Annotated in this window: 50 protein-coding genes and 1 pseudogene (2 of these 51 cut by a window edge); 35 read left to right on the top strand and 16 right to left on the bottom strand. The window is 59.7% G+C overall.

Features of this window, described 5'->3' with window-relative positions; translation table 11 throughout:
• The 5 genes from arsC to GVK95_RS09270 all read right to left on the bottom strand — a co-directional run.
• Nucleotides 1-66, bottom strand: the 5' portion of a protein-coding gene (gene arsC / locus GVK95_RS09290; RefSeq protein ID WP_200844253.1) for an arsenate reductase (glutaredoxin). It extends 360 nt beyond the left edge of the window; only the first 66 of its 426 coding nucleotides appear in the window; its start codon is at nucleotides 64-66; the stop codon falls past the left edge of the window.
• Nucleotides 67-68: 2 nt separating this feature from the next.
• A complete protein-coding gene (gene arsB, locus GVK95_RS09285) occupies nucleotides 69-1,130 on the bottom strand; it encodes an ACR3 family arsenite efflux transporter (protein ID WP_159948802.1) in 1,062 nt (353 codons plus the stop codon).
• A gap of 1 nt (nucleotide 1,131) precedes the next feature.
• Nucleotides 1,132-1,656, bottom strand: a complete 525-nt coding sequence (locus GVK95_RS09280) for an arsenate reductase ArsC (protein WP_159948801.1) — start codon at nucleotides 1,654-1,656, stop codon at nucleotides 1,132-1,134.
• 18 nt (nucleotides 1,657-1,674) lie between these two features.
• The gene (locus tag GVK95_RS09275) at nucleotides 1,675-2,037 is read right to left on the bottom strand and encodes a metalloregulator ArsR/SmtB family transcription factor (RefSeq protein WP_159948800.1); all 363 of its coding nucleotides are present in this window, start codon (nucleotides 2,035-2,037) and stop codon (nucleotides 1,675-1,677) included.
• Nucleotides 2,038-2,206: 169 nt separating this feature from the next.
• Nucleotides 2,207-2,524: a metalloregulator ArsR/SmtB family transcription factor gene (locus GVK95_RS09270; protein WP_159948799.1), complete on the bottom strand. Its 318-nt coding sequence runs from the start codon at nucleotides 2,522-2,524 to the stop codon at nucleotides 2,207-2,209.
• 203 nt (nucleotides 2,525-2,727) lie between these two features.
• On the opposite strand from GVK95_RS09270, the gene GVK95_RS09265 reads away from it, so the two are divergent.
• Entirely contained in the window at nucleotides 2,728-3,168 is a 441-nt protein-coding gene (locus GVK95_RS09265; RefSeq protein ID WP_244618718.1) for a TIGR01244 family sulfur transferase, read from the top strand.
• Between the two features lie 136 nt (nucleotides 3,169-3,304).
• Here GVK95_RS09265 and GVK95_RS09260 read toward each other — a convergent pair whose 3' ends face one another.
• Entirely contained in the window at nucleotides 3,305-4,591 is a 1,287-nt protein-coding gene (locus GVK95_RS09260) for an FAD/NAD(P)-binding oxidoreductase (RefSeq protein WP_159948798.1), read from the bottom strand.
• 391 nt (nucleotides 4,592-4,982) lie between these two features.
• On the opposite strand from GVK95_RS09260, the gene GVK95_RS09255 reads away from it, so the two are divergent.
• Nucleotides 4,983-6,815, top strand: coding sequence for a chloride channel protein (locus tag GVK95_RS09255; protein ID WP_159948797.1), 1,833 nt, complete (start codon nucleotides 4,983-4,985; stop codon nucleotides 6,813-6,815).
• A 55-nt stretch (nucleotides 6,816-6,870) separates the two neighbouring features.
• Here GVK95_RS09255 and GVK95_RS09250 read toward each other — a convergent pair whose 3' ends face one another.
• From GVK95_RS09250 to GVK95_RS09235, 4 genes are all read right to left on the bottom strand, one after another.
• Nucleotides 6,871-8,247, bottom strand: coding sequence for an adenylate/guanylate cyclase domain-containing protein (locus GVK95_RS09250; RefSeq protein ID WP_159948796.1), 1,377 nt, complete (start codon nucleotides 8,245-8,247; stop codon nucleotides 6,871-6,873).
• A gap of 243 nt (nucleotides 8,248-8,490) precedes the next feature.
• Complete coding sequence (locus GVK95_RS09245) at nucleotides 8,491-11,697, bottom strand: efflux RND transporter permease subunit (protein WP_159948795.1); 3,207 nt, start codon at nucleotides 11,695-11,697, stop codon at nucleotides 8,491-8,493.
• Nucleotides 11,698-11,762: 65 nt separating this feature from the next.
• Nucleotides 11,763-12,734, bottom strand: coding sequence for an efflux RND transporter periplasmic adaptor subunit (locus tag GVK95_RS09240; RefSeq protein WP_244618717.1), 972 nt, complete (start codon nucleotides 12,732-12,734; stop codon nucleotides 11,763-11,765).
• A gap of 28 nt (nucleotides 12,735-12,762) precedes the next feature.
• Complete coding sequence (locus tag GVK95_RS09235; RefSeq protein ID WP_159948793.1) at nucleotides 12,763-12,963, bottom strand: DUF2892 domain-containing protein; 201 nt, start codon at nucleotides 12,961-12,963, stop codon at nucleotides 12,763-12,765.
• A gap of 261 nt (nucleotides 12,964-13,224) precedes the next feature.
• On the opposite strand from GVK95_RS09235, the gene GVK95_RS09230 reads away from it, so the two are divergent.
• Nucleotides 13,225-13,629, top strand: coding sequence for a response regulator (locus GVK95_RS09230; protein WP_159948791.1), 405 nt, complete (start codon nucleotides 13,225-13,227; stop codon nucleotides 13,627-13,629).
• 116 nt (nucleotides 13,630-13,745) lie between these two features.
• Here the strand turns inward: GVK95_RS09230 and GVK95_RS09225 are convergent, their stop codons facing one another.
• Nucleotides 13,746-14,444, bottom strand: coding sequence for an FCD domain-containing protein (locus GVK95_RS09225; protein WP_159948789.1), 699 nt, complete (start codon nucleotides 14,442-14,444; stop codon nucleotides 13,746-13,748).
• 157 nt (nucleotides 14,445-14,601) lie between these two features.
• Here GVK95_RS09225 and GVK95_RS09220 point away from each other — a divergent pair, with 157 nt between their 5' ends.
• The 6 genes from GVK95_RS09220 (at nucleotide 14,602) to GVK95_RS09195 (ending at nucleotide 20,505) form a co-directional block, all read left to right on the top strand.
• The gene (locus GVK95_RS09220; RefSeq protein WP_159948787.1) at nucleotides 14,602-15,399 is read left to right on the top strand and encodes an ABC transporter substrate-binding protein; all 798 of its coding nucleotides are present in this window, start codon (nucleotides 14,602-14,604) and stop codon (nucleotides 15,397-15,399) included.
• 62 nt (nucleotides 15,400-15,461) lie between these two features.
• The gene (locus GVK95_RS09215; RefSeq protein ID WP_159948785.1) at nucleotides 15,462-16,133 is read left to right on the top strand and encodes an amino acid ABC transporter permease; all 672 of its coding nucleotides are present in this window, start codon (nucleotides 15,462-15,464) and stop codon (nucleotides 16,131-16,133) included.
• On the top strand, nucleotides 16,133-16,882 hold the full coding sequence (locus GVK95_RS09210) for an amino acid ABC transporter ATP-binding protein (protein ID WP_159948783.1): 750 nt from the start codon (nucleotides 16,133-16,135) through the stop codon (nucleotides 16,880-16,882). The genes GVK95_RS09215 and GVK95_RS09210 overlap by 1 nt, the downstream gene beginning before the upstream one ends.
• 30 nt (nucleotides 16,883-16,912) lie before the next feature.
• Nucleotides 16,913-18,178, top strand: coding sequence for a cysteine desulfurase-like protein (locus GVK95_RS09205; RefSeq protein ID WP_159948781.1), 1,266 nt, complete (start codon nucleotides 16,913-16,915; stop codon nucleotides 18,176-18,178).
• A gap of 28 nt (nucleotides 18,179-18,206) precedes the next feature.
• Nucleotides 18,207-19,613, top strand: a complete 1,407-nt coding sequence (hydA, locus tag GVK95_RS09200; protein ID WP_159948779.1) for a dihydropyrimidinase — start codon at nucleotides 18,207-18,209, stop codon at nucleotides 19,611-19,613.
• 427 nt (nucleotides 19,614-20,040) lie between these two features.
• A complete protein-coding gene (locus GVK95_RS09195; protein WP_159948777.1) occupies nucleotides 20,041-20,505 on the top strand; it encodes an MAPEG family protein in 465 nt (154 codons plus the stop codon).
• 226 nt (nucleotides 20,506-20,731) lie between these two features.
• Here the strand turns inward: GVK95_RS09195 and GVK95_RS09190 are convergent, their stop codons facing one another.
• Nucleotides 20,732-21,766 (bottom strand): AraC family transcriptional regulator, encoded by a 1,035-nt coding sequence (locus GVK95_RS09190; protein ID WP_159948775.1) that lies wholly within the window; start codon nucleotides 21,764-21,766, stop codon nucleotides 20,732-20,734.
• Between the two features lie 122 nt (nucleotides 21,767-21,888).
• On the opposite strand from GVK95_RS09190, the gene GVK95_RS09185 reads away from it, so the two are divergent.
• The 3 genes from GVK95_RS09185 to GVK95_RS09180 all read left to right on the top strand — a co-directional run bounded on the left by GVK95_RS09185 (nucleotide 21,889) and on the right by GVK95_RS09180 (nucleotide 25,599).
• Nucleotides 21,889-23,331, top strand: a complete 1,443-nt coding sequence (locus tag GVK95_RS09185) for an APC family permease (RefSeq protein WP_159948774.1) — start codon at nucleotides 21,889-21,891, stop codon at nucleotides 23,329-23,331.
• Nucleotides 23,328-23,501, top strand: coding sequence for a hypothetical protein (locus GVK95_RS25030; protein ID WP_200844252.1), 174 nt, complete (start codon nucleotides 23,328-23,330; stop codon nucleotides 23,499-23,501). The genes GVK95_RS09185 and GVK95_RS25030 overlap by 4 nt, the downstream gene beginning before the upstream one ends.
• A 106-nt stretch (nucleotides 23,502-23,607) precedes the next feature.
• Nucleotides 23,608-25,599: a primary-amine oxidase gene (locus GVK95_RS09180; RefSeq protein ID WP_159948773.1), complete on the top strand. Its 1,992-nt coding sequence runs from the start codon at nucleotides 23,608-23,610 to the stop codon at nucleotides 25,597-25,599.
• Nucleotides 25,600-25,848: 249 nt separating this feature from the next.
• Here GVK95_RS09180 and GVK95_RS25235 read toward each other — a convergent pair.
• Nucleotides 25,849-25,953: pseudogene (locus GVK95_RS25235) on the bottom strand (ribonucleotide-diphosphate reductase subunit beta); the annotation flags it as partial.
• A gap of 281 nt (nucleotides 25,954-26,234) precedes the next feature.
• On the opposite strand from GVK95_RS25235, the gene GVK95_RS09170 reads away from it, so the two are divergent.
• The 23 genes from GVK95_RS09170 to GVK95_RS09055 all read left to right on the top strand — a co-directional run bounded on the left by GVK95_RS09170 (nucleotide 26,235) and on the right by GVK95_RS09055 (nucleotide 54,728).
• Nucleotides 26,235-26,948 carry a TetR/AcrR family transcriptional regulator gene (locus GVK95_RS09170; protein ID WP_159948772.1) on the top strand — a complete coding sequence of 238 codons (714 nt, stop codon included), beginning with the start codon at nucleotides 26,235-26,237 and terminating at the stop codon, nucleotides 26,946-26,948.
• 275 nt (nucleotides 26,949-27,223) lie between these two features.
• Nucleotides 27,224-28,174 (top strand): 4-hydroxy-tetrahydrodipicolinate synthase, encoded by a 951-nt coding sequence (locus GVK95_RS09165; protein WP_159948771.1) that lies wholly within the window; start codon nucleotides 27,224-27,226, stop codon nucleotides 28,172-28,174.
• A 10-nt stretch (nucleotides 28,175-28,184) separates the two neighbouring features.
• Entirely contained in the window at nucleotides 28,185-28,964 is a 780-nt protein-coding gene (locus GVK95_RS09160; protein WP_159948770.1) for an SDR family oxidoreductase, read from the top strand.
• Between the two features lie 107 nt (nucleotides 28,965-29,071).
• On the top strand, nucleotides 29,072-30,046 hold the full coding sequence (locus tag GVK95_RS09155; RefSeq protein WP_244618716.1) for a tripartite tricarboxylate transporter substrate binding protein: 975 nt from the start codon (nucleotides 29,072-29,074) through the stop codon (nucleotides 30,044-30,046).
• A gap of 2 nt (nucleotides 30,047-30,048) precedes the next feature.
• Complete coding sequence (locus tag GVK95_RS09150; protein ID WP_159948769.1) at nucleotides 30,049-32,424, top strand: molybdopterin-dependent oxidoreductase; 2,376 nt, start codon at nucleotides 30,049-30,051, stop codon at nucleotides 32,422-32,424.
• Nucleotides 32,421-32,879 carry a tripartite tricarboxylate transporter TctB family protein gene (locus GVK95_RS09145; RefSeq protein ID WP_159948768.1) on the top strand — a complete coding sequence of 153 codons (459 nt, stop codon included), beginning with the start codon at nucleotides 32,421-32,423 and terminating at the stop codon, nucleotides 32,877-32,879. Before GVK95_RS09150 ends, GVK95_RS09145 begins: the two co-directional genes overlap by 4 nt.
• 10 nt (nucleotides 32,880-32,889) lie before the next feature.
• Nucleotides 32,890-34,389, top strand: coding sequence for a tripartite tricarboxylate transporter permease (locus GVK95_RS09140; protein WP_159948767.1), 1,500 nt, complete (start codon nucleotides 32,890-32,892; stop codon nucleotides 34,387-34,389).
• A gap of 34 nt (nucleotides 34,390-34,423) precedes the next feature.
• A complete protein-coding gene (locus GVK95_RS09135) occupies nucleotides 34,424-35,683 on the top strand; it encodes an FAD-binding oxidoreductase (RefSeq protein WP_159948766.1) in 1,260 nt (419 codons plus the stop codon).
• 741 nt (nucleotides 35,684-36,424) lie between these two features.
• Nucleotides 36,425-39,094: a winged helix-turn-helix domain-containing protein gene (locus GVK95_RS09130; protein ID WP_159948765.1), complete on the top strand. Its 2,670-nt coding sequence runs from the start codon at nucleotides 36,425-36,427 to the stop codon at nucleotides 39,092-39,094.
• A 109-nt stretch (nucleotides 39,095-39,203) separates the two neighbouring features.
• Nucleotides 39,204-39,743: a transporter gene (locus GVK95_RS09125; RefSeq protein WP_159948763.1), complete on the top strand. Its 540-nt coding sequence runs from the start codon at nucleotides 39,204-39,206 to the stop codon at nucleotides 39,741-39,743.
• 276 nt (nucleotides 39,744-40,019) lie between these two features.
• Nucleotides 40,020-40,850, top strand: a complete 831-nt coding sequence (locus tag GVK95_RS09120) for an alpha/beta hydrolase (RefSeq protein WP_244618741.1) — start codon at nucleotides 40,020-40,022, stop codon at nucleotides 40,848-40,850.
• Between the two features lie 70 nt (nucleotides 40,851-40,920).
• On the top strand, nucleotides 40,921-41,382 hold the full coding sequence (locus GVK95_RS09115) for a DUF4126 family protein (protein ID WP_159948759.1): 462 nt from the start codon (nucleotides 40,921-40,923) through the stop codon (nucleotides 41,380-41,382).
• Nucleotides 41,379-42,743 carry an FAD-containing oxidoreductase gene (locus GVK95_RS09110; protein WP_159948757.1) on the top strand — a complete coding sequence of 455 codons (1,365 nt, stop codon included), beginning with the start codon at nucleotides 41,379-41,381 and terminating at the stop codon, nucleotides 42,741-42,743. The genes GVK95_RS09115 and GVK95_RS09110 overlap by 4 nt, the downstream gene beginning before the upstream one ends.
• 423 nt (nucleotides 42,744-43,166) lie before the next feature.
• Nucleotides 43,167-43,961 carry an SDR family oxidoreductase gene (locus GVK95_RS09100; RefSeq protein ID WP_159948755.1) on the top strand — a complete coding sequence of 265 codons (795 nt, stop codon included), beginning with the start codon at nucleotides 43,167-43,169 and terminating at the stop codon, nucleotides 43,959-43,961.
• Nucleotides 43,961-45,100, top strand: coding sequence for a hypothetical protein (locus GVK95_RS09095; protein ID WP_159948753.1), 1,140 nt, complete (start codon nucleotides 43,961-43,963; stop codon nucleotides 45,098-45,100). Before GVK95_RS09100 ends, GVK95_RS09095 begins: the two co-directional genes overlap by 1 nt.
• A gap of 129 nt (nucleotides 45,101-45,229) precedes the next feature.
• The gene (locus GVK95_RS09090) at nucleotides 45,230-45,604 is read left to right on the top strand and encodes a MarR family transcriptional regulator (RefSeq protein ID WP_159948751.1); all 375 of its coding nucleotides are present in this window, start codon (nucleotides 45,230-45,232) and stop codon (nucleotides 45,602-45,604) included.
• Entirely contained in the window at nucleotides 45,601-45,846 is a 246-nt protein-coding gene (locus GVK95_RS09085; RefSeq protein ID WP_244618715.1) for a hypothetical protein, read from the top strand. Before GVK95_RS09090 ends, GVK95_RS09085 begins: the two co-directional genes overlap by 4 nt.
• 229 nt (nucleotides 45,847-46,075) lie before the next feature.
• Nucleotides 46,076-46,603 carry a sigma-70 family RNA polymerase sigma factor gene (locus GVK95_RS09080; protein WP_244618714.1) on the top strand — a complete coding sequence of 176 codons (528 nt, stop codon included), beginning with the start codon at nucleotides 46,076-46,078 and terminating at the stop codon, nucleotides 46,601-46,603.
• A gap of 113 nt (nucleotides 46,604-46,716) precedes the next feature.
• Entirely contained in the window at nucleotides 46,717-47,700 is a 984-nt protein-coding gene (locus GVK95_RS09075) for a FecR family protein (protein ID WP_159948749.1), read from the top strand.
• A 225-nt stretch (nucleotides 47,701-47,925) separates the two neighbouring features.
• Complete coding sequence (locus GVK95_RS09070) at nucleotides 47,926-50,661, top strand: TonB-dependent receptor (RefSeq protein WP_244618713.1); 2,736 nt, start codon at nucleotides 47,926-47,928, stop codon at nucleotides 50,659-50,661.
• Between the two features lie 135 nt (nucleotides 50,662-50,796).
• On the top strand, nucleotides 50,797-51,519 hold the full coding sequence (locus tag GVK95_RS09065) for a hypothetical protein (RefSeq protein ID WP_159948745.1): 723 nt from the start codon (nucleotides 50,797-50,799) through the stop codon (nucleotides 51,517-51,519).
• A gap of 115 nt (nucleotides 51,520-51,634) precedes the next feature.
• Nucleotides 51,635-53,422 (top strand): type I secretion system permease/ATPase, encoded by a 1,788-nt coding sequence (locus GVK95_RS09060; RefSeq protein ID WP_244618740.1) that lies wholly within the window; start codon nucleotides 51,635-51,637, stop codon nucleotides 53,420-53,422.
• Nucleotides 53,409-54,728, top strand: a complete 1,320-nt coding sequence (locus GVK95_RS09055; protein ID WP_159948741.1) for an HlyD family type I secretion periplasmic adaptor subunit — start codon at nucleotides 53,409-53,411, stop codon at nucleotides 54,726-54,728. The genes GVK95_RS09060 and GVK95_RS09055 overlap by 14 nt, the downstream gene beginning before the upstream one ends.
• A 230-nt stretch (nucleotides 54,729-54,958) precedes the next feature.
• Here the strand turns inward: GVK95_RS09055 and GVK95_RS09050 are convergent, their stop codons facing one another.
• The 3 genes in view from GVK95_RS09050 to GVK95_RS09040 are tightly spaced (at most 5 nt apart) and all read right to left on the bottom strand, a layout consistent with a single transcriptional unit that may run on beyond the window.
• Nucleotides 54,959-56,422, bottom strand: a complete 1,464-nt coding sequence (locus tag GVK95_RS09050; protein ID WP_159948739.1) for an aldo/keto reductase — start codon at nucleotides 56,420-56,422, stop codon at nucleotides 54,959-54,961.
• Nucleotides 56,423-56,427: 5 nt separating this feature from the next.
• Nucleotides 56,428-57,399: a branched-chain amino acid ABC transporter permease gene (locus tag GVK95_RS09045; protein WP_159948737.1), complete on the bottom strand. Its 972-nt coding sequence runs from the start codon at nucleotides 57,397-57,399 to the stop codon at nucleotides 56,428-56,430.
• On the bottom strand, nucleotides 57,396-57,671 hold the 3' portion of the coding sequence (locus GVK95_RS09040) for a branched-chain amino acid ABC transporter permease (RefSeq protein WP_159948735.1). 636 nt of this gene lie beyond the right edge of the window; 276 of the gene's 912 nt are visible here — the last part of the coding sequence; the start codon falls outside the window, past its right edge; the stop codon is at nucleotides 57,396-57,398. The genes GVK95_RS09045 and GVK95_RS09040 overlap by 4 nt, the downstream gene beginning before the upstream one ends.

The raw sequence follows: 57,671 nt of genomic DNA, 5'->3' as shown, positions 1-57,671 counted from the left end.
GTGGATCAAGGCCAGCGTATTGCGCGAAGTCCCGCAGTCGGGATTATGATAGATGGTCACGTCCATAATCAGGCTTTCCTCTCTACGGCAGCATTGCGGGAGACGGCAGGCGCGCGTTCGTACCAGTCCTTGGAACGGTTCACGATCCACACGACCGAAAGCATGACCGGCACCTCGATGAGAACGCCGACGACCGTTGCTAGCGCCGCACCGGAATTGAAACCGAACAGGCTGATGGCTGCTGCCACCGCGAGTTCGAAGAAATTGGACGCACCGATCAAGGCGGAAGGACCAGCCACGCAATGTTCCTCGCCCGACCAACGGTTGAGCAAATAGGCAAGACCCGAGTTGAAATAGACCTGAATGAGGATCGGAACGGCGAGCAGTGCAATAATACCCGGCTGCTCGATGATTTGCTCGCCCTGAAAACCGAAGAGCAGGACAAGTGTCGCCAGCAGGGCTACCAGCGACAGAGGCTGGATACGGGCAAGCAGGCCATCCAGACGGACGGGTGAACCGTCGGACAGCAAAGCCCTGCGAACAATCTGGGAAATGATCACCGGGATGACGATGTAGAGCACGACCGACAGGATCAGTGTATCCCAGGGAACCGTAATGGCTGAAAGCCCCAGCAGCAGCGCCACGATCGGCGCGAAAGCGACGATCATGATGGCATCATTCAGCGCCACCTGGCTCAAGGTGAAATGCGGCTCCCCCTTGGTGAGGTTCGACCAGACGAAAACCATGGCGGTACACGGGGCGGCGGCAAGTATGATCAGGCCCGCGATGTAAGAATCGATCTGCGTCTCCGGCAGATACGGCCTGAAGAGCCAGCCGATGAACAACCACCCGAGAAGTGCCATCGAAAAAGGCTTGACGGCCCAGTTGATGAAGACCGTGATGCCGATCCCACGCCAGTATCGCCCGACATGGCCAAGCGCGGTAAAGTCGATCTTCAGCAGCATCGGGATGACCATCAACCAGATCAGCACGGCGACGGGCAGATTGACCTTGGCAACCTCCAAGCCGCCTATGGCCTGAAACACGCTTGGAACTGCGTGACCAAGTCCGATGCCCGCGATGATGCAGAGAGCGACCCAGACGGTCAGATAGCGTTCGAATGTGGACATTTCAGGCAACCTTCCCATCGGATGAGGTCGAGCCATCCATACTGCCGATCTGCTTGAGCCGGGTCTCCAGCGCAAGCTTGTCGATCGATGCCAGCGGCAGGCTGAGAAATGCCATGATGCGGTTCTTCAGGAAGCGGGCAGCCTGGGCAAAAGCCTGTTGCTTGTCGAAATCGGCGCCCTCTACCGCTGCAGGATCCTCGACGCCCCAATGGGCCGTCATCGGGTGACCGATCCACACCGGGCAGGCCTCACCTGCAGCATTGTCGCAGACGGTGAATATAAAATCGAACTCGGGCGCATCCTGACCGGCAAACTCATCCCAACTCTTCGACCGGAAGCCCTCATGCGGATAGCCGAGCGCAGCCAGCGTCTTGAGGGCCAACGGATGAACTTCCCCCTTGGGATGGCTTCCAGCCGAGAAGGCCTTGAACTGGCCCTTGCCTTCCGTGGCAAGAATGGATTCGGCCAGGATGGAGCGTGCAGAATTGCCCGTGCATAGGAACAGCACGTTGAAGACCTTGGTCATGGCTCTTTCTCTCGATGTTCAGGTTGTGGAGTGCGCGGTCTCTGGCAGAGGGCAGCACGGTGTCAGATCGGCAATAAGCGGCGCGCAAAGATTGGCATTGCCGCCGCAGCAGTCTTGCAAAAGGTAGAGGATCAGGGCGCGAAACGTTTCCAGGTCCGCGCGGTAGATGATCGACCGGCTTTGCCGCTCGCCCGTGATCAAACCGGCATTCGTCATGATCGAAAGATGCGCCGACATGGTGTTCTGCGGCACATTGGCCAAGCGCGCCAACTCGCCGGCAGCCACTCCGTTTGGCTCGCTGGCCACAAGCAAGCGAAAGGTCTGCAGCCGCGTCGGCTGGGCGAGCGCGGACAGCGCCATGATCGTTTTATTCTCATCCATATATCCAGAATATTGGATACTTTGACTTTGTCAATTGCCATTCTGCATGTCGGAGCGCGCGGCACCCAGATCTTTTGCTGAGAATAGATGCTCGTGAGAAACGCCCGAACCAGTGCGGCCCTAAATCTTTGGAGATTTGGTCATGGATATCGGGGCAGAAATCAGATGGCTATTCGCCGCAGTCTTCGGTTTTGCAAAAGCTGTTATAGAGCGTGTTGACGATCTGACGCGCTGGATCACTTTCGATCCGGTACCAGACAGTCTGGCCATCCCGACGCGCGGCAATGATCCGGTCGCGCCGGAGCAAAGCCAAATGCTGCGACACCGTCGAATCACGAATTCCGAGGAATTCAGCCAGTTGCCCGACGGAATGCTCGCCGTCCGCAAGACGGCACAATATCAGCAAACGGTAACGGTTGGACAGCGACTTGAGCAATTCGCTCGCAATCTCCGCCCCGGCTTTCATGGCTTCCGGATCAATCTTCATAGGTACGAATATACAGACACCATGTGTGATTTCAAGTGGATCTGCACAACGTCGGCAGCAACAGAAGCCCGTAGGACTATGTCCTGCCGCGTCGCCGGACCCAATATCGTTGACTTTCATTTCATTTAATCGTATATACGAATTATCGTATATTTGTAGTTTACACTGTTGGCGCGCACGTACCGGAATTCTTCGAAGGCCAGATGATCGGCGCTGGCTCGCAGTTGCTGAAGGCTCCGCGCGTCTTGCGTGAGCCTATGACTGCGGATCAGGACCCCGCCCGTCTCAATAACCGACATAGGAGGCAACACATGAGCATTCGAACGATCGATCCCAATTTTCACGTCACGGGCCAGATCAAGCCTGGAGCGATGCAGGACGTGGCCAGGCTCGGCTATAAGACCGTCATCTGCATGCGACCTGACAAGGAAGGGTTTTTCCAGCCGACATTCGCGGAATTGGAGATGGCGGCAAAAGCAGTTGGCATCAAGGCGCATTATATCCCGGTTGTGCCGGGTGCGATTACGCCAGCCGACCTGAGCGCACTCAAAGCTGTCCTCAGCGAAACATCCGGCCCCGTTTTGGCGTATTGTGCTTCGGGCAATCGTTGCGCAAGCGCATTCGAGATGTGCAAGCGAGCATGACCCTGAACCGGCGGGCTGAGCGAACTCGCCCATTCGCCAATCAGGCGCCAGAGCTCAGCCGACGAGTTTTGCCGCGATCGCAACAAAAAACAGGAAGCGAGCGCCCGCCAACCCAGCGATTGGCGGGCGATTGTCGTCATGGGTCCAGCTTGATGGCCTTGAGCTTATCGATGCCAAGCGCTTGTAGCGCCAGCCGTTCATAGAACGGCTCGGATTTGCCCAGGCGCACCTTGTAAAGGAAGTATTTTTCGAAACCTATCTTCGCGGCATGGACCCACTTCCCCGACGAGGACCAATTGACATTGCGCGGGGGGATCTGCGGCTGGGCGACGAAGGCGATGCCGCCATCGCCGAAATCGGCAAGGCAGACTGCGTTCCAAGTACCTTCGGCATTCGGCTTTTCGCCCCTGACCAGGCGCTCGATATTGTGGGCAGTGGCAGTGACCATCGATTCAATCATGAAGCCGGTCTTGGGGACACCGATCGGCACGGGTGTCTTGCCCATCGGCGGGATCGCCACGCAGACGCCGACCGAGAATATATTGGGATACCGGCCGTTCTGCTGGTGCCTGTCGACCAGGATGAACCCGCGTGGATTGGTCAGTCCCTCGATGTCGCGTACGGCCGACACGCCACGGAATGCCGGCAGCATCATCGTGAATGCTGCTGGAACCTCATGCACAGCCTTGGTCGACCCGTCTTCGTTCAACTCTTCGGCGATCACTTTTCCTTCTTCGAACCGCTGGACCTTCGCATTGGTGATCCACTTGATGTGATGGTTGCGCAGTTCACTCTCCAGCAGGCCCTTGGTATCGCCCACACCGTCGAGGCCGAGATGGCCGATATAGGGTTCCGATGTGACGAAGGTCATCGGAACCCGGTCACGTACCTTGGCATCGCGCAGCGCCTTGTCGAGAATGAAGGCGAATTCGTAGGCTGGACCGAAGCAGGAAGCACCCTGAACCGCACCGATGACCACCGGGCCGGGATTGGCGATCAGCCGGTCGACCGCCAGCTTTGTCTCCAGCGCATGGTCGATATGGCATACTGACTGGGTAAAGGCCTCTGGGCCAAAGCCGGGGATCTCATCGAAGGCTAGTTCCGGACCGGTGGAGATGACCAGATAGTCGTAGCTGACCGAGGAACCGTCCAGCAGCTGAATGCGGTTTTCTTCCGGGATGAGCCGTTCTGCCCCTTGCGGCTTCAGCGCGATGTTGCGCCTGGCACATGCCGGTTCAAGATCGACTTCAATCGCCTCACGGTCGCGCCAGCCGACCGCAACCCAGGGGTTGGAGGGCACGAAGGAATAGGTCGATCCCTTGCTGATCAGGATGACATTATCCTCCTTGCCGACACGATCCCTGATTTCATAAGCCATGATGGTGCCGCCAAGCCCGGCACCCAGTACCACAATATTTGCCATACGTGTCTCCTCCACGCTAAAGTTCACACATATATATATACGATCTAACGTAGATTAGAAGGCAATACTTTCTGACTACACAGGCGTCAGTATGGGCCCGGGCACGGAGGCGCACGTCGCATCCGCCGACCTCATATCAGACGCTACAGGACGTTGATCCGCCCCTGGCAACCCTTGAGCCATCCTGCGCTTCGTAAAAGTCTCGTGATGCGAGCGGGGCAGACACCGCGCTCGGGAACAATGGCATTGGAGGTTGACAGTTTGCCGAGGTCAGCACAATGGAGTGCGCGCGCATGTTCAGGCGGAAAAGTCGGGCTGCACATTCATGCCGACGTTCATCCTGCGCATCTCAAAGCCGCGCCTGGACATGTGACCCTGACCCGCATGTGTCATGCTGAAGAAAATACCGGATCCTGATTGGGGACGAAACGTGCCTTCGACGCTGAAAGCCGCCTTGTGGCGCACCGGCCTCTTGCGACTGCTGATCGCGCCCGGCCGGTTCAGAGCCTTTGCTCGCCAGAGTGAACTCGGAATTGTCCTGCTTGGCGCTATAGTTGGCGTACTCGCCGGTCTCGTTGTCGTCGCGATGAGTGCCATCGCCCGCCTGCTGCATCAGGCGATATTCCGCATCGAAGTCGGCGAGCGCCTGAGCAGCGCCGCCTCGCTCGACACGACCACCATCCTCATTGCACCGATCGTTGGCGGCATCGTGCTCGGGCTCATCCATCTGGTGCTCGCCTATCGGCGAAAGAGGCCGATGGTCGATCCGATTGAAGCCAACGCCCTACACGGAGGACGCCTGTCTCTCACGGACAGTATCATCGTCTGCGTACAGAACCTGATTTCCAATGGATTTGGCGCCTCTGTCGGCCTCGAGGCAGGCTATACGCAGCTGTCATCCGGCTTCGCATCGAAGATCGGCGTGGCGATGAAATTGCGCCGCGGCGACTTGCGCATTCTGGTCGGTTGTGGTGCCGCCGGCGCGATCGCAGCGGCTTTCAATGCCCCTTTGACCGGAGCTTTCTATGCTTTCGAGTTGATCATCGGTTCCTACAGCATTGCCAGCCTGACGCCGGTGATCGCGGCATCCCTGCTGGCGAGCAGTGTTGCGCGACTGTTCGTTCCGAGCAGTTTTCTGATCAATGCCGCGTCATTCGGAACGGTGATCCCGACCGACTACATGCCGGCACTGCTGCTTGGCCTTCTGTGCGCCGGCGGCGGCATCCTCCTGATGACCGGCGTGTCGATGGTGGAGGAGGTGTCGCGCAAAAGCTCCCTACCTCAGGCCATCCGCCCGGCCCTTGGCGGCATTGCCATCGGCCTTCTCGCCCTCGTTTCTCCGCAGATCCTGTCAGGTGGGCACGGCGCGCTTCACCTCAACCTCGACCAGGACCTGACCATTCCGGCACTCGGGTTTCTGCTGTTGATGAAGTCACTTGCCTCCGCAGTCTCGATCGGATCCGGATTTCGCGGCGGGCTGTTTTTCGCCTCGCTGTTTCTCGGCGCCCTGCTCGGCAAGATCTTTGCTCTGACCGGGATGTGGCTGGTCCCCGGATCCGTGCTGACCCCTGCCGTCTATGCGATTATCGGCATGAGCTGTCTTGCCGCTTCCGTGATCGGTGGCCCATTGACCATGACGTTCCTGGCGCTCGAGGTGACGGGGGATTTCTCGATCACCGCCCTGACGCTTGCAGCCGTCATCACAGCCTCTTTGACCGTGCGCAACCTGTTCGGCTACTCGTTTGCGACCTGGCGTTTTCACCTGCGCGGTGAGAGCATCCGAAGCGCTCATGATGTCGGCTGGATCAGAAACCTGACCGTCGACAAATTGATGCGCCCCGATGTGAAGACGGCGACGGCCGGCGTGTCGCTGGCGAAATTCCGCGAAAGCTTTCCCCTCGGATCGACCCAGCGCGTCATAATCGTTGATGATGACGGAAAATACGTCGGCATCGTGCTCGTGCCCGAGGCCCATTCAAGCCTGGTAGTCGATACAGATGGCGGGATCCTGGACCTGATCCGCTTCAGGAATTCCTTCCTGCTTCCGACCATGAACGCCAAGCAGGCAACCCGGATCTTCGAACATGCCGAGAGCGAAGCCCTGGCCGTGCTCAGCAACAAGATCGAACAACAGGTGATCGGCCTGCTGACCGAAAGCTACACGCTGCGCCGCTACAGCGAGGAGCTCGACAAGAGGCGACGCGAGGTATCAGGCGAGACCTGAGGCAGTGCCTCCCCTGTCATCCTGATGCAAGAAGCGGGCGTGCCTTGTGGTGACGTCAAGGCTCGGCCTGATTGGGCGAAAGCGCAAAAATTGCCAGATGCTCGCCGCGCCCCCCGAGGGGTTCATGGCCGACCTCATGCCATCGGCTCGGCTGGTCCGTTCGCATTATAACAGCTTGTGACGCCAAAATTGCGGTGCCGAAACGCTTGGTGGCCTGTTCGATCTTCGCGGCGACGTTGACCACGTCGCCCAGCACGGTGAACTCAAGTCGCCGCTCATCGCCGACAAGCCCGCAATAGACTTCGCCAGTGTGGATGCCGATGCCGACCCTGATTGGGGGATCGAAATGCCGCTTTGCATTCCACTGGTCGACAAGCGCCAGAAGCCGCTCGGCGCATGCGATGGCGCGCATGCAGTCGTCTGTCTGCGGATCAGGGACGCCGAAGACAAGCATTGCCCCGTCTCCGATGAACTTGTCCACCACACCACCGGTTGCCTCCGCTGATCGCATCACCCGCCGGCGAAATGACGACACGAACACCGAAAGACGAGAGGGATCCATGTTCTCCGCATAGGCGGTGAACCCTCTTATATCGACAAACAGCACGGTTGCTGGCTGGCGACGTCCCAGACGCCAGTCGCTTGCCAGATCGTCTTGCCCAACCAGCGGCGCGACCTCGGCAGGCAGAAAACGTGCAAGATTAGCGCGCCGCGTGGTCTCCCCAACGGTGCGCATCAGCAGGCGCCGTGAGCGCGCCATCGCAAGCGCCGTGATCAGGCCGATCAACGCGAGTAGCACGGCACGCATCAGGTAGGGCGGCAAGGAAAATAGGCGCGCGAGATCAGTTTCCAGGCCGGGAGGAAAAGCCCCCGGCTCGGTGGCCAGGAATGGTTCAAATCCAAGCACCCAGGCGACACCGAATACGGCAATCATGGTTGCCAGCGTCGCCCAGACTTGAACAAGCGCACGGTATCGGAGAGCGCCGACCGCGAGGATCAATGGAAAGACCCAAATGGTCGGTATCGCCGCGATCCAGTTGCCGCCAAGCCCCACGCGTTCCAGGCCGAAATAGAGGCCGGCACCAAGAAAGACAGCGTCTGCCGATACGAGAGCAAAGGCCATCCAGGGCCTGAACCAGTGCCCCGACGCAAGAATGAACGAAATAACGCCCAGCAACAGCAGGGCCAGAACCGCGCTCATCGGCATGAAACGAACGAGCGCCAGCCGGTGCGGCTCTGTGAGCACCGCAGCACCCGTCGAAACGACAAGGCCGCTGGTGAACAAGGTGAGAGCCAGTACGATCCGGACCCAGCCGAGCGTATATTCCGCCTCGATTTCCGATTCCCGGACAAGGTTCTCGACCGAGGCGGACAGCGTAGATGAATGTCCGTCTCTAGATTGGGCCGCACCCGACTGAAACTTCCACCGCAATTGCTCTCTCCCGCAACATTGACCTAAAACACACGGCTTCGTCGGGATTTCCCAGACAGCATGGGCTTGTTGCCATATCGGCACCAATCTGCCGCGTTGTCAGTTCGCATGGCATGTCCGCCGGCCGCGACAATCTCCATTGCTTAATCTCGAGCAGCTATGCTGTCACGCCGCGGCGGCCTGAACCGATCCGTCGTATCGGGCTATCCTTCGTATGGAGAACCGCCCGACCGGTTCCCCGACTTACGTGCGCAGCACCCGGTAAATTGCCGGGATGACAAGCACGGTCAGCAAAGTCGACGAAATAAGCCCGAACAACAGGGAGATCGCCAGCCCTTGAAAAATAGGGTCCGTCAGGATCACGGCGGCCCCGATGATGGCAGCAAGCGCCGTCAGCAGGATCGGTTTGAAACGGATTGCCCCAGCCTCGATCAGCACCTCGGTGAACGGCCGCCCCGCCTTGTCCGCATGACGGATGAAATCGACCAGCAGGATCGAATTGCGGACGATGATGCCGGCAAGTGCAATGAAACCGATCATCGATGTTGCCGAGAACGGCGCACCGAACAGCCAGTGGCCGCCCAGAATGCCGATGAAGGTCAAGGGGACCGGCGTGAGGATGACCAGCGGCACCTTGAACGAGCCGAACTGCGCGACCACCAGAATATAGATGGCAAGCAGCGCAATGATGAAAGCCGCCCCCATGTCGCGGAACGTGACCCAGGTGACCTCCCATTCGCCATCCCAAAGCAAGGTTGTCTGCTTGTCGCTATCGGGCTGCCCATGCAGCGCAATGACCGGCTTGGCCAGACCTGTCCAGTCCTGAGCGTCGATGGCCTGCTGCACGGCCAGCATCCCATAAAGCGGCGCCTCAAAGGAACCGGCAAGCTCCGCAGTGACCATTTCGGCGGCGCGCCCATTGTGGCGGAAAATGGGATAGGATGTCTTCTCGTCGACGACGCGCACGACATCGCCAAGTTCCACCACATCCCGGTCGCCCGGCAGGGCGTTGCTCGGAAGCGGGGTGGCAAGAAAGCGCTCGTCGAGCGTCTTTTCGCCCTTGGCGCGCTCAATTTTGATGGGGAATGGCTGACGCCCATCGCCGCGGTGGGAATATCCGATCGTCTTGCCACCACTCAGGATCGCGATCGTGTCGAACACGTCGCCTTCCTCGACGCGGAAGAACTCGGCGTCGTCTGTCGATACCACCAGCCTCTTGCGTGGGGCCTGGACACCGTAGGAATTGTCGATATCGACGATGAAGGGCACGCTGCGGAACGCCGTTTCCACCTTCTCCGCAACTTTTCTGCGGGTCGCTGCGTCCGGCCCATAGATCTCGGCGAGCAATGTCGCCATCACAGGCGGGCCCGGCGGAGGCTCAACGACTTTCAGGCTCGTGCCGGCAGGTACATCGGCCTCGCCAAGCCGCTTGCGGATTTCGAGTGCAATCTGGTGGCTCGTGCGCTGACGATCGGCCTTGCCGGCAAGATTGATACCGACATCGCCCTGATAGGACGCGGATCTGAGATAGGCGTGCCGCACCAGCCCGTTAAAATTGAAAGGTGCCGCTGTGCCGGCATGTGTCTGGACCGACATCACCTCCGGCATGTCGAGGACGATGCGCGCGACCATCTGCGCCACCGCGTCGGTTGCCTCGACAGAGGAACCTTCCGGCAGGTCGATCGTCACGGCGAGCTCCGACTTGTTGTCAAACGGCAGAAGCTTGACGGTGACATGCTTGGTATAAAACAGCGTCAACGAGCCCAGCGTCAGCATGCCGACGGCGAGAAGAAAGACCCAGCTCCTGGCCTTGGAGGCAAGGATCGGACGGGCGACCGCTGAATATATCTGGCCGAGGCGACCGCCCTGATGGGTTTCCTGCGCATGAAGCGGCGCATTGCCGGCAACCTTCAGCATCAGCCAGGGCGTGACCATGACCGCCACGAAGAATGAAAATATCATCGCAGCGGAAGCATTGGCCGGGATCGGGCTCATATATGGCCCCATCATTCCGGACACGAACAGCATTGGCAGCAATGCTGCAACGACCGTGAGGGTCGCGACGATCGTCGGATTGCCAACCTCGGCCACGGCATCGATGGCCGCCTGGCGACGGGAGCGCCCATCGTCCATTGCCCAGTGGCGGGCGGTGTTCTCGATGACGACGATGGCGTCGTCGACCAATATCCCGATCGAGAATATCAGGGCGAACAAAGAGACGCGGTTGAGCGTGTAGCCCATCAGCCAGGAGGCAAACAAAGTCAGGAGAATGGTCACTGGAATGACGATAGCCACCACCATGGCTTCGCGCCGGCCGATGGCGACCCAGACCAGAGCAATGATCGATAGCGTTGCCAGTCCCAGATGAAAGAGCAGTTCGTTTGCCTTTTCATTGGCTGTTTCGCCATAGTTGCGCGTCACCTCGATCGCCATGTCTTCGGGGATCAGGCTGCCATGCAGGCTCTCAACCTGCCTGAGGATGTTTTCTGCAACCACAACAGCGTTCGATCCGGCGCGTTTGGCGATTGCAAGTGTTACTGACGGCACACGCTCGATGCCCGCATCGGATCGGCGCACCGTAGACACCAGCGCTTCGCTGGTGTCGGTGGCAAATTCGATCCGAGCCACGTCGCGGACATAGACCGGGCGGCCGTCGCGGGATGTGAGCAGGAGGTTTCCGATCGCCACCGGTGACGACAGGGTTTCTCCCGCCATGATATCGATCTGCCTGCCCTGGTCGCGGACTTCGCCAGCGGGCACGGCACTATTGGCACCCTCTACCTTGCTGGCCAATTGCTGCAAGGTGATACCGTAGAGTGCCAGCTTTTCCGGTTGCGGCGAGATGCGGATGATTTCTCCCGCCTCTCCGACCAGATAGGTCAGGCCGACATCCTGGATCTTGGCAATCTCGGTGCGCAGTTCGCGCGCGACGCGGGTGAGATCATTCGGCGTGATCCTGCCAGCTGCTTCGGGCTTGGGCTGCAGGGTCAAGGCGACGATCGCCACATGGTCGATACCGCGACCGACAATCGCCGGCTCCGGTATTCCGACCGGAATACGATCCAGATTGGCCCGGACCTTTTCATGGACGCGCAGTACGGCGGCATCGGAAGACGTGCCGACGACAAAGCGCGCCGTCACCATGATGCGATTGTCCATCGACTGGGAATAGACATGGTCGACACCGTCAATGCTCTTGACGATCGTTTCCAGCGGTTCGGTCACCAGCTTGACGGCATCTTCCGCCTTCAGGCCCGCCGCCTGCACGATGATGTCCACCATCGGCACGGAAATCTGTGGTTCTTCCTCCCGCGGAAGCGTCAACAATGCCACAAGCCCCATGGCAAATGCCGCCAAAAGGAAGAGTGGCGTCAAAGGGGACTGGATGAATATGCGGGTCAGGTTGCCGGCAATGCCGAGTGTACGCGATTGGTTTTGTTGTTCATTCATTTCAGATGACCTTGTGGCCTCAGCCGCGGGATCAGCGTGACTGCTGCGATCTTCTCCATCCTGGGTCACGGGATCACCACGACATCACCGGCGGACAGACCCGAAAGGATCTCGACGCTCGACACACCATCAACGCGGCTGGTTTCCCCCGTCACGACGACGCGTTCAACGGGCTTTTGCGCCTGTATGACCGTGACGAAGTCGAGCCCCGATCGGGTTTCCACAGCATTTGACGGTATCAGCAGCGCGAGCCGCTCACCGACCGGCACTTCGACCAGGACCCTGGCGTTGACAAACTCGGTGCTGATATCCTTCACCTCAACATCGGCGATCACACGGCCACTCTCGATCTGGGGATAGATCTTGACCAGCTGTCCTTCGCGCAGTTCATCGCCGGCATCGATACGGATGGCCGCTCCCTGTTTCAGAGACAAGGCGTGGCGTTCCGGGATTGCGAGTTGCAGGAAAAATCCGCCGCCGCCAATATTGACGATAACTTCGCCCGGAAGGACGACGGCATCACGCGTGACAGGGACCTTGAGCACCCTGCCCGCGGTTGGCGCCAGAACATCGCCCTCCTGGGACTGCGCAACCGCCACCAGCCTCTGGGCTTGCGCCGCAGCGATCTGATTGCGGATGACATCCACCTCGGTCCTCAATTGATCCAGGCGTTGCGACGTGGTCGCACCGCTCTTGATCAGTCTCTCTGCGCGCTCCACTTCCAGGAGCGCATTCTTCAGCGATGCGTCCAGCCCGAGAAGCTGCGCCTCGACCGCGCGGATCTGGAAACTGAGCTTGTCGTCCTTGACGACGGCGACCACATCGCCGGCCTTGACGAGGTCGCCTTCCGTCACCTTGAGCTCCGTGACGGTACCGCCGATCCTGGCGCGCGCCAAAACGCTGTCACGCGCTTCGACCTGACCATAGACAGCCTTCATCTCGGCGACACTGGTGGGCTTCAGGAGAAGTTCGCCGGCGTGGGCCACAAGGGGCAGGAAACACAGGGCAAGAATGCCAGTGGTGAAGAAGCGCATCATGACGATCATCCCGTTGGAAGGCATTCGCTCAGAATGCAGGACCGGATTTTACCCCGATTTTTCTGAACAGCATTGCGGCAGGACAAAAGCCGGTGACCGAGGACTGAATAAGATTGACGCCCACAAAAACTGTGAGCCAGACGAAGCCGGGATGGACGAAATGGCTGAGAGCCAGCGAAACCAGAACCATGATGCCGGCAAATGCGAGAACGGCACGATCGATGGACATAGGAAACCTCCTTGTTTATATTATTCGTATCTACGTCTTTATGTATATATTATGTCGCCCATGTCAATGGGTGATCAGACCCCCACAGTCGTTAGCGATGCCCGCAGATGAATGCGGACCACCTGCCAGCGTGAACAGTCAACGTTCCGCCACGACGACGGATCGCGACATGTCATTGAAGCGAAGGAAAATTAGTCGCGTTGGATGGATCAATGCGGGATCACGCGCGTTACCGCCGTTACTCCATGTCGTTAACAACACATGCTTGCAGCGCAAAAGGGAAATGCCGTGAAGTTAACGCGTAACGGAACAACAGTTCTGGTTGTAGAAGATGACGCCCTGCTGCGCATGGATATCGTCATGTCTCTGGAGAGCGAGGGCTTCACGGTCCACGAGGCATCGAATGCCGATGACGCCATCGAAATCCTGGACAGGCATGCGGACATCGCCTTGATGTTTACCGATATCGACATGCCGGGCAGCATGGACGGGTTGAAGCTCGCGATTGCCGTGCGCGACCGTTGGCCACCGATCAAAATCATCGTGACCTCAGGTCACAGCAACCTCCGCGATGACCTTTTGCCGGTCGAGGGCCGGTTTTTCAGCAAGCCATATGATCATTCTCGCGTGGCAAGCACGATGCTGGAGATGGTCACCGCTGGTTGAGCCAGTCTAGATGGGCTCGCAATCTGCACTATTCATCGACAGCGAACTGCGGGAACCAAGCGGGAAGGCCTCCTCGTCGGCGCCCGTAGTCCAGACCTCGCAACGCGACACTGCCCCTATGGGGAGAGCCCCGCACAGCGCGCCGTATTGCGGATGTGATTTTCCATCTCCAGGCGGGCGGACTGGCCGTCATTCGCCCTGAGGGCTGCGATAATCTTGCGATGTTCCGCGATCGACTCGCGCATGCGTTCCGGATCGGTGATCGGAATAGGCTGGCGTTGTGTTTCGGTCACTTGGTCGCGCACCGTCTGGTAGAGCGCCTTCAACATCGCGTTGGAGCAAGCCGAAACGATCGTGCCATGAAAGTCGAGATCGGCGTCGACATTGGCGAGCAGGTCCTGTTTCGCCCAGCATTCCTCCATGGTCTGCGTTGCTTTCTCCATCTTCTCCAGCTCCAATTGTGTCAAACGCCCCGCCGCAAGCCTTGCAATCTCACCCTCCATCAAAATTCGGGTCTGGAAGACGTCGAAAACCGAATAGCTATCGGAATAGCGCCAGGGAGCCATGTGCCCACCCAGGCTCCTTGCTCCCTCCGCAGCGGCGGTCACGAAGGTGCCGCGTCCGGCCTCGGTCTTCAAAAGTCCAAGTGTTTCCAGCGTCAGCAGTGCCTCCCGCAGCGATGCCCGGCTGATGCCGAATTTGAGCGCAAACTCCCGCTGGGACGGAACTTTCTCGCCCGGCTTCAAGGTGCCCGCCTGGATCATTGTCTGGATCTCTCGCGCAACAGATTGCGGAACAAGCGTTTTGTTGAACATGCGACCCCTTCTCCAGCTTTGGCCTTGCGGCGCTGCCAATCTATTTTTTCACACGCCATCTTGCAAAGCCGAAAGCGACATGCTTTTTTGGTCCAACTGGTCTGACCAGTTAGACCAATGTAGATTGAGTTATGTTCAAATAACAAGGGGAACCCTCATGACACGCGTTTCAAACTTCAACGTATCGCTATTGTCCGGCCTGATGGCCGTGATCGGCGTAACAGGCGCCCAGGCCGCAGACCTTACTGTTGGCGCCAATATCGGCAATGTGCCCTGGGAATTCGAGGACGCCAGCGGCAAGGTCACCGGTTTCGAGGTCGATCTCGTCAACGAAATCGCCAAGCGTCTGGGAAAATCGGTCGAATTCGTCAACACGCCGTTCAACGGCCTGTTCCCGGCGGTCCAGTCCGGTCGCATCAACATGGCCGTATCGTCGATCACCATCACGGACAAACGCCTCGAATCGGTGACTTTCGCCCAGCCCTATTATGACAGCGACCAATCGCTGACCGTCACGGCTGCCTCCGGCATCACAGGCCTCAAGGACATGGGTGACAAAGTCGTCGGCGTCGATACCGGCTCAACCGGAGACATGTGGGCCGATGCTAACAAGGGCGAATACAAGCTCGGCGAAATCCGCCGCTTCGAAGGCCTGCAGCCGGCCATGCTCGATCTCGTCGCCGGCCGTGTCGACGGCTACATCTCAGATATCCCGGCACTGCTCTACTACGTCAAGGACAAGCCGGAGCTGAAGGTGGTCGAGCGCATCCCAACCGGCGAAAAATATTCGATCATGTTCAACAAGGATGATCCGCTCGCCACCGAGGTCAATGCCGTGATCACCACGCTGAAGGGCGAGGGCTTCATCGCCAAGCTGCACGAGACCTGGTTCGGCGCCAAGGCCGAGGACACGACCTCGACGGTCACCGTTCTCGACATGCCGAAGGGCAAGTAACCTATGCCGCATCCGGCGGGGCATGATCTGTCCCGCCGGACGCCCAAAGGAGCCGACAGCGCATGACACTTCTCAATACGTTCTTCAATCTGCAGGTGCTTGCCGACAGTCTGCCCGCACTCCTGTGGGGGCTCCTCGTCACGTTGCAGATCGGCGTCACCAGCATTCTGGTTGGCCTCGCCGGCGGGCTTTTCCTCGCGGTCGCACGGCTTTATGCGCCAGGTTTCTTCAAACTGCTGATCCGCATCTATATCGACATCTTCCGTTCGATCCCGCTGCTGGTGCTTCTAATCGTCGTCTACTACGCCCTGCCCTTTGTCGGCATCCGGCTTTCGCCGTTTCTCTCGGCTGTGACCGCACTCTCGCTGGTGTCAGCCGCCTATACGGCGGAGATTTTCCGTGCCGGTATCGAGGCGATCCCGCATGGCCAATTCGAGGCATCGGCAGCGCTCGGTCTTTCCAACCGGCACACGATGATCGACGTGATCCTGCCACAGGCGATCCGCATCGTCATCCCGCCGCTGACCAACAACTGCATCAATGTGATGAAGGATACAGCGCTTGCCTCCGTGGTCGCCATGCCGGACCTCTTGAAACAGGCGACCCAGGCCCAGGCGCTGGCGGCCAATCCGACACCGCTGATCGGGGCAGCGCTCATCTATATCGCGCTGCTCTGGCCGATGGTCGCTGTCGTCTCGCGCCTTGAAAAACATTTCAGCAGGGGAAAACGCTGATGACCGGAACCGCGCCAGCCCTCATCTCCATTCGCGGCCTGACCAAGGCCTATGGCACATTCACCGTGCTGCACGATATCGACATCGACATCGCGGAAGGCGAAGTCGTCTGCGTGATCGGCCCGTCCGGCTCCGGCAAGTCGACGCTGATCCGCTGCATCAACCATCTCGAAGCCTTCGCGCCGGAAAGCCGGATCACCGTAGGCGGCGTGCGCGTCGAGCCCGGCCCGGCCCTCGCCAAGGTCCGGGCAGAGGTCGGCATGGTGTTCCAGTCCTTCAACCTCTTTCCGCACATGACCGTGCTGAAGAATGTCATGCTGGCGCCGATGCGGGTGCGCGGCACGCCGGCCGTGGACGCCGAGCGCAAGGCCCGCGAACTGCTCGCCCGCGTAGGCATTGCCGAACAGGCGGAGAAATATCCCGGCCAGTTGTCCGGTGGCCAGCAGCAGCGCGTGGCGATCGCAAGGGCACTCGCGATGGAACCACGCGTGCTGCTCTTCGACGAACCGACCTCCTCGCTGGACCCGGAAATGGTCGGCGAGGTGCTCGACGTCATGCGCAAGCTCGCCGGTTCCGGCGTCACGATGATCGTCGTCACCCATGAAATGGGCTTTGCCCGCCAGGTCGCCGACCGGGTGATCTTCATGGACAGTGGCCGCCTCGTCGAGGCCGGCACACCGGAAGCAATCTTCGATCATCCCAAAGAAGAACGGACGCGCGGCTTCCTGCGCGCGGTCCTCAACCACTGAACAAGAATAATGCATTGGAGGACGACAAGGATGGCCACCACTTCGCCGCTTAATCTCGATTTCGTGCGCAGCCAGTTTCCCGGCCTGGATCGCGGTTGGACCTTCTTCGACAATGCCGGTGGGTCTCAGATCCTCAAGGGCGCGGTCGAGCGCATCAATACCTTCCTGATCGAGAAGAATGTCCAGATCGGAGGCTCCTACGAGGTGTCGCAGGCAGCGGCAGCCGCGCTCTACGAAGCCCGGACCGCCGCCATGCATCTCGTCAATGCCGGCCGGCCGGAAGAAATCGTCTTCGGCAATTCGACCACGGCGCTGCTGCAGAATCTCGCCCGTGGCCTGCACAGCCAGCTTTCGGCGGGCGACGAGATCATCGTCACCATTGCCGACCACGAATCCAATATCGGCCCCTGGGACCGGCTGCAGGAGCGCGGCGTCGTTCTCAAGATCTGGCCGCTGAACACGGAAACGCTCTCGCTCGATCTGGCAGATCTCGCGCCGCTGATGAGCGAACGGACAAAACTCGTCTGTGTCACCCATTGCTCGAACCTGCTCGGCACGATCAACCCGATCCGCGAGATCGCCGATTTCGTCCACGCCCGCGGCGCAAAGATCTGCGTCGATGCGGTCGCCTACGCGCCACACCGGGCTGTCGACGTTCAGGCCTTCGACGTCGACTACTATGTCTTCAGCCTCTACAAGACGTATGGGCCGCATTATGCGCTGATGTACGGGAAATACGACCTGCTTCTGGAGCTCGATCCGCTCTACCACTACTTCTACGGCCGCGACAAAGTTCCGGGCAAGCTGGAGCCGGGCAATCCGAATTACGAACTGGCCTATTCGACCTGCGGCATCGTCGACTATCTCGTAGCACTCGGCGAACGGGCCGGAGAAACCGGCAGTGTGCGAGAGAAGATCGAGGCGGCCTATGGCGCGATCACCGTGCAGGAAAACACCCTGACGGACCGGCTTCTGGCCTATCTTCGCTCGCGCAACGACTGCCAGATCATCGGGCAGCCGGCGAATGTCGACAGCGCCCGCGTTCCAACCATCGCCTTCCGCTTCGACGGGCGCGATGCCGGCGACCTCTGCCGGGCGATGGATGCAGAAAAGATCGCGATGCGCTTCGGCGATTTCCATTCGCGCCGGCTTGCCGAATTTCTCGGCCTGACGGACCATGGCGGCATGCTGCGTGTCTCGATGGTGCATTACAACACGATCGAGGAAGTGGACCGCTTCACAGCCGCCCTCGACCGGATTCTGGCCGGCGAGGCCGGGCTTGCCAGGGCGAGCTGATACCAGACACGAAATAGGGAAACGACTGATGCACTTCGATACGGTGATCCGGCATGGAACGGTGGTGACGGCAAGTGACACATTCGTCGCCGATGTCGGCATCAAGGATGGAAAGATTGCAGCACTTGCGCTGGGCCTGACGGACGCCGACGAGGTGATCGATGCCACGGGGCTGTTTGTCCTGCCGGGCGGCATCGACAGCCATGTGCATCTCGACCAGCCTTCGGGCGACGGCATCGTCATGGCCGACGACTTCGACAGCGGTACCCGCTCCGCTGCAATTGGCGGCAACAGCACGGTGCTTGCCTTCTGCATGCAGGAGAAAGGCCAGACGCTGCGCGAGGCGCTGAAGATCTATCACTCCAAGGCGGACGGCAAATGCCATGTCGACGTGTCTTTCCATCTCGTCATCACCGATCCGACGGCAGACGTGCTCGGCCAGGAACTGCCGGCATTGGTCGAGGACGGCTATACCTCGCTCAAGGTCTTCATGACCTATGAAGGCTTACGCCTGCGCGACGACGAGATCCTGGCGACGCTCGATACCGCAAGGCGGACCGGCGCGCTGGTCATGGTCCATTGCGAGAACGAGGATGCGATCCGCTACCTGATCGGGAGACACGAGGAGGATGGAAAATTCGCGCCGAAATTCCATGCCACCACCCGGCCGATCGCCGCCGAGCGGGAAGCGACACATCGGGCGCTGTCACTTGCGGAAATCGTCGACGTGCCGATCGTCATCGTGCATGTCTCGAACCGCGAGGCAATGGAGGAGATCCGCCGGGCCCGCCAGCGCGGCCAGAAGATTGCCGGCGAGACCTGCCCGCAATATCTCATGCTGACGGCAGACGACCTCGATCTCGACGGTCTGGACGGAGCAAAATTCGTCTGCTCGCCGCCGCCGCGCGACAAGGCGAGCCAGGACGCCTGCTGGGAAGGCCTCGAACAGGGTGTCTTCGATCTGTTTTCGTCCGATCATTGCCCCTTTCGCTTCGACGACCCACAGGGAAAGCTGAACGAGAAGGGTAAACGCCATTTCCGCTGGATACCAAACGGCATTCCCGGTGTTGCCACCCGCCTGCCGATCCTGTTTTCCGAAGGGGTCATGAAGGGACGTATCGACATCAACCGGTTTGTCGCCCTGACATCGACCAATCACGCCAAACTCTACGGCCTTTATCCCAGAAAAGGCACGATTGCGATCGGCACTGACGCCGATATCGCACTCTGGGACCCGAACAGAAGCGTCACTTTGACCAATGCCATGCTGGAACATGGCGCAGACTATACGCCCTATGAGGGTCTCGACATCCGTGGCTGGCCTGTTCGCCTCCTCTTGCGCGGGAAAACCATCGTCAATGATGGCGGAATGACGAGGGACAGAGATCGGCAAGGATCATACCTGGCACGAGCGCGCTCATCCTTGGTTGGATGAACGCAGCTCAATGCTGCGCTACGCACCTTGGCGTGGATCAAGCCCCGGGATATCGGCGAGGAGCCTGGGTCGTCTGGCCATTTTCGATCAGATCCGCCGCTCTGCGCATGAGCATCGTGTTCAGTGGACGAATCCGCGAGAACTGCTCAGCAGACCATCGAGCGCTGGCTGATCCCGCAACCGAGCCGAATACAAAGGTGAGACCGAAGCCATCCACATTTGCGGAACAAGCGTCTATAGCTTTCACGCATGATCGCACTCTGCGCTCGCCACCTCTTTTCGGATGCGCGAACGCTGCCTGCACCGCCAGTGTATCGCCGTCGGGCAAGTGGAATACCGGTTCGAAAACCATTTTGTCCTTGTAGCCAGACCAGCAATTTAGCCCATAGCCATTTCTTTCAGAAACATCGTTCCCGGGGGATTCCACATGGACCAATTGAGCTTGAGCAACCCTGTATTTGCAGCCTATGCCATCTCGGCGGCATTGATGATCCTAAAGGGTGTTGCGATGTCTTGGCTGACGGTTATCCGCATGACCGCTGAAAATGGCGGCTTCAGAAATCCCGAGGACATGAAAAAGACCCTGGTCAACCCGAGACCGAATGAAACACAGCTGGCTCCCAATGATCGAGTTGAACGAATCCGCCGCATTCAGCTCAATGATCTCGAGAACTTGCCATATTTCCTTGTTGCCGGACTTCTTTACGTGACGACAACGCCATCACTCTTTCTCGCACAATTCCTTTTCTACACTTATGTCTTAACCCGCATGCTGCACTTCATCGCCTATTATACCGCTCAGATTCATGACATCCGGGCGGCACTATGGACGCCGGGCTCTTTGATTATCATCTATATGGCGGGCAGTACATTTGGGAGCGCCGTCTGGTAAGCAAGCATTTCAGCCATGGGAATGAAGGGCCTGCAATAAAACGGGCGCGGCACATATCGCGCCAATGGGCGTCAGCCTATTCAGCATGAACAGCGTTCAACGCTCAAATTCCACCCGATTGAAACGCTGCCGTTCGCTGCGTCCTGTCACGCTCACCCGGTACGCAGCAGTTGGTTGGTAGCTGGAGCAAAGCCTTGTGTATTGGACATAATACCGGCGCACTATTTCACATGCTTTTGTCCTCCGGAGCACTTGCGGAGAGCGCCCATCCCCGCTGCGCCCGCCACAGGACGGTGGAATCAGCATAGCCGAGCACTTCGGCGATCCTTGATTTCTGGATATGGGCAGCAAGCTGCGTGGAGGCGATGGTCTGTCGGTAGCTGCGCACCAGGTCACGCAGGGACGTGTCTTCGTCTGCAAGCCGCCGCTGCAAGGTGCGCACCGAGACCTTCAGTTCAGCAGCAATGGCAGGCAGCGTGATCGGCTTGTGGCCGAGATAAATGCCGATCAGCGATCGGACCTTTTCCGCCACCGTATCCGGCGTGACGGTCTTACCGGCAAGTTCGGAGACATGCCGTTCCAAGACGGCGGCGAGATCGGCATCCTCATGGCGGTAGACGCGCACGGCATCGGCACCGGAGACGATGATGCGGTTGGCCGATTCCCCGAATCGGAGTGGCGCCCGAATAAGCCGCTCGAGCATCGAGCGGTCGCGCGGAGCGACATGCTCGAAATGAACCTCGATCGGCCGCCACCCTTTGGCAAAGCAGCTGCGCACCAGTTGGCAGGAGGCGGCGACGGTGAATTCGCTGTCCTGCCGGCGCGGCCACATGCCTGCATCCTCGAGGCGGTAGCTCCAGACGAGATTGCCGTCTTCCTCGAACACGCCGGAACTGGTCGCGCTCTGCACCGTGTTAACGTATTTCGCCAGCCGCTCGAAGCCGGCCCGGATGGTCGACGAGATCGAAAACAGGATGCCGATCGGCCCGATGTCGCTCGGCTTGAACAACGTGCCCATGCGCGCGCCGAGCGTTGGCTCGTTGGTTATCAGGGCAGCGTCCTCGAAGATCGCCACATAGCGCGCCATCGGCACCATGGCATACGGATCATCGAGTTGGGACCTGAGAATGCCGTGCGCGGCGAGCAGGAGATCGGTTTTTCCGGAACGTCGGTCGATTTGTTGCACCAGCGGCGTTAGAACCGAGGCGCGAATGGATGCAATTGCAGGCATGGTGCTGATCATTTGCGGTGCAGATGCCATGTTTAGCGTCCTCGACCGGTTACGTGGCGTGAATTATCGATTCATTGGCACGAATTGCAATTTCGGGGCCAAAGTGTCGCGCCTACCCTCTTGATGAAAATCAAAACACAAGAGGGGTTCCCATGACACTGGATACAAGTATGGCCGGTCCCACGGACAGGCTGGCGAAGAATTCCGTCGGCCTTGCCCACATCGTCTTCTTTGTTGTTGCCGCCGCCGCGCCGCTGACCGCCGTGGTCGGTGCCTCGCCGGCAGCCTTCGCCTTCGGCAACGGTGCTGGCGTTCCCGGCGCCTTCGTGCTCGCCGGTCTGCTCTATCTGCTGTTTTCGGTCGGCTTCACCGCCATGAGCCGCCATGTCGGCGGTGCGGGAGCCTTTTACACCTACATCACCCACGGCATCGGCAAGCCGGCCGGTGTCGGCGGCGCCCTGATGGCGCTCGTCACCTATTCGGCTGTGCAGGTCGCGATCTATGGCCTTTTCGGCGTGTTCATGGCCGGCGCAATCGCCCCGCTCGGACTTGATCTGCCCTGGTGGGCCTGGGCCTTTGCAGCCCTTATCGTTGTGCTCGTCTGCGGCCAGCGCAACATCGCTTTTTCCGGCGCCATCCTTGGTGTCTGCATGATCGCCGAAATCGGCATCCTGCTTCTACTCGATATCGGCATCGTATTGGCTGGCGGCGGGCCTGAAGGCTTCAGTCTCTCGTCGTTTTCGCCATCGGCCGTCTTTGCCCCGGGTCTCGGCGTGGCACTGGTCTTTGTCGTCGGTTCCTTCATCGGCTTCGAGGCCACTGCCATTTTCGGCGAAGAAGCAGAAAACCCGGAAAAGACCATTCCGCGCGCCACCTATGTCGCCGTGCTGCTGATCACCCTGTTCTACGCCTTCTCGACCTGGGCGATCACCCAGTTCTATGGACCGAGCAAGGTCCAGGAAACTGCCGCCGCCGGGCTTGAAAGCTTCTACTTCGTCGCCTCGGACGCGGTTCTCGGCGCCTGGGCGAGCCAGATCATGAACATCCTCTTGATCACCAGCCTGTTTGCTTGCGTCCTGTCCTTCCACAACACGCTGAACCGTTATTTCTTCGCGCTCGGTCGCGAAGGTCTGGCCTTCAAGGTGCTCGGCAAGGTGCATCCGATGCATGGCTCGCCCTATGTCGCCGGCCTTGTCCAGAGCGCCATTGCCGCCGTGGTTCTGGTGCTCTTCATCCTCGCCGGTGCCGATCCCTATACGGTCGTGTTCTCCTGGATGTCGGCGCTCGCCGTGATCGGCATTCTCGCCGTTCAGGTCCTGGTCTCTGTCGCCATCATCATGTTCTTCCGCAAGACGCCGACAAGCCACGGCATCTGGACGACCTTGCTTGCGCCAGCGCTTGGCCTTGTCGGATTGCTCGGTGCGCTGTTCCTGGTGATTTCCAACCTGTCGCTGCTCTCTGGCAGCGAGAGCCTGATCGTCAAATCCTTCCCCTATCTGATCGTGCTCATCGGCCTGATCGGCGCGGCCTTTGCCATGCAGATCAAGAAGCAGAAGCCCATGCTCTATGCGTCGCTCGGAAAGGTATTCGAATGACCACGATCGCAAGCCTCAATCCGGCTGACCGTATGCTGGTGCTTTCTCTGGCCATGCTGACCGTCCTGACCCTGGTGGTCGCGACCGAAGCCCATGCCTTCTGCCAGATCTTCTGCATCCATGGCGAAGCCATGTTGACCGAGATCTGCGCAAGCCAGGCAGGTCGATAAAGCAGTTGATGCAAAGGGCGCCGCAATCGGCGGCGCCCGTTCAAGCCACCGGGCCAACAAGCCACCAAGCCTTGCCCAAATGCCCTTTCAGAATGAGGTGAAAAACATGGACGCCGTTGTCGTCAAAACCCATCCGCTCGACCCGTTGAGCCTTACGGAAATCGGTGCAGCCGTTGCCATCCTCAAGCAGGACAAGGCACTTGCCGCGACCATCCGTTTTCCGATCATCCGGCTGGAAGAGCCGACCAAAACCGACATGCTGGCATTCCGCAACGGCAAGCCGCTGCCGCGTCTCGCCTTCCTGCTGGCACTCGACATCAGCAATGGCGAAACCTTCGAAGCCGTTGTCGACTTGACCAACGCCGCGGTCGCCGCATTCACACGCCTGCCGCTCGACCGGATGCCTTATGGCCAGCCACCGGTCATGCTTTGCGAATTTGAGACCGTCGAGGCGACGGTCAAGTCCGATCCGCGCTGGATCGCAGCCGTCAAGAAACGTGGCATCACCGACGAAGACATACCGCTCGTCCAGATCGACCCTTTCTCTTCCGGCTATTTCGGCCTCGAATTCGAGAAGGGCCAGCGCATCGTGCGCGCCGTGTCCTACTGGCGCGAGGATGAGCGCGACAATGGCTATGCCCACCCGATCGAAGGCGTCGTCGCCGTAGTCGACCTGGTCAAGAACCAGGTGGTCGATCTCGTCGACGACGAGAAGATCATTCCGGTGCCGAAGAAGAAGCGCAACTACGGCCAGGAGGCATTTCCTGAGACCCGCAAGGACGTAAAGCCGCTCAACATCGTCCAGCCGGACGGGCCGAGCTTTGCCGTCGATGGCTGGAAGGTCGAGTGGCAGAACTGGTCGTTCCGCGTCGGCTTCACCCCGCGCGAAGGTTTGATCCTGCATGAACTCGGCATCAAGGACGGCGGCAAGCACCGCCCGATCGTCTTCCGTGCTTCGGTGACGGAAATGGTTGTGCCCTATGCCGACCCGACGGCCAACCACTTCTGGAAAAGCGCCTTTGATGCTGGCGAATATGGCCTTGGCCGCCTTGCCAATTGCCTGGAACTTGGCTGCGACTGCCTGGGCCATATCCACTATTTCGACGTGCCGTCTGCCGATGATTTCGGCCAGCCGACAGTGATGAAGAATGCCATCTGCATGCATGAGGAGGACTACGGCATCCTCTGGAAACACTATGAATTCCGCAACGGCATTTTCGAGGTCCGCCGCTCGCGCCGTCTCGTCATTTCCTTCTTCGCGACCGTCGGAAACTACGACTACGGCTTCTACTGGTATCTCTACCAGGACGGCACGATCCAGCTTGAAGCCAAGCTCACCGGCATCATCCAGACGGCGGCAGTGCCCCCTGGTGAGACTTATCAATGGGGCGGCATGGTCGATGACAATCTCGGCGGCCCGACCCACCAGCATTTCTTCAATGCCCGTCTGCACATGGATGTCGATGGTGGTGGCAACACGGTCAGCGAACATGAATTCGTGCCGCGTCCCTGGGGTGACGACAATCCTTATGGCAATGTCTTCGACACGAAGACCAAGGTTCTGAAACGCGAACTGGATTCACCGGCCATCGCCAGCGGTGAGACAGGCCGGTACTGGAAGGTGCAGAACCCCAATGTGACGAACTCTGTCGGCAAGGCGCCGGGCTACAAGATGGTGGTCATGCCGAGCCCGCTAATGCTGGCGCAGGAAGGTTCGACTGTTGCCCAGCGTGGCGGCTTCGCCAAGAAGCACATCTGGGTTACCGCCTTCGACCCTGCCGAAAAATACGCCAGCGGCGACTATCCGAACGTGCATGCCGGCGGGGATGGCCTGCCGAAATATGTCCAGCAGAACCGCGACATCGAGAATGCCGACCTGGTTCTGTGGCACTCCTTCGGCCACACCCATGTCTGCAAGCCCGAGGACTTCCCGATCATGCCGGTCGAATATGCAGGCTTCACCCTGAAGCCAAACGGCTTCTTTGCCGGCAATATCGGTATGGATCTGCCGCCGGGCAAGAATGCCCACAGCAAGGATAATCGCGAGGCGGACTGCTGTGGCGCGACAGACAAGACCACGAGGGGCGGCTGCCACTGATATGTCAGAGGCGAATGCATCAATCAGCCATGGAGGCCCTCCTATGCCTACATGGCTGGTGGTGTTGCTGCCGGGCCAGAGCCGTCACCCTATCTGATCACATCGCAGGATTCTGACATCAAGAAGCACCTTGCTTGACTGGAGCCCCAGGCAGCATCACCGCTTGGCCGCTTCTGGACTTGCTTCGGAAGCGGCCAAGCCTGCTGCCTTACCTTCGACGATTGCTTGTCTCGGGCCTGGCTTTCTGGCTCAGAAATCCCAGTCCTCGTCCTCAGTCGAGACTGCCTTGCCGATGACATAGGATGAGCCAGAGCCGGAGAAGAAGTCATGGTTCTCGTCGGCATTGGGAACAACCTCCAGGTCGGAAAGCTTGGAAAAATCGCACGCCGCCAGCTTGGACCTGGGTAGCTTTCATGTTCAAGAATGTGCCCGACCTAACGGAGGTATTGAGGATGCTTGTGTCCATTTAAGAGCGGTTCATCCATTAGACACTCGCGACTTCGTGTCTCACGATCGGCGGCCGAACTACATGGGGTGCGTGACTGCGGCTACCGCCGCCGAAGAATTGGACTTGAAGCGAGACAGCTGTTTGATGCAAAACGTTCTTTGGACCTCCAGACAAAGAAATAGGACGAATGGCCAAGAAAGCATATGGCGCCGCTGGTGTTGAAGCGACCCCGGTCGCTCGCGGGGACGACCCCCGCGAACGGATCATCACCGCTGCGAAAGAAGTGTTCATCGAACAGGGGTTTGATCTTGCGACCGTTCGGGAGATCACGCTGCGTGCCGATGTGAATGTGGCCGCCATCAACTATTACTTTGGCTCCAAGGAAGACCTTATCAGCGAAGTTCTGAACCTGATGATGGAGCCCTACACGCATGCGCGCATTACAGCCTTGGAGAAATGCGAAGCTGGAGCATTGCCGGGCACGGCCCCACTGGAGGATGTCGTGAACGCCCTGGTGCGCCCGATGGTGCAGTTCAGCCGAGACGCAGCAGGCGCCCGTCCGCTCACGCGCCTTATCCTGCAGATCAGGTCGCGGCCGCGTGAATCCACCACCCGTTTCTTCATCAAACGCGTTGATCCGGCGGTTTTCCGTTTTATTGATGCGTTCGAGCGCGCGCTGCCGGAGCTGCATCGCCGCGATATTTTCTGGCGCTACAATTTCTCGATTGGCGCCATCATGCAGGTTCTGATCGACAGCGATCCAGCATCCTACCGGCTCAAAAAGCTGTCAGGGGATCTCTGCGATACGGATAACGATGAACAGATCATCAATCAACTTTCAGCTTTTGTTTGCGCAGGTTTCCGGGCGCCGCCTACGGCAAGTTGGCCCAAGGACCTCTGAAGGCGTTTGTTTACTTGTACGCTTGACGTTCCGGTCTGAATTTCCTCGCCTTCGCTCGGATTTTGTTTTTTTGATTTCCACGCAAGAATTATATTTCGATTTATATTCCGACACGGCAACAAACCCGCCTCCAGATACCAATATTTTGCTTGAATGCCGTTAAATTAGGCGTTTGACGCTTCGATATTGGGCAAAACGACCTGCTAAAGTCGTTGACATGACTGAGATTGAAATTATGTTTCAAACAGTGTTTTACTTTTCTCTGGAGCCATTCAATGCCTGAAGTTGCCGCCCGGAAGATTACCGGATCCTTCGTTGCTCTCATCACGCCGTTCGACAAAACGGGTGCCGTGGATCTCGGGGCATTTCGAGAATTGCTGGCGTTCCATGAGGCGAACGGCACCTCGGCCGTGCTGATTATGGGGTCGACCGGTGAAGTCTCCATGCTGTCGGCTGAGGAGAAAAAGAAGATCATCGTCGAGACGGCGAAGATGAAGTCAGAACGCATGCCGATCTTCTATGGCTGCACCGGCAACAATACGGATGTCACCATCGACAACGTCAAGTTCGCCAAGGACAACGGCGCCGACGGCGCCATCCTCGCAGCACCGGCCTATATCTGCGCCCCCGAAGCCGATATCGAGGGCTATTTCATGGAGGTCGCCGACGCGACGGATCTGCCGCTCGGGCTCTACAACAATCCGCCGCGCGTAAAAAGCGATCTGCATTGGGATCACCTGCTGCGCATCTTCAAGCATCCCAACTACGTCATCCACAAGGAGTCGACCGCACGCGTCGGACAGGTCGCCCAGGTGCTTGCGGCCCGCCCGGATGTATCCGTCATGTGCTGCGACAGCCCCAATCTCGGCCTGGTCGTCCCGACCATGAGCCTTGGCGGCCACGGCACTGCCAATATGGGCGGCAACATCGCGCCGGCCGAAGTGGCTGTCATGTCCCGCCCATGGACGAGCTATGCCGAGGCGGAAGGCTTCCGCGACAACTATCTCACCCTGCTGCCGTTGCTGCACTACAACTATTCGGCCATTAATCCGGTTGCGGTCAAGTCGCTGATGAAGGCCGTCGGCCTGCCCGCCGGCGAACTGCGCCGGCCGCTGACAGGTCTCGAAGGCGAGGCCTTGGCCAAGGGCATTCGCATCGTCCAGGAACTCGGCCTCGACAAGAAATATGGCTGGAAGCTGACATCGGCTTCGGCCGTAGCGGCCTGAGGTCGGACCCATGGATCTCGGGATTTCTGGCAAAAACGCTCTTGTGACCGGCGCCAGCCGCGGCATGGGCAAGGCCGCCGCGATGGCACTGGCACACGAAGGCGTGGAACTGACGATCCTGGCCCGGACGCATGAAACACTCGAGGCCGCGGCTGCGGACATTCGGACCCAGACAGGTGCGCGCGTCACCGCAGTTCTGGGTGACATCACCACCCCGGCAGGGCGCGAAGCCGCCCTCGCCGCATGCCCGGCGCCGGACATTCTCGTCAACAATGCCGATGGCGAGTTACCGGGCGATTTTCGCAACTGGTCGCGCGAGGACTGGTTGCGCGGCATCGACCGCATGATGCTGACACCGATCGACATGATGCGCCTGACGGTGGACGGGATGATGGAGCGCAAGTTCGGGCGCGTCGTCAACATCGTGTCGCGCAGCGTCAAGATCGCCCAGGCGGAACTCGGCATGTCGAATGCGGCACGCTCCGGTCTGGTGGGTTTCGTCGCAGGCCTCGCCCGCCAGACGATTGCAAGCAATGTAACGATCAACAACGTGCTTCCGGGCATCATCGCCTCGGACGGCCAGCGCCAGCATGTCGAGGTTCTGGCCCGCGAGAGCGGCCGCTCGTTCGAGGCAATCTGGGCCGAAAGAGCAGCACAGAATCCGGCCGGCCGCTACGGTCGGCCCGAAGAAATCGGCGCCTATATCGCCTTTCTATGTTCGGCCAATGCCGGTTTCGTCACAGCACAGAACCTGCTGATCGACGGCGGACAATATCCCGGGACGTTCTGACGACCCGGGAAGACGGGGTTGCCTTCCGGTCCTTCTCGTCCGGAGACAATCTGCTGATGCACGAGACATTTGACTGCATACATCACTCTCAAAGCCAGAAGGAATCCATGATGAAACGCTTCGGATCCACATTGCTTGCCCTGTCGATGGCGCTGCCGGCTGCCGGTGTTGCCATGGCTGACGAATATCCCTCACGGCCGGTGGCCATCGTCGTGCCTTATCCTCCGGGCGGAGCCGTCGATGGCGTTGCGCGGGTTTTGGCGGCGGAACTTTCGGCCAAGACAGGCAAGACCTTCGTCGTCGACAATCGCGCAGGCGGTGCGGGTGGCGTGGTCGGCTCCTCCGAAGTGGTCAAATCTGCGGCCGACGGCTATACCCTGCTCCTCAATGCGTCGATCCATGTCGTGACGCCGCTCATCAATACGAACGTGCCCTTCGATGTGGTGAACGACTTCACCCATATCAGCGGTATCGCCGCCGGCCCGCTGCTGATCAGCACCAACCCTTCCGTCAAGGCCAATACGCTCAAGGAATTCTTCGCGGAAGTGAAGGCAGACCCGGATGCCTTCAACTTTGCCACATCCGGTTATGGATCGGCCGGGCACCTGACCGTCGAAGTGCTGAAGGCACAGGCCGGGGTGGACACCGAGGTTGTCACCTACAAGGGTGCCGGCCCGGCTCTGACCGACATGATCGGTGGCCAGGTACAACTGATTGCAGATCCGATCCTGTCGTCGCTGCCGCATGTGAAAGCCGGACGTCTGAAGGCACTCGCCGTCACGAGCCTCACCCGCTCGCCGCTGGCTCCGGATGTGCCCACAATCGCCGAAAGCGGCATGGCGCCCTTGGAGATGCTGTCCTGGTATGGTGTCTGGGCTCCGAAGGATCTTGATCCAAAGGCACTCGATTTCCTGAGCAAGGCCATGGAGCAGGTTGTCACTTCCGGAGAATTCAAGGACAAGCTGACGGTGTTCGGTTTCGAGCCGATGTACAAGAACAGCGCCGATCTCAAGACTTTCGTCGTCGACGAAACCAAGCGCTATGACGAGATCGTCAAGGCAGCCGGCATAAAGGTGGAATGACAATGACGAAGGCTCCGGACATGATATCACATTCGGAGCCTTCGACGAAACGGCGCCATGTTGGTAGCCATTGGGGTTTCTACAGCCACGATGATGCCCAAAGCGCCGTTCGCCCTATCGGGGGCGACCCCGATCCCGTCGATTTCGGAACCCAGCTTCCGGCAGACCGGCTTGCACCATGCAGGATATTGAGGCCTGCTGTCAGAAAGTCCTATCTCGAACACGGTCCCGGCTATGCTGGCGGAAGGCGCGGAAGTGACGCCTTTGTCGAGGTCTCCTGGGACGAGGCAGTGGATCTTGTGGCCGGCGAAATTCGGCGCGTACGCGATGATCATGGAAGCGAGGCGATTTTTTCAGGCTCATATGGCTGGTCCAGCGCCGGGCGCTTTCATCACGCACAGAGCCAGCTGAAGCGCTTCTTCAACATGAACGGCGGGTCGGTTCGCTCGGTCCAGACCTACAGCTATGCCGCCGGCGAGGTGATCCTCCCCCATGTGATCGGTTCGCTGGATGGTCTCGTCTCGGGCCATACGCCCTGGAGCCAGATTGTCGGCCATGCCGAACTGATCCTCATGTTCGGCGGTACGCCGCTTCGCAACGCCCAGGTCAATGCCGGCGGCGTCGTTCGTCACGAAACGCGCCAGGGCCTCGCTGCCTGCCGGGATGCCGGCGCAAAATTTGTCAATATCAGCCCTGTCCGTGATGATGCCGCCGAGGAACTCGGCGCCGATTGGATGCCTTTGAGGCCCGGCACAGATACGGCTCTACTGCTGGCGCTTGCCCACACGCTGATCATGGAAAAGCACCACGACGAGACCTTCCTGCAACGCTATACTGTCGGCTACGAAACGCTGAAAGACTATCTCTTCGGCAAGACGGATGGCGTGAGCAAGGACGCCGCTTGGGCCGCTTCAATCAGCGGCATCGAGGCTGTGCGCATTCGCGATCTTGCAAACAGCATGGCATCCCGCAAGACCTTCCTCATGATGGCCTGGGCGCTGCAACGTGCTGATCATGGCGAACAGTCCTACTGGGCGGCAATCGCGGTCGCATCGCTACTGGGCGGGATAGGCCTGCCGGGGCAAGGCTTCGGCTTCGGCTACGCATCCGTGGCCGGCATCGGGCAGCCTCCTTCTGCCGTGCGCTGGCCGTCGTTGCCGCAGGGTCACAACCCTATTGCCGAATTCATTCCCGTTGCCCGTATTGCCGATATGCTGCTGTCACCGGGCAAGGATTACGCCCACAATGGCACGACCCGGACCTATCCGGACATCAAGCTGGTCTACTGGGCAGGGGGCAATCCGTTTCACCACCATCAGGACCTCAATCGACTGGTCGAGGCATGGCAGAAACCCGAGACTATCATCGTTCACGAGCATTGGTGGAACGCCCATGCCCGGCATGCCGACATCGTCCTGCCGGCATCGACTTTCCTCGAAAGGGATGATCTCGTTGCCAGCGGCCGGGATAGTTTTCTCGGCTACTCGACACATGTAGCCGCAGCGCCCGACGGCGTGCCGTCCGACCACGAGATCCTGCGGCGGATTTCCGCACGGCTCGGCACCGAACACGCCTTCACCGAGCAGCGCACTGAAGCGCAGTGGCTGGAACAGCTCTACGCCGCCGCATGTGCTGATGCCGCTTCGCGCTCTATCGACATGCCGGATTTTCCCGATTTCCAGCAGTCCGGACTGATCGAGGTTGAAGGCCAAGGCATCGACAAGCCATTGATGGCCGATTTTCGCCGTGATCCAGACATGCATCCCTTGCGCACGCCATCCGGCCGCATCGAACTGGCGTCGGCACGTATCGCGGACTTCGGTTACGCCGATTGCCCGGGCCATCCGTGCTGGCTTGAACCGCAGGAATGGCTTGGCGCGGAACTTGTCTCCACGTATCCGCTGCACCTCCTGTCCTGCCAGCCGCATGACAAGCTGCACAGCCAGTGGGATCACGCCGCGCCCTCCCGCAAGACAAAGAGCGGCGGCCGCCAGCCAGTGCGCATTCATCCGGATAACGCGCAGGAGCGTGGCCTGAGCGAGGGCGACCTGGCCATAATCTCCAATCACCGTGGCGCCTGCCTCGCAATTGTGTCGATCACCGACGCTGTCATGCCCGGCGTCGTGCAGATGGCGACCGGCGCATGGTTCGATCCGTCAGATCCCACGACGTCGGGGTCAATCGAACTCAATGGCAATCCAAACGTCCTGACGCCGGATCACGGAACGTCGCGCCTGACGCAAGGACCGAGCCCGAATTCATGCCTGGTCGAGATTTCCCGTTTCATGGGAAAAGCCCCCGAGGTGCGGGCCTACCGGCCACCGGATCTGGTTTCCGACCCGAGATTGCAAGATGTACCAGGAGATGCACGCCGATGACTGCACGCCTCAATCCGCAAATCCTCGCAGGACTGCTGTTTGTGTCCATAGGCACCGCCTTCCTGATCGGCAGTTTCGATCTGTCCTATGGAACGTGGCGCAAGATCGGCCCCGGAGCCTTCCCGGCGCTGGTTGCTGTGCTCCTGATTTCCATGGGCATCATCGTTGCGTTCAGCGGTCGGAAATCGGATGCGGGAGAAACACCCCTTCACCTCTATTCGGCGCAGCTTCCGGTGATCATCGGAGCAATCGTCGTCTTCGGGCTGGTGATCCGCGGCGGCGGCCTGCTTCCCGCTGTGTTTTTCTGCTGTCTGGTTTCATCTTTTGCGTCGCGACCTCTGCGTCCGGTTAAATCGACGATCTATGGACTGGCGCTCGGGGCAGCCTGCAGCCTTGCTTTCGTCAAGGGTCTGGGAATGCCGGTCGACATCATCGGTCCATGGTTCGGTTTCTAGGAGAACGCAGATGGAAACTTTGAACGCGCTTCTTCTCGGCTTTAACCAGGCTATCCTGCCGACGAACCTGTTCTGGTGCCTGATCGGCACGCTGCTCGGAACCCTAGTCGGCGTGCTGCCAGGTCTTGGGCCAGCTGCCACCATGGCCATCCTCCTGCCCTTCACCATCGGGCTTGAACCAGTAACCTCGCTGATCATGCTGGCCGGCATATACTACGGCGCGCAGTATGGTGGTTCCACAACGGCAATTCTTCTCAATCTGCCGGGCGAGGCGTCGTCGGTGGTGACCGCGATCGACGGCTACAAGATGGCGCGCAAGGGTCGGGCGGGAGTGGCGCTCGCAACGGCGGCAATCGGCTCCTTTTTCGCAGGTACAGTGGCAACGCTGCTGCTGGCTCTGTTTGCACCTTCGCTTGCGGAGGTCGGCCTGCTGTTTGGCCCGGCTGAGTATTTCTCGCTGATGGTACTTGGCCTGATCGCTTCCGTCGTCCTGTCGCGCGGGTCGCTGCCGAAGGCGCTGGCGATGGTCTTCATCGGCATCCTGGTCGGATTGATCGGTCAGGACGTGCAGACGGCGGTTCCTCGCTTCACACTCGGCTTCGAGGAAATGTCGAGCGGGGTGAATTTCGTGGTGGTCGCCATGGGACTATTTGGCATTGGCGAACTGATCAAGGATTTGGAGAACCCGGAAAGCCGCACGGCAATTCATGCACCGTTCTTCTCGATGATCCCCTCGCGCGAGGATTGGCGACGGATGGTCGCTCCGATCTTGCGCGGCACCGGCATCGGTTCTGTTCTCGGTCTATTGCCTGGAGGCGGTGCATTGCTGGCAGCCTTTGCTGCCTATGCCATCGAAAAGCGCGTTGCCAATCCACCGGAAGGCTTCGGCGGTGGTGCAATCGAAGGTGTCGCCGCTCCAGAAAGTGCCAACAATGCCGGAGCACAGACGTCTTTCGTGCCGCTGCTGACACTTGGTCTGCCCGCCAATGCGGTGATGGCTCTGATGTTCGGTGCCCTGATCATGCAGGGCATCGCGCCTGGACCGACGCTCATTTCCGAACATCCGGATGTCTTCTGGGGTGTCATCGTCTCGATGTGGGTTGGCAACCTAATGCTGCTGGTACTGAACCTGCCTCTGATCGGCATATGGACGCGGCTCTTGACCATGCCCTTCCACTATCTCTATCCGGCCATCCTCGTATTCTGTTCCATCGGCGCATTCTCGCTGAGCAACTCGGTATTCGATCTGTGGCTGCTCGGGATTTTCGGTGTCGCCGGCTATATCTTTGCCAAGCTGGATTGCGACGCGGCCCCGCTGGTCATGGGGCTGATCCTGGGTCCGATGATGGAAGAGAACTTCCGTCGGGCAATGTTCCTTGCGCGCGGCAACCCGACGATCTTCGTTGATCGACCGATCTCGGCAGTCCTGCTCGCCCTTGCCGTCATCGCAGTCATCCTGGTCGCCCTGCCGAATATCAAGAATGTCCGCGAAGAGGCATTTCAGGAATGAGCCGAAATGTTTCCAAACATTTGAGTGAGATGTCATGCAGATAGCGGTTATCGGAGCAGGTATCGTTGGGGCGTCAACGGCCCTCGATCTCCTGAAGGATGGGCACCAGGTTACCATCATCGAACCGGAGTGCCCAGGCGGCAGACAGGCTGCCAGCTACGGCAATAGCGGATGGCTGAGCCCGGCTTCGATCATTCCGATGTCGATGCCGGGCTTGTGGAAAAAGGTACCGGGTTACCTGGCCGATCCGTCCGGTCCGCTGGCGATCCGCTGGCGTTATCTCGCGCATCTTGCGCCGTGGCTGGTCCATTTCATGCGCGCAGGATCGACAGCCGCCAAGGTTGAGCGAACCGCATCCATTCTATCCACCCTCCTGCGTGACGCCCCCTCGAGGCACGCGGCGGTTGCCGAGAAGATCGGCCGTCCAGACCTGATCTGCCGCAAGGGTCTGATCTACGCCTACCCGGATAGGGCAGCCTTCGAAGCGGAAGCTTTCGCGTGGCGCCTCCGGAGGGAAAACGGCGTTGTCTATCGCGAGCTGTCCGCCACCGAGTTGCATGCACGGGAACCGCATCTTTCATCGCGCTATTCCTTTGCAGCCTTGGTTGAAGATGGAGGTCATTGTGTCGACCCCGGCGGTTATGTGATGGCAATGATCGAGTACGCTATTCGCCAGGGTGCAACGCGCGTCCATGCAAGGGCAATCGGTTTCGACCTCGCCGGCGAGCGTCTGCTGGGTGTGCTGACGGATGCCGGCACGGTGGCATGCGACAAGGCGGTGATCGCCGCCGGCATCCATTCGAAGAGCCTTGCGGCTAAGGCTGGCGATCGAATTCCGTTGCAGAGCGAACGCGGCTATCACGTGGTCATTCCCACCGATCAGTTCCAAGCTGACATGCCGCTGATGCCGAGCGATGGCAAGATGGGCAACAATCCGACGCTTGCCGGGCTGCGGATCGCAGGCCAGGTCGAACTTGCCAGCGTGTCAGCGGCACCGAATTGGGCGCGAGCCGATATACTGCTAAAGCATGCACGGACGACCTATCCGGCGGTCACCGATAGTGCCGTGGACTCTGGCATCGATCGGTGGATGGGGCATCGTCCTTCGACCGCCGATGGCCTGCCGGTCATCGGCTTTGCATCCGCATCCCGCGACATCCTCCATGCATTCGGCCATGGACATGTGGGCCTTGCGACAGGACCGGTCAGCGGCCAACTTGTTGCCGACCTGATTGCCGGTCGAGACTGCGCATTCGACATTTCTGTCCTCTCCGCAGGGCGGTTCAGAGCCTAGAGCTAACCGGTCTGAAATTCACCGACTCTACCAACGCAACAGTTCGGGCTTTCGCGCATGGCTGTCTGAACGCGCTGGCGAGGTGAGGCCGGCTCGGACAGGCAACCGACGGTGACGGTCAGATCAGTTTCGAGATTGTCCTTGATGTGGTCCTGGACACGCTTGAGCGGTCGCTCATCCAAAGCACTGACCATTCCGCCGCCCGTTCCGCGATCTGCAAATGTTATTTCCGCCTGCGTGGAGCAGATATACGGGATGTCGCATGTGGGATGTTGTCCGAAGCTCGGCGGCCAATCCGCCCCAGCCTCATCCCTGGGACGACGCGAACAATCGTGCATTGGGAAACTGCTGGACCCCGTGGTCGCAAGGAAATGTCATTGCAGCCGCCCGCGCCTGTCTTACTCGAAATGCTCTACGGTCACGTTCGACTGGAAATTTGAGGAACCGCACACAAGGTGAAAACCTCGGCACGGCCAGACAAGACGTTTCCGATGTTTGCGTCAATGCTGGCTGCTGGGATAGGCCGTCGGCATTGGCCCGGCACGCAGAAAATCGCAAACCGAGGTGTCTGGATTGCGAGCGGAGCCGCTTCGTTCGTTCGTCACCTTGTTCCAGCAATTGCAATGGTGTTAGCTAAGCGCATTGTAACCTGAAGTATAAGAGTTTTGAACGTTATTGGAGCCGTGTCGCGATACAACGTGAGCCACGACCGTTTTGAGTGATGTTGCTGGAGTGGCGAGTTTGGAAGAGGAACTGTATTTTGCACCCTTCTCTATAGTGCCCGCCAGGCGAAGCCTGATGCGGAGCGGAGCGGTTGTTCCCTTGGGAAGCCGGGCCACGGATATCCTTCTGCTTCTGGTCGCGCATCCCGGAGAACTCAAGACAAACCAGGAGATCGTAAAGCACGTATGGCCAGATACGTTCGTGGACGATGCCAACCTGCGCGTCCACGTATCGGCATTGAGGAAAGTCCTGGGCGACACCAAGGCCGAACCCAACTTCGTCGCAAATGTTCCGGGGCGCGGCTATACCTTCATCGCGCACGTGGAGCGCCGATCGCAGGTCGTACCGATCGGGCCCGCCTCCACTCGCGCACCGCGCGACGCGGATTCCCTGCGGGTAATTGGCCGCGATCACAGCATAGAGACGATCCTGGACCAGCTGGGGAAAAGTCGACTGGTCACAGTCACGGGCGCAGGGGGGATCGGAAAGTCCACCGTTGCGAGAGCAGTCGCTGGGCGATTGGCCGGGGGGCTTGACGTCGTGCGCGTAGAACTGTCCGACGTGGCTTCCGGCGGTTTCGTGCTGACGGCTGTCGCATCCGCTCTCGGGGTTAAGTCGCGCGCCGACGACATGCTGGAAACGATATGCAAGACACTTGAAGAAGCGCCTACCCTGGTCGTTCTCGACGGATGCGAACACTTGATCGAGGACGCGACGAAATTCGTCGAAGCTGTCCTGCAGCGAACGACATCCGCCAGGTTCCTAGCCACAAGCCGCGAACCGCTCAGGGGAAGCGGCAAGCGTGTTCACCGCCTCCTGCCGCTCGATACGCCGGCTACTGACGTGAGCCCCGAGGAAGCGCTCAGGTTCCCGGCCGTCGAATTGTTTGTGGAGCGGGCCGACGCGTGCCTGGGCGGTTACGAACTCACCGAGGAAGACGCACCCATCGTCATCGATATCTGCACGCGGTTGGACGGGATCGCGCTGGCCATCGAACTTGCTGCTGGCCGTCTCGAATCCATGGGAGTCGCATCACTCGCCAAGTCCCTCAACGACTGCTTCAAGGTTCTCAGCCGCGGGCGGCGGACGGCCTTGCCCAGACACCAGACGCTCCGCGCCGCTCTGGACTGGAGTTACATGTTGCTGAATCCTACGGAACAGCGTGCGCTGGTCGAACTCTCGGTCTTCAGGGGCCGTTTTTCGATGAGTGCCGCCGAGGCCGTGCTCACCGACGACACCTACGACCTTCTGGCCGCGCTGGTGGCCAAATCGCTGGTGGTCGTGGAGACGTCCGCAGGCGATCAGTCATACCGTCTGCTCGACACAACACGCATATACGCTTCCGCAAAGCTTGTGGAATCAGGCGAATACGATCGTATCATGATCAAGTTCGGCAACTACCTGTTGGAATTGTTCGAGGCATCCACATCGGTGATGCACACACATACCACCGACGAAGTAGGACGTGACTTCGGCTCTCTCATACCGAGTCTCCGAGCGTGTCTGGACTGGGCACTTCTCGGCAGTGGCGAAAGGATCCTTGGTGCGAGGATCACCGTCGCGGCCTTGCCGCTTTTTTTCAAACTGTCGCTGTTCGACGAATGCATCGCCGCAGTCACCTCGTCGATCGGCTACCTCGATGCCAACCCCGACGTCGACGAAGCGAGCAGAATGAAACTTTACACGGCACTGGGATGGCCGCAGATGATCGCCGCCGATGCCCCAGGACGAGGTATTGAAGCATGGACGGCATCCGCCCGCATCGCGGAGAAACTGGGAGATGTCGATCATCAGCTACGATCCATCTGGGGACTTTGGGTAGACGCCATAAACAAGGCAGAGCCGAACACCGCGCTTGGTTTGACGCTACGGTTCGCAGAAATGGCAGCCGTGTCGCCCGACGCTGCCGACATTGTGATCGGCCATCGCATGAAGGGCGCTACCCTTCATTGGCTGGGTCGCCACACCGACGCTGCCGATTGCCTCAGCGCCATGCTGGCCGAGTACGAGGGTCTGCCGTCGGCCGGGCATGCGATCCGATTTCAGTTTGACCAGAGGGTAACCGCCCGGATCGTCCTTTCACGATGCAAGTGGTTCCTGGGACGCGAGCAGGAGGCCATGGCCGATGTAGCGGCCACGCTCGAATACGCAGAGAGCATCGGCCACTATGCGTCCCTGACAAACGCTCTTGCAGAAGCAGCATGCCCGCTTGCCCTTATGTCCGGCGACGACGAACTGGCAGCCCGCTACATCAGCATGCTCAGAGGGCACACGAAGGCGACCCTGCTCGACGTATGGCGCACTTACGCCGAATGCTTCGAGGCCGAGCTTGTGCGCAAGGCCGGGGACAATCAGGCATCCCTGCGTCAGCTTCGGCACGGCCTGCAGTCACTCCGTAAAGCGGGCTTTGTCTTGTTCGAGACGATGTTCGTGACAACCGAGGCACGAGCGCTATCCGGACTTGGCCGAAATTCAGAGGCAGTGGCGGTACTTGATGCCTCCTTGCAAAAAAGCACGGCTTCCGGAGAGGCGTGGTATCTTCCCGAACTCCACCGTGCGAAGGCGAACATTCAGTTTGAAATGGCGGATATGGCCAGCGCGAAACTGAGCCTCGACATCGCGGGACGCACGGCGAGCGCCGCCGGGGCCGTCGCATTGGCCCGGCTTGTCGAACGCGACATGGTCTGATCTCGCTCCGTGATGGCACTGAACAGGTGACGGGTTTACACGGATTTACAACTCTAAACTCGCCTCCCCCTTTTAGGCACGGCATGGTGGCGCCGAAGAGGAGAGCGCCATGGAAGGCCACCAGCCGGTCCGTTTTCTGGTCATTCTTTCAACAAGCGAAAGTGGCGATTTATCGGCTAGCGCAGTTACACTCGGTCGAATTGCGCCACCCTATTATCTATTCAAAGACCAGGGTGCGGAGGTTGTCCTTGCCACGTTGACGGGGGGATATCCCCGTCTTCCTGATTTTAGAGAAACCGAACCACTCGAAAAAAGCCTTCGCCGCTTTTTCCTCGACAGAGCGGCCAGGGACGACCTCGCAGACACATTGGCCGCAGACCAGATCGTCGCCGAAGATTTCGACGCGGCCCTCTGCCTGGGATTTTCAGGCGCACTCTGGGGAAACCACAACAATAGCGTGGCAGCCATACTTACGACGCTTCTGGAGAACGGCAAGCCCGTTGCCCTCATCCCTGGCAACGCTGTCGAGATTACCCCTCACGGTGCGGGCGATGGCCTTCTGATTTTCGGCGATTCCGACAACGCGCCCATCACGGCGGCACACGCACTCCTGGCGATCGTCAATGAACGCCGCAACCACGTCGCCTGATACGCATCCCGCCGCATCCCGCCGCATCCCGCCGAAACAGGCATTTGCATCGATTTACGACGCTTTACTAGCCAATCGAAAGCACCTCGGGCAACTTCACACCGTCGAAGGCTGACAATGGAGGATACCATGAACGAAGGCTCGACAGCACCCGCCTTTGGGATCACCCGGCGTAATGTCATTCTGTCCAGCGGTATAGCGGTCGCCGCCATGGCGCTTCCAAGACAGGGCGCGGCCGCAACCCAACCTTCTGCCAACCAATCGGGGAACGAGATCATGTCATTCGTCAAAACACAGGACGGCACGGAAATCTACTACAAGGACTGGGGTCCAAAGGACGCGCAGCCGATCGTCTTCCACCATGGCTGGCCGCTCAGCGCCGACGACTGGGACGGACAGATGATGTATTTCCTGGAACAGGGCTACCGCGTCATCGCCCACGACCGCCGAGGCCATGGTCGCTCCACCCAGACCTGGACCGGAAACGAGATGGATACCTATGCCGCAGACGTCGCGGTACTCACCGATGCCCTCGACCTCAAGAACGCGGTCCATATCGGTCACTCGACAGGCGGCGGCGAGGTCACCCGATACGTTGCCCGCGCCAAACCCGGCCGTGTCAGCAAAGCCATTCTCATCGGGGCTGTTCCTCCGATCATGGTGAAATCGGACCAAAACCCGGGCGGCCTGCCGATCGAGGTCTTCGACGGTTTCCGCGCCGCATTGGTCGCCAACCGCGCGCAGTTCTTCCTCGATGTCCCGGCAGGTCCGTTCTACGGCTACAACAGACCCGGAGCGAAAGTCAGCCAGGGCGTTATCGAGAACTGGTGGCGACAGGGCATGGCAGGCGGCGCGAAAGCGCATTACGACTGCATCAAGGCGTTTTCGGAAACCGACTTTACCGACGACCTGAAGGCCATCACAGTTCCGACGCTGGTGATGCATGGCGACGACGACCAGATCGTCCCTTATGCAGATTCAGCGCCACTGTCTGTAAAACTTCTGAAAAACGGCACACTCAAGACCTATGCGGGGCTTCCCCACGGGCTGTGCACCACCCATCCCGAGATCGTCAATCCCGATCTTCTCGCGTTCATCAAGAGCTAGCAGCTTTTCCACTCAGGCAATGGCGCATCAGGGAAGGTGCGCCACACCAGCGCAACACAGGAGAATTACAATGATCATAGTCTTTGCGCTTCTGATCGGTATCGTCGCAGGATTGCGTGCGATGACGGCTCCGGCAGCCGTCGCCTGGGCTGCAGGTCTGGGATGGGTCGACCTTTCCCAGACGCCGCTGGCCTTCCTGGGCTACAGATGGACACCTTGGATATTGACCGTTCTGGCGATCGGCGAGCTGATTACCGACCAGCTCCCGAGCACGCCCTCCCGGAAAGTGCCGGTCCAGTTCGCCACACGCATCATCACGGGAGGCTTGTCAGGCGCGGCCATCGGAGGAGCGGGCGGATCGCTCTTACTGGGACTGTTCTCCGGGATCGTCGGCGCTGTCATCGGCACCTACGGCGGCGCGGCAGTCCGTGCACGACTTGCGGCTTCCTTTGGGCGGGATCTCCCCGCTGCCCTCATCGAGGACGTGGTCGCTGTCGGTGGAGCCTTCCTCATCGTGGCGGCCGTGTCATGAGTGAATTCGATGCCATCTTCATCGGAGCGGGACAGGCTGGGCCGTTTCTGGCCGCCCGGATGGCCTCGGCAGGGCGCAAAGTTGCGCTGGTCGAGCGAAAGTATCTCGGCGGCACCTGCGTCAATGCCGGATGCATGCCGACGAAGACGCTCGTCGCCAGCGCCAGGGCGGCACATGTCGCGCGCAGTGCCTCGAATTATGGCGTCTTGATCGCCGGTGAGGTCGGGATCGATATGAAGATCGTGCATGGTCGGGCCGAAAAGGTCACGCTTGATGCCCGCCGGGGCCTTGAGACCTGGTTCGACGGCCTCGACAGCATGACGGTGATCTACGCACAGGGACGGTTTGTGGAACCCAATACAATCGTGGCCAACGGTGAGAGGCTTGTTGCACCGCAGATATTCATCAACGTCGGAGCGCGTCCCTCCATTCCGGACTATCCGGGGCTTGCGGACGTGCCGTACCTGACAAGTACCTCGATCATCCAGCTGGCCGAACTCCCCCGTCATCTGGTCGTGATCGGCGGAAGCTATATCGGGCTGGAGTTCGCACAGATGTACCGCCGTTTCGGCGCGCAAGTCACGATCGTCGAGCGCGGGCCTTACCTCGCTTCCCGTGAAGACGAGGACATTTCCGATGCGATTGCCGACATTGTCCGTGCGGAAGGCATCACCGTGCAGACGCAGGCGACAGGGCTTTCGTTCCGCAAAGCCGCAGATGACATTGAGGTCACGACGAACGAGGGGACCATCACCGCCAGCCATGTTCTCGTGGCCACGGGCCGACGACCCAATACCGATGACCTGGGACTTGAAACAGCCGGTGTCAAAACGGATGCCAAAGGCTTCATCATCGTCGACGACAGTCTTTCCACCAATATCCCCGGCATCTGGGCGCTGGGCGACTGCAACGGACACGGCGCATTCACGCACACGTCCTACAACGACTTTGAGATCGTCGCCGCAAATTTACTTGACGGAGCCGACCGCAAACTCAGCGATCGCATACCTGCCTACGCATTGTACATAGACCCGCCACTCGGGCGGGTCGGTTTGACAGAACGCCAGGCAAGAGCATCGGGACGATCAATCCTCGTTTCGACGCGACCGATGGCCCGTATTGGCCGGGCCGTCGAGAAAGGCGAAACACAGGGTTTGATGAAGATCGTCGCGGATGCCGAAACGCAACAGATACTCGGCGCCGCTTTTCTCGGCATCGAGGGTGACGAGGCAATTCACGGCATCATCGACGCAATGAACGCGCGCACCCCCTACCCGACGCTACAATGGTCGGTGCCTATCCATCCGACTGTGTCGGAAATCGTGCCCACGCTTATCGCGGACCTCCGGGCTGTCTCTTGACGAGAGCCTGACGCTTGCGGACGGCAGTGACTGCCGTCCGGCCACTTCCACTAAAGCGAAAAGGTAACCGCACTGAAGGAAGACCTTGCCCATGCCAACGGTGCGCCTGTCATCGACGACTTGAACAATTAGACGGCATGACCGAGCCGTCACAGCCGACAGCCGACAGCCGACTATGCCACTCAATTCGACCACCGGATCGACGAAGATCCTTTCGGGCAACCCGGTGACCTCTTCAGATTAATGTCGTCGGAACAGCAGCATACGTTGTTTGAAATACTGCCCGGAGCATCGCCGGGCGCGGATGAACGTATCCAGGAGCGACACGTCGCAAATTGCATGCAGGCGGACCCGCGATACGGCGCGGGGGTGCTGCTACGATCAGTCTCATCTTCACCCGGGCAGCCAAATAGGAGAAAAGCCATGACAAGAGGAACAGCATTGATTACCGGAGCGTCCTCAGGCATCGGGGCGGTATACGCGGAGAAGCTGGCGGGCCGTGGCTTCGACCTCGTAATCGTCGCCCGCGACTTCGACCGCCTGAGCGCAATATCCAAACGGGTGTCCAGGGATTACGGCGTCGCGGTCACCCCGCTCCCCGCCGACCTGTCGAATTCCACCGATCTCAAGAAGGTCCTCGCGAAACTCGGGGATGACATGACACTGAGGCTCCTCGTCAACTGCGCGGGCATGGGACCGAACGGCACGGTTCTCGCCTCCGACGTCGAAGGCCTGTCGGAGATGGTCCACCTGAACGTCGATGTCCTCCATGCCTTGACGGTCACGGCGGCCAAGGTTTTTGCCAGCCGCGGCGAAGGGGCGATCATCAACATCGCCTCCGTCGTCGCACTGATGCCCGAGCGGTTCAACCCGACCTACGTCGCGAGCAAGGCTTTCGTGCTCGCATTGACCGAGGCGCTCGAGGTCGAGCTCAAGCCGAAGGGTGTCCGGATACAGGCCGTACTGCCTGGATTCACCAGGACGGAAATCTTCGACCGCGCCGGCATCGACATCAAGATGATCCCGCAGGAGATGATGATGGATGCGTCCGAGATGGTGGATGCGGCACTTGCCGGCTTCGATCTGGGGGAAATCGTGACAATTCCCTCGCTTGCGGACCTAAGTCTTTGGCAGAATTTCAGCCAGGCCCGAGGGGAGCTCGCGCCTCACCTCTCGCTCAAACATGCCGCCGGACGGTATGCGATAGGAGCGAACTGATGACCCAGAGCCGGACGATCTTCTGGGCATCATCTTTCGCATGGGCATTGGCGACGGCTTTTCCAGCTCAAGCCCATGTCAAATGGTTCGCTCCCTACATCGTCGGCGCGCCACCCCAGCCGATTTCTACGGTTCTTGCCGATCCATGGTTCTGGATCGGCATTGTTCTCGTCGTCATTTTCTTCGCTCTGACGCACCTGATAGAGATCAGTCCATTTGGAGCGCGCGTCCATGACGGGTTGGATCGCGTCACCGGACCGCTGTGGAACAGGCTGGACGACTACGTCCGAGTGACCGTCGGTGCATTCTTTGTGGCAATATTCTCGGTCGGCGGCGTGTATCTGACACCCGATCTGAAGACCCCGGCGGAATGGGTGTCCTGGCTCCAGCTCCTGATCGCCGCCTGCATTTTCTCGCGCAAGACCATGCCGCTGGCAGGCATCGGCATTCTGGCGCTCTGGTTCCTGGCAATCCGCGACTATGACCTGTTCCACCTGTTCGACTATCTGGCACTGGGCGCGGGTGTCGCCGCCTATCTGATCCTCGAACCGTCGAAGAACGAGACCTGGAGATCGCATCGCTTCGAGGCTTTGCGTTGGGGTCTCGCAATCGCGCTGATGTGGTCGAGCCTCGAAAAATTCGCCTACCCCGACTGGTTCTATCCGCTCGTCGTCGAAAAACCTTTCCTGACCTTCGGCATGCCAAGGGATGTCTTCATTCCGATGGCGGGTGTCGCCGAATTCACCATGGGCTTCGGTCTCCTCTGGACCCCTTTGATCCGTCGGCTGTCGGCGATCGCGTTGATCGTGATCTTCACGGCGGCGGTCTGGCCCTTCGGACGGGTCGACCTCATTGGACACGGCCTGATCATGGCAATCCTGGTGGCGGTCGCCTGCGATCAGTGCCGCGAGACAAGATTTCTACCGTCACTCAAGGTTCACCTTCCCGCGATACCCGGAGGAATCGCGAGTGCGCTGGTGGTGTTCGCGACAGCGTATTGGGGGCTTCATCTCGTCTTCTACGGAGCAGAAGGGTTCACCGGCCCGGCGACCGCCGAAAGAGCGACGCATTCGCACAATGCCGAACAGCCGCACGGGCCGATATCGGACACAGGCATCGGTGCGCCCCCGACCAAATGAGCCCTCCAACAACCCCCTGCGCAACATAGGGCTCTCTATATATATATATTCACGTCATGTGAAACGCCAAAGAACCAAACGCCCGTCAATCAGCGTATTCGCGAATGACTTTCGCGGATCGCCACGGCCATGCGGACCGACGACTGGAGCCGTGCCAAGACCAGCGGCCTAAACACGACACGGCTTGCCATCCTCGAACTGCTGGAAAGGAGAAGGGACGGATTGGGCGTCAAGGAGATTGCCGCCAACCTGGGTGTGTCTCAGCCGACAGCTACCGACTCGATCACGGCACCTGAACGCAAAGGTTTCGTGGCGAAGCGTATGGCCGCAACAGACAAGCGCGGCGCCAATGTCGGCATTACGCCCGAAGGGCTTTCGGTGTCTGAGGCTGGTAGATTGTCACGAAGCGTCGCTGAACAATCAGTCGGCGCCTTGGCCGAGCACGAGCAGGAAGACCTGCTGATCACACTGGTCAACAAGCGTCGTTTGACATCATCGAGATGACGATCGTCACCGAGGGAGACTCCGCCATCTTCAAAACCCGCGTCCGCGGAGAGGCCGGTTCTGAGAAGCCAGCGGCAACAGGCAAATTCGAGGGATCCGATGTCTGCGCCGATGTCTGGCCTGCATCGCTTGACAGCGGCGAGATCGGTTTCGACAAGGATCAAGGCATCGTCGCACTGGCCGTCACCTTCCATTCCGATTTCGACAATGCCGCCAAGGGCGGCGAGTGCAGTGATGTCTGAAACCACCACTGGGTCGTGCTGGCCGAGGACTGAACGGCTCCGAGTTTCCTAGACGCCTTTAGGTTAAGTCTGGTGCTGGAATTGACGTCGGTTGTCCGCCAGAAAAGGATGTCACTCAGAAGCGGACAATAACTTGAGTTTTGCATTCATATTTAATCAAGTCGGTGCTATCACTTAGCTCATTGCTTGGATCGCGGGCTAACATGTCGCATCCATATTTCTTTCAATCATGCTGCTTGAGCCAATTATGGTCACTGTAAAAAAAGATGCCCGGTATGAGATGTACCTGAAGGCACGCAAGGCTTTGGTTGACTATGCCACGCCGATTACCGGTTCCCGCGATGACGCAGAGGATATTGTTCAGGATGCGTTTCTGAAATTTGTGCCGGATGCCAGTGAAGGGCCGCCGCCTCCAAAAGCCTATCTGTTTCGCATCGTTCGCAATCTGTCCTTCAACAAAAGGCGCAGGCGCAAGCTGGAGACGAAGGATGAGCCGGACGACATTCCCTGGTGGGCGTGGCCGCAAAGCCACCCGTCGCCGGAAGCGGACCTCGTTCTGCAGCAACAGGTAAAGCTGGTGGCTCGGGCGATCGAGCGATTGCCGGACCGCGAACGGGCGGTCATGGAAATGTATCGCTTCGAGAAAATGACCTTGCAGGAGATCGCCGAAAGGCTGGCAGTCTCTGTTGCCACCGCACATCGCCTGCTGAGCACAGCCATGCGGCGCCTCCGGGACGAGACAAGAGATATCTTATGACGGAAAAAACGCCGCTGAATGCAAATTCTCTGAAAGAATTACCCGGCTCGCGTGTTTATGCAGATAATGCATTTGAATTCGCACAATCGCCAGGACTGACAAGGCCTGCCCAGATGACCACCGAACCACGCAACAACCAATCTCGCCTGTTTGACGAAGCCAGCGACTGGCTGATCCGTATCCGGGAAAGTCCGCATTCAGCCGATACAAAGGCAGCTTTTGAGGCGTGGCGACGAACCTCTACCGCCCATGAACAGGCGTGGATCGATCTCTGTCGCCTGTGGAGTATCTCCGGAAATGCTGAACCTTTCTATCGCCCGCTTGCCTCAAACAAGCCAAAGGCCATGCGCCCGCCAGTCCTTTCCATTGCCCGGTTTGCGACAGGTCTGGCCATCGCGAGCCTCACCGCATTCGCTGTCTGGTTTGCCGCTCCCTCCCTGATGATCCGATTGACAGCAGATCATGCGACGGCCACTGCGGAGATCCGAACCATCCCGCTTGAGGATGGCAGCATGGTGCAACTTGCGCCCGACAGTGCGTTGCGCGTCGAATTCCACGAGGATGTCCGACAGGTCGCGCTTTTGCGCGGCGAAGCATTCTTCGATATCGCGAAGGATCCGAATCGCAAGTTCAGGGTCGTCGCCGGTGGTGCCGAGGTCGAGGTGCTTGGAACAGCTTTCGATGTTCATATCACGGAGGCTGCGACAACAGTTTCCGTCGCCCGCGGTTCGGTCTCGACAAAACCCACGAACGCCCGATCGGACGTCTCCCAAAGCATACTTGCTCCGGGCGATGCCGTATCGATCGACCGGCGGAGTGGCGTCACGACCAGGACCCTTATCGCCGCCGATGACGTCGGCGCATGGCGCCAGGGCAGGCTGGTGGTGAGCAATGCGACGATCGAATCCGTGGTCAATGTCATAAGTCACTACGACACCGCCTGGATCACCATCGCCGATCCCTCGCTTGGCGAACAGAGAGTGACGGGCATATACGACCTAACGTCACCCAAACTGGCGCTGGGCGCTCTGGTCGATCCTTTCGGCGGCAAGGTCAGAAACCTTGGCGCTGCGGTCAGGGTGATCAGCCGATACTAAAAATATGATAATAATAATCAAGATTTAGCAGAAAAGCGGAATACCTACTGAAAATACCACCTTACTGATGTGTCTTTCTGTCAGCAAACCGGTTCGACCGGTGCGCCAAGTCAGGAGAGGCAGTGGGTAATGGTACAACGAGTAGCTTTCAGGCGATATCCTTTCCGGAAGGGCAACGCCGGGCAAATTGGGTTTCTCTTAAGTTCGGTTGCCCTCGGCACCGTCATGTTCTGCGGACAAGGTCTGGCGCAAACGGCCGCTCCCGCCGCAGGCCAGCAATCACAGCAAGCGGATCTGCGCAATTTCGATATCGCTGGCCAGCCGCTGGCATCAGCGCTTGCCACGTTCAACCGCCAGTCCGGCATTCAGGTGAGCCAGGCCTCGGGCACCACGACCAATATCACGGTCAATGCCGTCCGGGGACGCATGACACCGCAGGCGGCTCTCGCGACCATGCTTGCCGGCACTGGTATTCCCTTCCGGTTCACCGGTAATCGGGCTGTTGTAATCGGTACCGGCCAGACTGGCAGCGACGCCTCCATCGCGCCGGACGACGGATCCACAGTCCTCGAAACAATCACTGTCGCCGGAGGTCGTGGCAATGCCACCACCGGCTCCGGCTATCAGGGCACGCCCGACTGGGTCTATGAGACGCCGAGCAGTCTCAGCGTGATCGGCCGCGAGGCGATTCAGGCGGCCGGCATTCGCAATACCCGCGATATCTTCAACCGGATTTCCGGCGTTTATGCTGGCGAAGGCAATGGCAGCTTCCCCACCGTCTCGCCAAACATCCGCGGCCTGCAGGATTCCGGCCGTGTTGTAGTCTCGATCGATGGTGCACGCCAGAATGCCCAGCGCGGCGCCGGCTTCGGTGGTGGCAATTACATCTCCAATTCGGGTCAGGCCTTCGTCGACAGCGCATTCATCCGCGCCGTCGAAGTCGAAAAGAGAACGTCCGCCACCTCCGGCAGTGCCGGTTCGCTTGGCGGAAAGGTCGAGTTCCAGACGGTCGGTGCGGACGACCTGATCGCCGACGGCAGGACTTGGGGTGTCGAGACGAACACCTCGACCGGCACGAACAATTATCATTTTCAGGGCTCTGTTCTTGGTGGGACCCGGCTTGGCGACACGCCATTCTCGCTGACCGGCGGCTTCAGCAGTTCCAATCTCGGTGAATATGCGATCGGCCGCAACGGCGATGCGACCACCACCGAAACCAACATGAAGAACCTGCTCGGCCGCAGCAACTGGAGCTCGCTGTTCAAGCTTGAAGGAGATTTTGGCGATGTGCAGACATCGCTGTCCTGGATGCACCAGGACAATTCCTTCTTGTACGGCTCGTCCGGTGGCGAAAGCCTCAATCATGAGGACGCGCGTAACGACAGCGTAACGGCCAAATTTGCCTGGGATCCGGAATCCACGCTGATTGATATGAAGGGCCTGCTGTGGCTCAACGATTCCATGACCCACGAGGTCCGCGAAGCGCGTACGAACGGGGCGCCTGAAACCAGTATCGATATGGCAAACAAGAGCTTCGGGGTATCGCTGGAAAATACCAGCGAACTGGACACCATCGCCGGACCACTCACCCTGAACTACGGCGCCGAGGCGTTTCGCGATCTCGCCAACTCGTCTGCCTATAGCGAGACGATCGCGGCCAACCCGGACTGGGCCAGCAGCTATACGGCGTTCAGCCCTCCGGGCCGGCGCGACATGGCGAGCATCTTTCTCAACGGAACGCTGGAACCGGCGGATTGGGTCAGCGTTTCCGCCGGGATCCGCTATGACTGGTCACGACTGAAGGGGACGACCAGCTATTTCAATCGCCGGGTAACCACAGTGACCATACCCGCCCATGTTGCGCAGGCAGTCACCACCTGGGGTGCCTGGGGCCAGATCTACGATGTTGTCAACTATACGTTTCGCACGGCGGTTTGCACGACAGGTATCAATCCAACTACCGGCGTTGCCGTGAATGCCGTATTGCGGGGCCGCACATGCGCGGCCTTGAACGCAGCCGGCGAAATGATCGATGGCCTTTGGTATGTGGCCGGCGACACCGTCCCAGCCACACAAGCTCCCCCTGTCGAAGACTTCCCGGAATACGAAGTCGATATCGACCGCATCGACAGTGCCTGGCTGCCATCGGCTACTGTAGAATTCAAGCCGGTGGACTGGTTCCGGCCCTATGCCAGCTATTCCGAAAGCTACCGCCCTCCCACCATTCTTGAGGCCTTTCTCACCGGCGGCACGCCCAGCGACAACGTTGGCATCACCTTCGCTCCGAACGAACATCTCCGCTCCGAGACCGCAAAGACCTATGAGATTGGCGCCAATGTCAGCCTGGACGATGTTCTCACCGGAGGAGACGCGCTTCGCATGAAAGCTGCAGTTTTCTATCGCGAGATCGAGGATTTCATCGTGATGGGTGACATCTACACCTCGCAGGTCAGCAGCCGGACATACAGAAGCTTCGTCAATGTCGATGGCACGACCCGCATGAAGGGGATCGAACTGGAAGGCAACTACGACACCGGTGCATTCTGGCTGGGCGGCACGGCCACCTTGCTGGATACCAAATGGCCGACCAAGACTGAGATCTTTTCGAACGGCAGCCAGACGACCACAGGCGACATCTTTGCGACGTCAGGCAACGTTCCGCCGAAGATGAAGCTGACCGTGGACGGTGGCATGCGCTTTCTCGACGAACGGCTCTCACTCGGCGCACGCGTCAACCACGTCAGTCCCAATCAGGGCAGGACCTATGATTCCGATGGTGATCTGGCCGAAGCCTCAGACCGTTACACCACAGTGGATCTCTACGGTTCCTTCAATGTGACCGATGCGGCGACGCTGCGGTTTGCCGTCAACAACGTCACGGATAGGAACTATCTCCCGGCAGGAGGCGACTATACCGCGCCCGGACGCACCTTCATCGCAACCTTGAAAATGAAGTTCTAGCAGTTCCCGAGTCGTGCGGCTTCGCAGCTGCGCCGACCAAAAAATTCCCCGGGCCAGGATGATGGCCTGCCCCGGGGATACCATGTCCGGACAGTTGTCCGGGCCATTGTCAACAGCCACTCAAGGAGAAACCCCATGGCTGCAGTCATCCAACTTAGCTCCGCCTCCGCCAATATGGAAGGCTACCTCAACGGCTGGACGAGCGGTTACAGCTCGACCTATGGCGCTTTCTGGGACGAGGGTAACGGCCTTGTCACCAATCCACTCGCAACGACCGTTTATGAGCAGTGGGGCAATGGCTCTTCCGGCGGCAACGGCATCTACATGGAAGGCGAATTCCAGTATTCCCGCGGCAACCTGACCGGAACGGTCGACAGCATCACACTCGGCACCGGCTTCAGCCAGTCTGCGTCGACCGGATTCAGCGTTTCCGCCGATCTCGTGATCACACCGGACAGCACCTTCCCGAGCGCCAGCCAGGACGTCTTCGATTGGGCCATCTATGATCTGACTGTCAACAGCTCGCTCGACAGCCTCTACGACTATCTGTCAGCCGTCGGCACCGAGATTCTTGACACTACCGCCTCCGACACGCTTGTCGGCTTCGGTGGCGCCGATACCTTCGTGTTCTCTTCCGGCAACGATATCGTGAAGGCCGGTCCGGCCGGCACGTATGGCTATCAGGACGGCGTAGACACACTGGATGTCTCTGGCTGGTACCTTTCCGATTTTAGCGATTTGACCTTCTCAAACCTCAACGGCAATGCCGTTGTCGGAAATCAGTATACCAACGACACCATCACCCTCCACGGCGTTTCGTCAAGCGTGCTCGACGCTTCCGACTTTATGTTCGCCTAAAGGCAACAAGGTCGCGCGCAGCGCTTATGCGCGCGACCACCTCGTTACAAACTAGGAGCGCGTCGACCGCATGCAAACGGCAAATCGCACGGAACAGGCCCTGGCAGGCAATGCCATGAAAATTACCGGCCCATTGGCCGCCATTGCCCTGCTCAGCGGCGTCACCAATATCCTGGCGCTGACCTCTCCGCTGTTCATGCTGCAGGTCTATGACAGGGTCCTTTCCAGCGGTAGCATTCCGACACTTGTCGGCCTCGCCGTTCTGGCGGCCAGCCTCTATGCATTCCAGGCCCTGCTCGACATCATCAGGGCACGCGTGCTGCTGCGTATCGGTGAAAGGTTCGATTACAACCTGTCGCCCCGCGTTTATCATGCGGTCGTCCGGTTGCCGCTTTTAACCCGGATGCCTGGTGACGGGCTGCAGCCTCTGCGCGATCTCGACAATGTGCGCGGCTTCCTCTCAGGCAATGGACCCACTGCCTTTTTCGACCTGCCCTGGATGCCGCTTTATCTCGGCATCAGCTTTCTCTTCCATTTCTGGATCGGGGTCACGGCTCTGGCCGGCGCCATCATGCTGATCTGCCTGACGATCCTGACCAATCTCCTGTCCGGCCATCCGATCCGTGAGGCGACCTCGGCCAACATGTCGCGCAACGGGCTTCTCGAGGCCACTCGCCGGAACGCCGAAGTCGTCCATGCCATGGGGCTCGGCCTGCGCACGGCAGCGCGCTGGCAACAAGCCAATGCCGCTTATCTCCGCGCCAACCGAAAGTCCGGCGACGTGCTCAGCGGTCTCGGCAACCTGTCGCGCGCACTGCGCATGATGCTGCAATCGGCGCTGCTCGGAGTCGGTGCCTGGCTGGTGATCAATCAGGAGGCGACCGGTGGCGTGATGATTGCCAGCTCTATCATGATGGGAAGGGCACTCGCACCGGTGGATCAGGCGATCGCGGCGTGGAAACCCTATCTTATGGCAAGACAGAGCTGGGCCCGTCTCAAGGAACTGCTGGCACGGGTTCAAGTTGAAAAACCCGTCATGTCCCTGCCCCGACCACAGACTGATCTCAACGTGGAAGCGCTCGTCATCGCGCCACCCGGTGAAAAGAGCCCAGCGGTCGCCGGGATCACGTTCAACATACAAGCAGGAAATGCACTAGGGATCATCGGCCCTTCCGGTTCAGGCAAAACGACCCTGTCGCGTGCCCTTGTCGGCGCCTGGTCGCCCGCAGCCGGCAAGGTTCGGCTCGATGGCGCAAGCCTCGATCAGTGGAACCGGGACGAACTCGGCCCACATATCGGCTATCTGCCGCAGGGTGTCGAGCTTTTCGACGGGACCATCGCTGAGAACATTGCCCGGCTTGAGGAGGAGCCGGATTCGCAGGCCGTCATTGCCGCGGCGCAGACCGCCGGCGCGCATGACATGATCTTGCGGATGGAGCACGGCTATGACACCCGGATCGGCGAAGGCGGATCGGCGCTGTCTGCCGGACAACGCCAGCGAATCGGCCTCGCGCGCGCGCTTTACCGCGAGCCCTTCCTGCTCGTCCTCGACGAACCGAATGCCAACCTGGACGCTGACGGAGAAGCAGCCGTCGTGAAGGCGATCAGCTCGGTGCGCGCACGCAAGGGTATTGCTGTCGTCATCGCCCACCGGCCCAGCGCCATCGCCGCTGTTGATTTCGTTCTGGTGGTCGAAGCCGGCCGGCAGAAGGCATTCGGACCGCGTGAAAAGGTGCTCGCAGAGGTACTGCAAACGAAGCTGCCGCGGCAGGAAAACGTTCGTCCCTATCAGCCGGCCCCTTATGGGACTTCTCCACTGCGAGTGGTTGCCTCGCCCGGTAACGATCGCCAAAAAGGCAATTCCCCAGCAGCCAATCAGGAGGATATCGATGTTGCTCCATGACTTGGACGCCTCCGTCAGCCGCTCGATCCGCAACCATTCGTTCGTGGGTATTGTTGCCTGCATTCTGCTGGTCGGCGGCACAGGAGCCTGGGCGGCCTTGACCAACCTTTCTGGTGCTGTCGTTGCCAGCGGCCACTTCGTCGTCGACAGCTATGTGAAGAAAGTCCAGCATCCGGAAGGCGGTGTTGTGGGGGAAATCCTGGTGCACGAGGGCGACAGTGTTGCTGCCGGTGACGTGGTGATACGCCTCGACGCGACGCAGGCTAGGGCTAATCTCGACATGGTCCGCAAGCGGCTGGATGAACTTATGGCCCGGCAAGCCCGGCTTCAGGCCGAGCGCGACGATCTCGAGTACATCCGTTTCCCCGAACCGTTGCTGGACAAGCGACAGCGGGGGCAGCCCGACGCAACTGCGGCAGTCGACAGCGAAACGCGCCTGTTCGAGTTCCGCAAGGCTTCGCGCGAGGGACAAAAGGCGCAACTGAGCGAACGCATCCTGCAATTTGGCCATGAGATCGAAGGACTGCGCGCGCAGGAAGCCGCCTATCGCGAAGGAAGCAAGGTATTGCTGAGCGAAATTACCTCGCTTGCCGAACTGCGCAGGCAGGGCGCCGTTTCGGACCAACGCCTCAATGGATTGAAGACGGAGCTTGCAACATTTGGCGGAGAGCTTGGTGAGAAGATCGCCTACCAGGCGCAGATCGCCGGTCGTATTACCGAGACGAAACTGGCCATGATCCAGATCGACCAGGACCTGAAGACCGAAGTCGGCCGGGAACTGCGCGAGGTTCAAGGCAATATCGGCGAATATGTCGAACGCAAGATTTCGTCTGAGGACAAGCTCAAGCGGATCGATATCATCGCGCCGCAATCCGGCGTGGTGCATCAACTTGCGGTTCACACGGTCGGTGGTGTGGTCACGCCGGCGGATCCCATCATGCTGATCGTTCCGAAAAGCGATACGCTGTCTCTGGAAATACGCATTTCTCCCAAGGACATCGATCAGGTTCAGCCGGGACAGAAAGCAATGATCCGTCTTTCGGCTTTCAATCAGAGGACGACGCCAGAGTTGAACGGCCATGTCAGCCGCGTGGCCGCAGATCTCTCGACCGACGAGAAAACGGGGCTTTCCTACTATCTGGTCCGGCTATTGGTAAACGCAAACGAAGAACACACGCTGACCGGGCTTGTGCTGGTCCCGGGAATGCCGGCCGAGGCCTTCGTCCAGACCGGCACACGGTCAGCCCTCTCTTATCTCCTCAAGCCGCTGGCCGACCAAATTTCCCGCGCCTTCCGCGAACAGTAGCAGATGTCGTTTTGGACTGGTGGGGTAGGTGCCCCGTCGGAGGCGGTATCCACCCCATCAGTTCAGAGCAAACGCTGAGCCGGGCCCGTGTTTCACGAACTACAGCAAGCTCGCTGCCAGGCCGAAGCATCATATCCATCGACCGCAGAGATTGCGGCTAATGGGTTCTGATCAATGAAAAGCCGTATAGACCCCGAAATTTCAATCTATCCGCATAGCGACACATAATTTTACTGTGGGTCCAACATTGCTTCGGCTTCGATCTCCACCTCATAGTCGCCAATCAAAGCGCCGGCTTGGATCATTGTATTTGCTGGCAGAACGTCGGAAAAGAACCGGCCGTGGGCTCGCGATACCGGCTCCCATTGCGCGGCATCCTTCAGGTAGATCCGTGTGCGCACGACATCCTCCATACGCCCGCCCAAGGCCGTGATGGACGCCGCGATCTTGTCGAGAATGTAAGTGGCCTGCGCGCCGGCATTGCCAGGTGCCACGCACCGGTCAGCGCCATGGGTCGCGGTTGTCCCCGACACCAGAATGCGATCGCCAGTTCTGACCGCCCGGCTGTAGCCGGCCAGCGGTTCCCAGATGCTGCCGGACGAGACGCGCAGCCGGTTCTTGCGACCAGGCACCGGCACGGCTTTGTAAACGGACGGGATTGCCTCCAGGTGATGGCTGAGATCGCCCGAGGCCGTCAGGAAGGGAGGCTTGCGATATTCGTCGCCGCAATCACCGGGAATGTGGCTGCTGGCCGCAAAGGCATTGTCGAGCCGTGTCCGGTCGTCTTCATCCAGCGCAAAGGTGAAGACCTTCAGGTTGTCATCGCGATGCTGGTTCTCACCCAGCCGCGCGCCGATGATCGTGGCAGCGACGGCCGGATGGTCCAAAACCCAGCGACTGGCAACGTTGGAGACCGAAACCCCATGCTTGCGGGCGATTTCGGATGCGGCGTTCAGAATGCCCTGGTAGACGGCCCAGCCGCCCGCGGTGTCGATGAAACGCTTGTATTTCGACCGGCTCCAATCGGGAATCGTTGCCGGCTCCGGCTGGCCAAGCCATTTCTCGGAAAGAAAGCCGCCGCACAGTGTGCCATAGGCGAGAAGCTTCACGCCCGTCTTCAGGCAAAGGGAAGTGAGATCACCGGCCGCGCGCCGATCGATCAGTGAGAAGGACACCTGGTTGCTGGCGATCTCGATGCCGTCGGCCAATGCAAGATTGAGATGGGCTGCGTCGAAATTGGTCAGGCCGAGCGCGCCGATCAGCCCCTCCTCCTTCATCGCCTGCATCTCGTGCAGGGCATCGAGCCATGCCGGGTGTTCGAAGGTCCACCAATGGAACTGCAGGAGATCGACCGTATCGACGCCGAGCCGTGCCAGCCGCTCTTCCACGCCGCGCCGCACCACATCGCGGGTCATCGACCCCGGCTCTGGGCACCATTTGGTGAAGGCGACCGGCCGGCCGGATCCGGCGGGATAACGTTTCAGCAGGTGGCCGGTGATGATCTCCGCAGATCCATAATGGTCAGCCATGTCGAATGTGTCGAAACCGGCTTTCGAATAGGCCTGCAGCGCGTCCGCACCCTGCTCCGGGTCTATGGTGGCGCCGTGCTTCTCGATGTCGGCGACCTGCCAGAGGCCACAGACGAGCCGGCTGATCGACAGTCCCGGCGCGAGGCTTGTACGTTGTGGATGCATCGTGGTCATTCCTTGTCGGATAAGGGCAGGCTGCTGCGAAGGCGGGCAAGCGGGCTCACCTCGCCGAACAGGCCGCGAGGACGCAGCAGGAGCATGAGGCAGAGGCCGACGCCGATGGCGACGATCTGCAAGGCGGCAGCGCGAGCCTGATCTTCCGGCGGTACGAAGGCCGAGACGACAGCAGCCGTCACCGCCCAGAGACCCCAGACCAGCACCGCACCGGCAATCGCGCCGCGATTGTTGCCGGAACCACCGACGATCAGCATGGCCCAGACCTGGAAAGTCAGGACCGGCATATAATTATCCGGCGCGATGAAGCCGATGAAATGCGCCTGGGCCGCACCTGCAAGCCCCATGATCGCGCCACCGACGGTGAACGCCTGCAGGCGAAAGCGGACAGGCTGCTTGCCCAGCGCTTGTGCGGCCGTCTCGTCCTCGCGGATGGCGCGCAACACGCGACCCCAGGGGCTGCGCGACAGATGTTGCAGGCCGAGATACAGCGCCAGTACGACGATCACCATCAAGCCGCAATTGGCCAGGCTGAACAAAAGGGCATCGCCCTGCAGTTCGGCAAAAGGCCGCGGGATGAAGCCGATCCCGAAGGCGCCGCCAGTCAGCGGCTGCAGGTTGAGCATGCAAAGCTGGACAGTGACTGCGACACCGAAAGTGGCGATCGCGAGGTAATCGGCCCTGAGCCGGATGGTCAACGCGCCGACACCCCAGGAAAGTGCCCCGGAGACGATGGCGGCCCCCAACCAGCCGACTGCGATCGGCATAGCGAAGCCACCGAAGCGGTCCGCAGTTTCCGGCGTGGTCAGAATGGCCGACGTATAGGCGCCGACAGCCACAAAGCCAGCAATGCCGACATTGAACAGCCCGGTCATCCCCCATTGCACGTTCAGGCCCAGCGAGATGACCGCATAGGTAAGCGCCATGGTCAGAAAGAAAGCGCCATAGGCGGCGAGATCGAGGATCATGAGGCTTTTCCAAACAGGCCGCGGGGGCGAATGACAAGGACCGCAATGAGAATGGCAAAGGACACCGCCGCCCGCCATTCCGCCCCGATGATCTGCACCGTGAACGCCTCACACAGACCAATGACAAGCCCGGCAATCATGGCACCCGGAACCGAGCCGATGCCGCCGAGAATGGCGGCTGCGAACAGCGGCAAAAGCAGGTCGTGACCAAGATAGGGACGGATCTGGATGATCAGGCCACTCATCATGCCGGCAATGCAGGCAAGGGCGGC

Origin of the sequence: Rhizobium sp. 18065, from assembly GCF_902706095.1 — a bacterium.
GTDB lineage: Bacteria > Pseudomonadota > Alphaproteobacteria > Rhizobiales > Rhizobiaceae > Allorhizobium.
This window is presented reverse-complemented; position numbering and strand designations above follow the sequence as displayed.

Excerpts from the sequence above, each read along its gene's own strand:
- GVK95_RS09255 (WP_159948797.1), top strand. The coding sequence starts at position 4,983 with ATGCTGAAGAAAATACCGGATCCTGATTGGGGACGAAACGTGCCTTCG.
- GVK95_RS09045 (WP_159948737.1), bottom strand. The coding sequence starts at position 57,399 with ATGATCCTCGATCTCGCCGCCTATGGCGCTTTCTTTCTGACCATGGCG.
- GVK95_RS09210 (WP_159948783.1), top strand. The coding sequence starts at position 16,133 with ATGACCGGAACCGCGCCAGCCCTCATCTCCATTCGCGGCCTGACCAAG.
- GVK95_RS09055 (WP_159948741.1), top strand. The coding sequence starts at position 53,409 with ATGTTGCTCCATGACTTGGACGCCTCCGTCAGCCGCTCGATCCGCAAC.
- GVK95_RS09160 (WP_159948770.1), top strand. The coding sequence starts at position 28,185 with ATGGATCTCGGGATTTCTGGCAAAAACGCTCTTGTGACCGGCGCCAGC.
- GVK95_RS09170 (WP_159948772.1), top strand. The coding sequence starts at position 26,235 with ATGGCCAAGAAAGCATATGGCGCCGCTGGTGTTGAAGCGACCCCGGTC.
- GVK95_RS09065 (WP_159948745.1), top strand. The coding sequence starts at position 50,797 with ATGGCTGCAGTCATCCAACTTAGCTCCGCCTCCGCCAATATGGAAGGC.
- GVK95_RS09165 (WP_159948771.1), top strand. The coding sequence starts at position 27,224 with ATGCCTGAAGTTGCCGCCCGGAAGATTACCGGATCCTTCGTTGCTCTC.
- GVK95_RS09110 (WP_159948757.1), top strand. The coding sequence starts at position 41,379 with ATGAGTGAATTCGATGCCATCTTCATCGGAGCGGGACAGGCTGGGCCG.
- GVK95_RS09215 (WP_159948785.1), top strand. The coding sequence starts at position 15,462 with ATGACACTTCTCAATACGTTCTTCAATCTGCAGGTGCTTGCCGACAGT.
- GVK95_RS09150 (WP_159948769.1), top strand. The coding sequence starts at position 30,049 with ATGACGAAGGCTCCGGACATGATATCACATTCGGAGCCTTCGACGAAA.
- GVK95_RS09125 (WP_159948763.1), top strand. The coding sequence starts at position 39,204 with ATGGAAGGCCACCAGCCGGTCCGTTTTCTGGTCATTCTTTCAACAAGC.
- GVK95_RS09245 (WP_159948795.1), bottom strand. The coding sequence starts at position 11,697 with ATGAATGAACAACAAAACCAATCGCGTACACTCGGCATTGCCGGCAAC.
- GVK95_RS09185 (WP_159948774.1), top strand. The coding sequence starts at position 21,889 with ATGACACTGGATACAAGTATGGCCGGTCCCACGGACAGGCTGGCGAAG.
- GVK95_RS09270 (WP_159948799.1), bottom strand. The coding sequence starts at position 2,524 with ATGAAGATTGATCCGGAAGCCATGAAAGCCGGGGCGGAGATTGCGAGC.
- GVK95_RS09205 (WP_159948781.1), top strand. The coding sequence starts at position 16,913 with ATGGCCACCACTTCGCCGCTTAATCTCGATTTCGTGCGCAGCCAGTTT.
- GVK95_RS09060 (WP_244618740.1), top strand. The coding sequence starts at position 51,635 with ATGAAAATTACCGGCCCATTGGCCGCCATTGCCCTGCTCAGCGGCGTC.
- GVK95_RS09120 (WP_244618741.1), top strand. The coding sequence starts at position 40,020 with ATGTCATTCGTCAAAACACAGGACGGCACGGAAATCTACTACAAGGAC.
- GVK95_RS09080 (WP_244618714.1), top strand. The coding sequence starts at position 46,076 with ATGCTGCTTGAGCCAATTATGGTCACTGTAAAAAAAGATGCCCGGTAT.
- GVK95_RS09050 (WP_159948739.1), bottom strand. The coding sequence starts at position 56,422 with ATGCATCCACAACGTACAAGCCTCGCGCCGGGACTGTCGATCAGCCGG.
- GVK95_RS09225 (WP_159948789.1), bottom strand. The coding sequence starts at position 14,444 with ATGTTCAACAAAACGCTTGTTCCGCAATCTGTTGCGCGAGAGATCCAG.
- GVK95_RS09190 (WP_159948775.1), bottom strand. The coding sequence starts at position 21,766 with ATGGCATCTGCACCGCAAATGATCAGCACCATGCCTGCAATTGCATCC.
- GVK95_RS09280 (WP_159948801.1), bottom strand. The coding sequence starts at position 1,656 with ATGACCAAGGTCTTCAACGTGCTGTTCCTATGCACGGGCAATTCTGCA.
- GVK95_RS09095 (WP_159948753.1), top strand. The coding sequence starts at position 43,961 with ATGACCCAGAGCCGGACGATCTTCTGGGCATCATCTTTCGCATGGGCA.
- GVK95_RS09195 (WP_159948777.1), top strand. The coding sequence starts at position 20,041 with ATGGACCAATTGAGCTTGAGCAACCCTGTATTTGCAGCCTATGCCATC.
- GVK95_RS09275 (WP_159948800.1), bottom strand. The coding sequence starts at position 2,037 with ATGGATGAGAATAAAACGATCATGGCGCTGTCCGCGCTCGCCCAGCCG.
- GVK95_RS09135 (WP_159948766.1), top strand. The coding sequence starts at position 34,424 with ATGCAGATAGCGGTTATCGGAGCAGGTATCGTTGGGGCGTCAACGGCC.
- GVK95_RS09235 (WP_159948793.1), bottom strand. The coding sequence starts at position 12,963 with ATGTCCATCGATCGTGCCGTTCTCGCATTTGCCGGCATCATGGTTCTG.
- hydA (WP_159948779.1), top strand. The coding sequence starts at position 18,207 with ATGCACTTCGATACGGTGATCCGGCATGGAACGGTGGTGACGGCAAGT.
- arsB (WP_159948802.1), bottom strand. The coding sequence starts at position 1,130 with ATGTCCACATTCGAACGCTATCTGACCGTCTGGGTCGCTCTCTGCATC.
- GVK95_RS09145 (WP_159948768.1), top strand. The coding sequence starts at position 32,421 with ATGACTGCACGCCTCAATCCGCAAATCCTCGCAGGACTGCTGTTTGTG.
- GVK95_RS09075 (WP_159948749.1), top strand. The coding sequence starts at position 46,717 with ATGACCACCGAACCACGCAACAACCAATCTCGCCTGTTTGACGAAGCC.
- GVK95_RS09090 (WP_159948751.1), top strand. The coding sequence starts at position 45,230 with ATGCGGACCGACGACTGGAGCCGTGCCAAGACCAGCGGCCTAAACACG.
- GVK95_RS09260 (WP_159948798.1), bottom strand. The coding sequence starts at position 4,591 with ATGGCAAATATTGTGGTACTGGGTGCCGGGCTTGGCGGCACCATCATG.
- GVK95_RS25030 (WP_200844252.1), top strand. The coding sequence starts at position 23,328 with ATGACCACGATCGCAAGCCTCAATCCGGCTGACCGTATGCTGGTGCTT.
- GVK95_RS09085 (WP_244618715.1), top strand. The coding sequence starts at position 45,601 with ATGACGATCGTCACCGAGGGAGACTCCGCCATCTTCAAAACCCGCGTC.
- GVK95_RS09240 (WP_244618717.1), bottom strand. The coding sequence starts at position 12,734 with ATGATGCGCTTCTTCACCACTGGCATTCTTGCCCTGTGTTTCCTGCCC.
- GVK95_RS09220 (WP_159948787.1), top strand. The coding sequence starts at position 14,602 with ATGACACGCGTTTCAAACTTCAACGTATCGCTATTGTCCGGCCTGATG.
- GVK95_RS09100 (WP_159948755.1), top strand. The coding sequence starts at position 43,167 with ATGACAAGAGGAACAGCATTGATTACCGGAGCGTCCTCAGGCATCGGG.
- GVK95_RS09180 (WP_159948773.1), top strand. The coding sequence starts at position 23,608 with ATGGACGCCGTTGTCGTCAAAACCCATCCGCTCGACCCGTTGAGCCTT.
- GVK95_RS09265 (WP_244618718.1), top strand. The coding sequence starts at position 2,728 with ATGATCGGCGCTGGCTCGCAGTTGCTGAAGGCTCCGCGCGTCTTGCGT.
- GVK95_RS09230 (WP_159948791.1), top strand. The coding sequence starts at position 13,225 with ATGCTTGCAGCGCAAAAGGGAAATGCCGTGAAGTTAACGCGTAACGGA.
- GVK95_RS09155 (WP_244618716.1), top strand. The coding sequence starts at position 29,072 with ATGATGAAACGCTTCGGATCCACATTGCTTGCCCTGTCGATGGCGCTG.
- GVK95_RS09140 (WP_159948767.1), top strand. The coding sequence starts at position 32,890 with ATGGAAACTTTGAACGCGCTTCTTCTCGGCTTTAACCAGGCTATCCTG.
- GVK95_RS09115 (WP_159948759.1), top strand. The coding sequence starts at position 40,921 with ATGATCATAGTCTTTGCGCTTCTGATCGGTATCGTCGCAGGATTGCGT.
- GVK95_RS09070 (WP_244618713.1), top strand. The coding sequence starts at position 47,926 with ATGTTCTGCGGACAAGGTCTGGCGCAAACGGCCGCTCCCGCCGCAGGC.